Annotated in this window: 48 protein-coding genes and 1 tRNA gene (1 of these 49 cut by a window edge); 30 read left to right on the plus strand and 19 right to left on the minus strand. The window is 69.8% G+C overall.

The window, feature by feature from the left end; genetic code table 11:
• Positions 1-107 precede the first annotated feature (107 nt).
• Positions 108-1061 (minus strand): 2,3,4,5-tetrahydropyridine-2,6-dicarboxylate N-succinyltransferase, encoded by a 954-nt coding sequence (dapD, locus tag ACFY5A_RS11545; protein WP_387234111.1) that lies wholly within the window; start codon positions 1059-1061, stop codon positions 108-110.
• An 88-nt stretch (positions 1062-1149) separates the two neighbouring features.
• Between dapD and dapE the strand changes: the two genes are divergently transcribed.
• The 3 genes from dapE (at position 1150) to ACFY5A_RS11560 (ending at position 3690) form a co-directional block, all read left to right on the plus strand.
• Positions 1150-2223, plus strand: a complete 1074-nt coding sequence (gene dapE / locus ACFY5A_RS11550) for a succinyl-diaminopimelate desuccinylase (protein ID WP_341939743.1) — start codon at positions 1150-1152, stop codon at positions 2221-2223.
• Positions 2205-3422 carry a hypothetical protein gene (locus ACFY5A_RS11555; RefSeq protein ID WP_387234113.1) on the plus strand — a complete coding sequence of 406 codons (1218 nt, stop codon included), beginning with the start codon at positions 2205-2207 and terminating at the stop codon, positions 3420-3422. Before dapE ends, ACFY5A_RS11555 begins: the two co-directional genes overlap by 19 nt.
• Before the next feature lie 94 nt (positions 3423-3516).
• A complete protein-coding gene (locus ACFY5A_RS11560) occupies positions 3517-3690 on the plus strand; it encodes a DUF3117 domain-containing protein (protein WP_067122349.1) in 174 nt (57 codons plus the stop codon).
• 181 nt (positions 3691-3871) lie between these two features.
• Here ACFY5A_RS11560 and ACFY5A_RS11565 read toward each other — a convergent pair whose 3' ends face one another.
• Positions 3872-4507, minus strand: a complete 636-nt coding sequence (locus tag ACFY5A_RS11565) for an O-methyltransferase (RefSeq protein WP_105672530.1) — start codon at positions 4505-4507, stop codon at positions 3872-3874.
• Positions 4508-4597: 90 nt separating this feature from the next.
• Here ACFY5A_RS11565 and ACFY5A_RS11570 point away from each other — a divergent pair, with 90 nt between their 5' ends.
• Together ACFY5A_RS11570 and ACFY5A_RS11575 are read left to right on the plus strand one after the other, a co-directional pair.
• The gene (locus tag ACFY5A_RS11570; protein WP_105672529.1) at positions 4598-4981 is read left to right on the plus strand and encodes a twin-arginine translocase TatA/TatE family subunit; all 384 of its coding nucleotides are present in this window, start codon (positions 4598-4600) and stop codon (positions 4979-4981) included.
• Positions 4978-5580 carry a hypothetical protein gene (locus ACFY5A_RS11575; RefSeq protein WP_105672528.1) on the plus strand — a complete coding sequence of 201 codons (603 nt, stop codon included), beginning with the start codon at positions 4978-4980 and terminating at the stop codon, positions 5578-5580. Before ACFY5A_RS11570 ends, ACFY5A_RS11575 begins: the two co-directional genes overlap by 4 nt.
• Before the next feature lies 1 nt (position 5581).
• Here ACFY5A_RS11575 and ACFY5A_RS11580 read toward each other — a convergent pair whose 3' ends face one another.
• Genes ACFY5A_RS11580 through ACFY5A_RS11595 form a run of 4 tightly spaced genes read right to left on the minus strand, consistent with a single transcriptional unit; the run spans position 5582 to position 8948 of the window.
• Positions 5582-6064, minus strand: coding sequence for a YcxB family protein (locus ACFY5A_RS11580; RefSeq protein ID WP_387234118.1), 483 nt, complete (start codon positions 6062-6064; stop codon positions 5582-5584).
• 3 nt (positions 6065-6067) lie between these two features.
• The gene (locus tag ACFY5A_RS11585) at positions 6068-7186 is read right to left on the minus strand and encodes an Mrp/NBP35 family ATP-binding protein (RefSeq protein ID WP_387234121.1); all 1119 of its coding nucleotides are present in this window, start codon (positions 7184-7186) and stop codon (positions 6068-6070) included.
• The gene (locus tag ACFY5A_RS11590) at positions 7183-7686 is read right to left on the minus strand and encodes a DUF1003 domain-containing protein (protein ID WP_341939738.1); all 504 of its coding nucleotides are present in this window, start codon (positions 7684-7686) and stop codon (positions 7183-7185) included. Before ACFY5A_RS11590 ends, ACFY5A_RS11585 begins: the two co-directional genes overlap by 4 nt.
• Positions 7686-8948: a magnesium transporter MgtE N-terminal domain-containing protein gene (locus tag ACFY5A_RS11595; RefSeq protein ID WP_387234125.1), complete on the minus strand. Its 1263-nt coding sequence runs from the start codon at positions 8946-8948 to the stop codon at positions 7686-7688. The genes ACFY5A_RS11590 and ACFY5A_RS11595 overlap by 1 nt, the downstream gene beginning before the upstream one ends.
• 87 nt (positions 8949-9035) lie before the next feature.
• Here ACFY5A_RS11595 and ACFY5A_RS11600 point away from each other — a divergent pair, with 87 nt between their 5' ends.
• The 4 genes from ACFY5A_RS11600 to ACFY5A_RS11615 all read left to right on the plus strand — a co-directional run bounded on the left by ACFY5A_RS11600 (position 9036) and on the right by ACFY5A_RS11615 (position 12258).
• Complete coding sequence (locus ACFY5A_RS11600) at positions 9036-9782, plus strand: general stress protein (protein WP_387234128.1); 747 nt, start codon at positions 9036-9038, stop codon at positions 9780-9782.
• A 10-nt stretch (positions 9783-9792) separates the two neighbouring features.
• Positions 9793-10446, plus strand: a complete 654-nt coding sequence (locus ACFY5A_RS11605) for an alpha/beta family hydrolase (protein ID WP_387234131.1) — start codon at positions 9793-9795, stop codon at positions 10444-10446.
• A gap of 14 nt (positions 10447-10460) precedes the next feature.
• Complete coding sequence (locus tag ACFY5A_RS11610; RefSeq protein ID WP_387234134.1) at positions 10461-11645, plus strand: MalY/PatB family protein; 1185 nt, start codon at positions 10461-10463, stop codon at positions 11643-11645.
• A gap of 220 nt (positions 11646-11865) precedes the next feature.
• Positions 11866-12258, plus strand: coding sequence for a VOC family protein (locus tag ACFY5A_RS11615; protein ID WP_105672621.1), 393 nt, complete (start codon positions 11866-11868; stop codon positions 12256-12258).
• A gap of 177 nt (positions 12259-12435) precedes the next feature.
• Here the strand turns inward: ACFY5A_RS11615 and ACFY5A_RS11620 are convergent, their stop codons facing one another.
• Positions 12436-13857: an aminopeptidase P family protein gene (locus ACFY5A_RS11620; protein WP_387234137.1), complete on the minus strand. Its 1422-nt coding sequence runs from the start codon at positions 13855-13857 to the stop codon at positions 12436-12438.
• A 122-nt stretch (positions 13858-13979) separates the two neighbouring features.
• Positions 13980-15002: an endonuclease/exonuclease/phosphatase family protein gene (locus ACFY5A_RS11625; RefSeq protein WP_341939732.1), complete on the minus strand. Its 1023-nt coding sequence runs from the start codon at positions 15000-15002 to the stop codon at positions 13980-13982.
• An 82-nt stretch (positions 15003-15084) separates the two neighbouring features.
• Between ACFY5A_RS11625 and ACFY5A_RS11630 the strand changes: the two genes are divergently transcribed.
• Positions 15085-15948, plus strand: coding sequence for a PHP domain-containing protein (locus ACFY5A_RS11630; RefSeq protein ID WP_387234141.1), 864 nt, complete (start codon positions 15085-15087; stop codon positions 15946-15948).
• A 70-nt stretch (positions 15949-16018) separates the two neighbouring features.
• On the opposite strand, the gene ACFY5A_RS11635 is transcribed toward ACFY5A_RS11630, so the two are convergent.
• The gene (locus ACFY5A_RS11635) at positions 16019-17536 is read right to left on the minus strand and encodes a DEAD/DEAH box helicase (protein ID WP_341939730.1); all 1518 of its coding nucleotides are present in this window, start codon (positions 17534-17536) and stop codon (positions 16019-16021) included.
• A gap of 191 nt (positions 17537-17727) precedes the next feature.
• On the opposite strand from ACFY5A_RS11635, the gene ACFY5A_RS11640 reads away from it, so the two are divergent.
• Positions 17728-18444, plus strand: a complete 717-nt coding sequence (locus ACFY5A_RS11640) for a ferritin-like fold-containing protein (RefSeq protein WP_105672518.1) — start codon at positions 17728-17730, stop codon at positions 18442-18444.
• A gap of 16 nt (positions 18445-18460) precedes the next feature.
• Here the strand turns inward: ACFY5A_RS11640 and ACFY5A_RS11645 are convergent, their stop codons facing one another.
• From ACFY5A_RS11645 to ACFY5A_RS11655, 3 genes are read right to left on the minus strand one after another with little or no spacing between them, the layout of a single operon-like run.
• Positions 18461-18955: a hypothetical protein gene (locus tag ACFY5A_RS11645; protein ID WP_387234144.1), complete on the minus strand. Its 495-nt coding sequence runs from the start codon at positions 18953-18955 to the stop codon at positions 18461-18463.
• 4 nt (positions 18956-18959) lie between these two features.
• Positions 18960-19247 (minus strand): hypothetical protein, encoded by a 288-nt coding sequence (locus tag ACFY5A_RS11650; RefSeq protein WP_105672517.1) that lies wholly within the window; start codon positions 19245-19247, stop codon positions 18960-18962.
• Between the two features lie 6 nt (positions 19248-19253).
• Positions 19254-19478, minus strand: coding sequence for a DUF3107 domain-containing protein (locus ACFY5A_RS11655; RefSeq protein ID WP_045259005.1), 225 nt, complete (start codon positions 19476-19478; stop codon positions 19254-19256).
• 156 nt (positions 19479-19634) lie between these two features.
• Between ACFY5A_RS11655 and ACFY5A_RS11660 the strand changes: the two genes are divergently transcribed.
• Positions 19635-22844 carry an ATP-dependent helicase gene (locus ACFY5A_RS11660; protein WP_387234147.1) on the plus strand — a complete coding sequence of 1070 codons (3210 nt, stop codon included), beginning with the start codon at positions 19635-19637 and terminating at the stop codon, positions 22842-22844.
• On the plus strand, positions 22841-26308 hold the full coding sequence (locus tag ACFY5A_RS11665; RefSeq protein ID WP_387234150.1) for a UvrD-helicase domain-containing protein: 3468 nt from the start codon (positions 22841-22843) through the stop codon (positions 26306-26308). Before ACFY5A_RS11660 ends, ACFY5A_RS11665 begins: the two co-directional genes overlap by 4 nt.
• Here ACFY5A_RS11665 and ACFY5A_RS11670 read toward each other — a convergent pair.
• Entirely contained in the window at positions 26254-27561 is a 1308-nt protein-coding gene (locus ACFY5A_RS11670; protein WP_387234153.1) for a phosphotransferase, read from the minus strand. The genes ACFY5A_RS11665 and ACFY5A_RS11670 overlap by 55 nt on opposite strands.
• A gap of 64 nt (positions 27562-27625) precedes the next feature.
• Here ACFY5A_RS11670 and nudC point away from each other — a divergent pair, with 64 nt between their 5' ends.
• Together nudC and ACFY5A_RS11680 are read left to right on the plus strand one after the other, a co-directional pair.
• Positions 27626-28507, plus strand: a complete 882-nt coding sequence (gene nudC / locus ACFY5A_RS11675; RefSeq protein WP_387234156.1) for an NAD(+) diphosphatase — start codon at positions 27626-27628, stop codon at positions 28505-28507.
• On the plus strand, positions 28504-30225 hold the full coding sequence (locus tag ACFY5A_RS11680; RefSeq protein WP_105672512.1) for an ATP-dependent helicase: 1722 nt from the start codon (positions 28504-28506) through the stop codon (positions 30223-30225). The genes nudC and ACFY5A_RS11680 overlap by 4 nt, the downstream gene beginning before the upstream one ends.
• Positions 30226-31024: 799 nt before the next feature.
• Here the strand turns inward: ACFY5A_RS11680 and ACFY5A_RS11685 are convergent.
• Positions 31025-32419 carry a zinc-dependent metalloprotease gene (locus tag ACFY5A_RS11685; protein WP_341939723.1) on the minus strand — a complete coding sequence of 465 codons (1395 nt, stop codon included), beginning with the start codon at positions 32417-32419 and terminating at the stop codon, positions 31025-31027.
• Positions 32420-32527: 108 nt separating this feature from the next.
• Between ACFY5A_RS11685 and ACFY5A_RS11690 the strand changes: the two genes are divergently transcribed.
• The 4 genes from ACFY5A_RS11690 to ACFY5A_RS11705 all read left to right on the plus strand — a co-directional run bounded on the left by ACFY5A_RS11690 (position 32528) and on the right by ACFY5A_RS11705 (position 37681).
• Positions 32528-33610 carry a S16 family serine protease gene (locus ACFY5A_RS11690; RefSeq protein ID WP_341939722.1) on the plus strand — a complete coding sequence of 361 codons (1083 nt, stop codon included), beginning with the start codon at positions 32528-32530 and terminating at the stop codon, positions 33608-33610.
• Positions 33611-33684: 74 nt separating this feature from the next.
• Positions 33685-36594: a UPF0182 family protein gene (locus tag ACFY5A_RS11695; RefSeq protein WP_387234162.1), complete on the plus strand. Its 2910-nt coding sequence runs from the start codon at positions 33685-33687 to the stop codon at positions 36592-36594.
• Between the two features lie 116 nt (positions 36595-36710).
• Positions 36711-36784 (plus strand) — tRNA-Met (locus ACFY5A_RS11700).
• A gap of 87 nt (positions 36785-36871) precedes the next feature.
• Positions 36872-37681, plus strand: a complete 810-nt coding sequence (locus ACFY5A_RS11705) for a carbon-nitrogen hydrolase family protein (protein WP_387234165.1) — start codon at positions 36872-36874, stop codon at positions 37679-37681.
• Position 37682: 1 nt separating this feature from the next.
• On the opposite strand, the gene ACFY5A_RS11710 is transcribed toward ACFY5A_RS11705, so the two are convergent.
• Entirely contained in the window at positions 37683-38885 is a 1203-nt protein-coding gene (locus ACFY5A_RS11710) for an aminotransferase class I/II-fold pyridoxal phosphate-dependent enzyme (RefSeq protein WP_387234169.1), read from the minus strand.
• 100 nt (positions 38886-38985) lie between these two features.
• On the opposite strand from ACFY5A_RS11710, the gene ACFY5A_RS11715 reads away from it, so the two are divergent.
• The 3 genes from ACFY5A_RS11715 to ACFY5A_RS11725 are packed head-to-tail and all read left to right on the plus strand — an operon-like array spanning position 38986 to position 43394.
• Complete coding sequence (locus tag ACFY5A_RS11715) at positions 38986-40659, plus strand: trypsin-like peptidase domain-containing protein (protein WP_387234172.1); 1674 nt, start codon at positions 38986-38988, stop codon at positions 40657-40659.
• A 48-nt stretch (positions 40660-40707) separates the two neighbouring features.
• A complete protein-coding gene (locus ACFY5A_RS11720; protein WP_387234175.1) occupies positions 40708-41961 on the plus strand; it encodes a CDP-glycerol glycerophosphotransferase family protein in 1254 nt (417 codons plus the stop codon).
• The gene (locus tag ACFY5A_RS11725; protein ID WP_387234178.1) at positions 41958-43394 is read left to right on the plus strand and encodes a CDP-glycerol glycerophosphotransferase family protein; all 1437 of its coding nucleotides are present in this window, start codon (positions 41958-41960) and stop codon (positions 43392-43394) included. Before ACFY5A_RS11720 ends, ACFY5A_RS11725 begins: the two co-directional genes overlap by 4 nt.
• A 6-nt stretch (positions 43395-43400) precedes the next feature.
• On the opposite strand, the gene ACFY5A_RS11730 is transcribed toward ACFY5A_RS11725, so the two are convergent.
• Entirely contained in the window at positions 43401-44471 is a 1071-nt protein-coding gene (locus ACFY5A_RS11730) for a glycosyltransferase family 2 protein (RefSeq protein WP_387234181.1), read from the minus strand.
• Between the two features lie 172 nt (positions 44472-44643).
• Between ACFY5A_RS11730 and ACFY5A_RS11735 the strand changes: the two genes are divergently transcribed.
• The 6 genes from ACFY5A_RS11735 to ACFY5A_RS11760 all read left to right on the plus strand — a co-directional run bounded on the left by ACFY5A_RS11735 (position 44644) and on the right by ACFY5A_RS11760 (position 50609).
• Positions 44644-45933, plus strand: coding sequence for a CDP-glycerol glycerophosphotransferase family protein (locus ACFY5A_RS11735; RefSeq protein WP_341939714.1), 1290 nt, complete (start codon positions 44644-44646; stop codon positions 45931-45933).
• Positions 45930-46706 carry a biotin--[acetyl-CoA-carboxylase] ligase gene (locus tag ACFY5A_RS11740; protein WP_341939713.1) on the plus strand — a complete coding sequence of 259 codons (777 nt, stop codon included), beginning with the start codon at positions 45930-45932 and terminating at the stop codon, positions 46704-46706. The genes ACFY5A_RS11735 and ACFY5A_RS11740 overlap by 4 nt, the downstream gene beginning before the upstream one ends.
• Positions 46707-46793: 87 nt before the next feature.
• On the plus strand, positions 46794-47312 hold the full coding sequence (locus tag ACFY5A_RS11745) for a PH domain-containing protein (RefSeq protein WP_387235934.1): 519 nt from the start codon (positions 46794-46796) through the stop codon (positions 47310-47312).
• A gap of 107 nt (positions 47313-47419) precedes the next feature.
• Complete coding sequence (locus ACFY5A_RS11750; protein WP_341939712.1) at positions 47420-48544, plus strand: 5-(carboxyamino)imidazole ribonucleotide synthase; 1125 nt, start codon at positions 47420-47422, stop codon at positions 48542-48544.
• A gap of 128 nt (positions 48545-48672) precedes the next feature.
• Positions 48673-49140, plus strand: coding sequence for a 5-(carboxyamino)imidazole ribonucleotide mutase (gene purE / locus ACFY5A_RS11755; RefSeq protein ID WP_387235937.1), 468 nt, complete (start codon positions 48673-48675; stop codon positions 49138-49140).
• The gene (locus tag ACFY5A_RS11760; protein WP_387234186.1) at positions 49137-50609 is read left to right on the plus strand and encodes an LCP family protein; all 1473 of its coding nucleotides are present in this window, start codon (positions 49137-49139) and stop codon (positions 50607-50609) included. Before purE ends, ACFY5A_RS11760 begins: the two co-directional genes overlap by 4 nt.
• 198 nt (positions 50610-50807) lie before the next feature.
• Here ACFY5A_RS11760 and ACFY5A_RS11765 read toward each other — a convergent pair whose 3' ends face one another.
• Positions 50808-51377: a hypothetical protein gene (locus ACFY5A_RS11765; RefSeq protein ID WP_341939710.1), complete on the minus strand. Its 570-nt coding sequence runs from the start codon at positions 51375-51377 to the stop codon at positions 50808-50810.
• 143 nt (positions 51378-51520) lie between these two features.
• A complete protein-coding gene (locus ACFY5A_RS11770; protein ID WP_387234190.1) occupies positions 51521-53284 on the minus strand; it encodes a DUF4012 domain-containing protein in 1764 nt (587 codons plus the stop codon).
• A 110-nt stretch (positions 53285-53394) separates the two neighbouring features.
• Here ACFY5A_RS11770 and ACFY5A_RS11775 point away from each other — a divergent pair, with 110 nt between their 5' ends.
• Both ACFY5A_RS11775 and ACFY5A_RS11780 read left to right on the plus strand, forming a co-directional pair.
• Positions 53395-54468 carry a glycosyltransferase gene (locus tag ACFY5A_RS11775; protein WP_387234193.1) on the plus strand — a complete coding sequence of 358 codons (1074 nt, stop codon included), beginning with the start codon at positions 53395-53397 and terminating at the stop codon, positions 54466-54468.
• 70 nt (positions 54469-54538) lie between these two features.
• Positions 54539-57388 (plus strand): hypothetical protein, encoded by a 2850-nt coding sequence (locus ACFY5A_RS11780; protein WP_341942550.1) that lies wholly within the window; start codon positions 54539-54541, stop codon positions 57386-57388.
• Positions 57389-57467: 79 nt separating this feature from the next.
• Here the strand turns inward: ACFY5A_RS11780 and ACFY5A_RS11785 are convergent, their stop codons facing one another.
• Positions 57468-57671: the final stretch of a sugar nucleotide-binding protein gene (locus ACFY5A_RS11785; protein ID WP_387234198.1), read on the minus strand. It continues 1209 nt past the right edge of the window; only the last 204 of its 1413 coding nucleotides appear in the window; the start codon falls outside the window, past its right edge; it ends in the stop codon at positions 57468-57470.

Genomic DNA, 57671 nt, shown 5'->3' on the forward strand with positions numbered 1-57671 from the left:
TCGCTCGACTGGCGGTACGAGCAACGCCGCCCAGTCTATCAGTGACCGGGCGGCGTGAGCTGAGCGCGCGCCGTATCAGCGCGTCGCGTCGTCTCGTGCGTCGAGTTTCAGGCGTGCAGGGCCTCGTTGAGCGTGACGCCGACGCCGGTGCGGCGTACGGCCTCGACCGCCCCGCTCAGCGAGTTGCGCCGGAAGAGGAGGCCGTCCTGACCGGAGAGGTCGGCGCCCTTGACGGTCTTCTTCGTGCCGTCGGCGGTCACGGGGCCGTCGACGAGGACGATCTTCGTGCCGGCGGTGACGTAGAGACCCGCCTCGACCACGCAGTCGTCGCCGAGGGAGATGCCGATGCCGGCGTTCGCACCGAGCAGGGTGCGCGCACCGATCGAGACGCGGTGCGCGCCGCCGCCGGAGAGCGTGCCCATGATCGACGCGCCCCCGCCGATGTCGCTGCCGTCGCCGACGACGACGCCCTGCGAGATGCGTCCCTCGACCATCGACGCGCCGAGAGTGCCGGCGTTGAAGTTCACGAAGCCCTCGTGCATCACGGTGGTGCCGGGGGAGAGGTGCGCGCCGAGGCGCACGCGGGAGGCATCCGCGATGCGGACGCCTGCGGGCTGCACGTAGTCGGTCAGACGTGGGAACTTGTCGAGCCCGGCGACCTGGATGCCCGCGCGCTGCAGCAGCGGACGCAGCCGGTTGGCGTCGTCGGGGTGCACGGGACCGGCGTTGGTCCAGGCGACGTTCGGGAGGTGGGCGAAGATGCCGTCGAGGTTGAGCTCGTTCGGGCGCACCACGAGGTGCGAGAGGGCGTGCAGGCGCAGGTAGGCGTCGGCCGTCGAGGTCGGCGCCGCATCGAGGTCGATCACGAGGTGAACGGTCTCGACGGTCACGTTGCGACGCTCGTCCGGACCCGCCAGCGCCTCGAACGTGATCAGTCCGGCCGCGGCGTCGCCGGCATCCGGCGTTCCCGTGCCGACCTCGGGGAACCAGGCGTCCAGAACGGTGCCGTCTCCGGCGATCGTCGTGAGACCAGTACCCCATACGGTGCGCGCGTCAGTCATGCCTTCAACGGTAGCGTCCATCGGCCGGGCGGTTCTCGCATGTGTCGCCGTGAGTTCTCGCTGATGCCGCGCTGAGTAGGCTGGTGACATGGTGCTCGATCTGACCGCGTCCTCCGTCGAACTCACTCGCGCGATCTGCGACATCCCCAGCGTCTCGGGCGATGAGAAGACCCTCGCCGATGAGATCGAGGCGGCGATCTCCGCGTACGGACACCTCGAGGTGATCCGCCACGGCAACACGATCGTCGCCCGCACCGATCTCGGTCGCGCGCAGCGCGTGGCGATCGCCGGCCACATCGACACCGTGCCCATCAACGGGAACGTTCCGACGAAGGACATCGAGCTCGACGGGCAGCCCTACCTGTGGGGCAGAGGCACCGTCGACATGAAGGCGGGCACGGCCGTCCAGCTGAAGCTCGCCGCCGAGCTGTCCGATCCCGTCGTCGACGTCACGTGGATGTGGTACGACAACGAGGAGGTCGAGGCGTCGAAGAACGGCCTCGCGCTGCTGGCCGCCGATCGCCCCGAGCTCTTCGCCGCCGACTTCGCGATCCTGGGTGAGCCGTCGAACGGCGAGGTCGAGGGCGGATGCAACGGCACGCTGCGCGCCGTGGTGCGCACCCACGGCGTCCGCGCCCACGCGGCGAGAGCGTGGATCGGCGAGAACGCGATCCACAAGGCCGCGCCGATCCTCTCCCGTCTCGCCGAGTATCGGGCGCGCGAGGTCGAAGTCGAGGGGCTGCTGTACCGGGAGAGCCTCAGCGCGGTGCGCATCGCCGGGGGCGTCGCCGGCAACGTCATCCCCGACGCGTGCGAGGTCGAGGTCAACTACCGGTTCGCGCCGAGCGCATCGGCCGCTGAAGCCGAGGAGCACATCCGCAGCGTGCTCGCCGGGTTCGACGTCGAGATCACGGATGCCGCCGAAGGCGCGCGTCCCGGTCTGGACGCGCCGATCGCGAAGCAGTTCGTCGAGGCGGTCGGCGCGGTGCCGCAGCCGAAGTACGGCTGGACCGACGTCGCCCGGTTCTCGGCTCTCGGCATCCCTGCCGTGAACTACGGACCGGGGGATCCGCACCTCGCCCACCACGACGAGGAGCGGGTGCCGCTCGCCCAGATCGACGCCGTCGAGCGCGGACTGCGCGCATGGCTCACCTCGCACTGATCGCGGCGCGCCGCTGGGCGCACGTCCCGCATGCGGCGCGCATCGCCGTGATCTATGTGGTCGCGCGCCTGGTCACGACCGCCTTCCTGATCGTCGCCGCGACCCAGTCCACGTCTCTGTCGCGCTTCGGGGCGCAGCCGGGACTCGGGACCTTCGTGCTCGGCTGGGATGCGCAGTGGTACTGGTCGGTCGCCGACTTCGGATACCCGACGACGCTGCCGCTCACCGATTCGGGCGATGTCGCGGAGAACACCTGGGCGTTCATGCCCCTGTACGCATATGCGGCGAAGATCGTGGGCCTTCCGTTCGGGTCCTGGGGAGCGGGAGCCTTCCTGATCTCGCTGGTGGCCGGGTACTTCGCGTGCCTCGTGCTGCACCGTCTGCTGCGCGACAGGATCGGTCGTTCGGCCGCGACCTGGGCTGTGATCTTCTTCGCGGCGGGACCGATCGCCGCGATGTTCCAGGCGGGATACGCCGAGACGCTGTTCCTCCTGCTTCTGTTCCTGTCGCTCGACGCTGTCGCCCGCCGACGATATGCGCTGCTGTATCTGCTGATCCCGCTGATGGCGTTCACCCGACCCGGGGTGCTCGCCTTCGCGCTCTACCTCGGCCTGCACGGCATCCTGCGGTGGATCCATCGCCGGAGCGACCCGCTGCCGAGCAGGGAGATCCTCCATATCGTCGCGGCGGGCGCCCTCGCGACGGCATGCGGCTTCGCCTGGCAGGTGATCGCGGGCATCGCCACGGGAGATCCCGGCGCCTATCTCGCGACCGAACTCGCCTGGCGCTCGAACTGGATCGTCGGCGGCGTCGAGGGCTTCATCCCCTTCGAGGGGTGGGTTCAGGCATCCCAGTTCTGGTTCGGGCAGTGGGGGATGCCGCAGTCCTGGGGTCCGATCGCCCTGGCGCTTCTCGTCGTGGCGGCCGGCATCGTGCTCCTCTACTCGCGCAGTGTGCGCGCGCTGGGCGCCGATCTGAGGCTCTGGAGCGCCAGCTACCTGCTGTATCTCCTCGCGGTCTTCTTCCCGCAGTCGAGCACGTTCCGGCTGCTGCTCCCGCTGAGTCCGCTGTGGGGAGCGGTGGCGGTACCGCGATCCCGGCTGTGGCGTCTGGCGGTTCTCCTCGCCTGTCTCGCCGGTCAATGGACCTGGATCCACTACGTCTACGCGCTCGGGAACACCTTCTGGCAGGTGCCGTGAATGTAAATGATTGATGCATTTCTTCACAGGCGACATCCCGAGCTCGGTGACACCCGATAAACTGATCGCATACCACCGAGGAAAAGGAGCCACGATGGCAGCGATGAAGCCGAGGACCGGAGACGGACCTATGGAGGCCGTGAAAGAAGGACGACTCATCATCGTGCGTGTCCCGCTCGAGGGAGGCGGACGCCTGGTCGTCTCCGTGAACGATGCTGAGGCGAAGGAGCTTCACGACGTGCTCGCCGCGGTCGTGACGCCGGCCTGACACACTTCGAACTCTGAGAAGAGGGCGACGGATCTTCGGATCCGTCGCCCTCTTCCTCGTCTCGGGGCAGCGCGAGTGCGGCGCGGCGCGTCGAACCGTTGGAAACGGCGGGTTCAGTGTGCAGCGACCCGCCACGTGCGACGGCTCGCGCACGGGGAGGGGCTCGCGCGGCGGCAGTAGCTCAGTCGGCTTCGACGCTGATGAGCTGCAGCAGACCCTCGCCCGCGGGAGAGACCGTCGCCAGCACCGCGGAGGACTCCTGCGTCTCCTGGACGAGCGAGCGGTACGCCGAGGTGACCTCATCGCGCTGCACGGGGTCGGCGACCCGACCTCCGGCGAGGATCCGCGGGACGAGCACCATGCCGCCCGTCCTGACCAGGCGCAGGCCGTGCTCGACGTAGTCGATGACGTTCTCCGCGTCGGCGTCGACGAGGACGATGTCGTAGGAGGCCTCGTTCATGCGGGGGAGTACATCCGCCGCGCGTCCGGTGATGAATCGCGCCTTGGTCGCGGGGATGCGCGCATCGGCGAACGCCTGACGTGCCGCGGCGAGATGCTCCGGCTCGTTGTCGATCGACGTGAGCACCGCCTGGGGAGCTCCGCGCAGCAGCCAGAGCCCGGAGACTCCCGCTCCCGTCCCGATCTCGACGATCGACCGGGCGCCGGTGGCCGCGGCGAGCACGGCGATCTGCGAGCCGACCGCTGCGCTGATGGGCGCGGCGCCGAGCTCGACCGCGTGTGCGCGGGCGCGGGCGATGGATGTCGGCTCCACGATGGATTCGCGGAGGAAACGCGCGTTCGCGTCGTGCTCGCTCATAGCCCTGGTTCTCCCGCCTGAGGTGTGACTTCTCCCAGGGTATGCGGTCGGCGTGCATCGAAGAGGCAGGCGCGGCGGTAGCCTGGACAGATGCAACTCGGGATCTCGTTCGAGAAGATTCTGCTGATCGGGCTGATCGCGGTTCTCATCGTGGGTCCTGACCGCCTGCCCCGCTACGCCGAGGCGTTCGCGAAACTGGTCCGTCGCGGCGGCGAGATGCTGCGCGACACCAAGTCGCGGGTGCGCGAGGAGATGGGTCCGGAGATCGACGACGTCGACTGGCGCAAGCTCGACCCGCGCCAGTACGACCCGCGCCGTATCATCCGCGACGCGCTGTTCGACGACGGTCCCGCCCCGGCGGCGGCGGCATCCGCGGCGCTCGCGGAGCCGACCCCCGCCGCACCGCGTTCGCCGATCGAGAGGCCGGAGTTCTCGCGCACGAGCCTTCCGCCGTTCGACATCGAAGCCACGTGAGCGACGGGTCGACGCAGCAGAGGCACAAGGATCAGGTCGCGTTCGCGGCCGCGGCGCTGTGCGCGATCGCGGGTGTGCTGATCTGGATGCTCTGGGTTCTGCCCATCGCCCGGTCCGTCGGCGAGGCTGCTCCGACTCCGGTCGGCGACAGCATGACGGTGGAACTCGCGGCCGGCGAATCCGCAGGCCTCTGGGGGAGCGGGCACTCCGTCATATTCGGCACCGTGGACTGCTCCGTCGTGTCTCCGGATGGGGACCCCGTGACGCAGCACGGCCCCCCAGCGCTCACCTGGGACGACACGGTGTGGTGGATGAATCCGCGCCCGGGATTCGAGCAGTTCGCGCAGTTCACCGCCGCGGATGCCGGTGCACACAAAGTGAGCTGCGTCGACTCCCTCGACACCTACGGGGGCGAGTATCTCGTCGCGGGAGACACGTTCGGCACGGGGAGCATCGGGCTCGGCCGCACCGGTTCGAACGACTTCGCGGTCGGCACGCTGCTCGCTTTCGGCGCCGTCGTCTGCCCGCTCTTCGCGGTGCTGGTCGTCATCGTCATCCCGCTGCGGCGGCTGCGTGACCGACGCAGGGCGCGCCGCTGACTCAGCCGATCTTCGCGCGGAGGATCGCGATGTCCTCGTCGGCGAGGAGCGCGCGGGGCACGGCGGTGACCACTGATGCCTTGCGCAGCTTCAGCAGCACGGCGCCCCGTCCGGCGCGGACGCTCTGGAACTCGGCGTACGGCACCGTGGAGGTGCGGGTGGCGGCGCCGATCCTCAGCGCATCGTCGCCGACGGACACCCACACGTCCGTCCCCGGGGGCATCGCCGCGCGCACGGCCCGGCGTGCGGACGCCACGGTCAGCCAGACGGCGTAGAGGCCGAGCAGGGTCACGGCGACCGGCATCCAGGCGGTGAGCGCCCCTGCGCCGCTTCCTGCGGCGTCGAGGTTCAGGATGCTGGTGATCAGGGCCGCGACGAGGGCCGCCCACATCACGAGCGCCCAGGGACGGGTGAGCGAGTAGATGGACGCGTCGCGTGCCATGCGGCGCAGCAGGCTCTCGTCGACCGTGAGCGATCCGTTCATGCGTCAGCTCACCCGCATCGGCAGGGAGCGCCCGGCGAGCCCGCGTCCCTGCTCCGTGAGCGAGCGGGCGAGGTCGCGGATGGCGATGGCCGCTGCGTCCGCCGGATCGCCGATCACGACGGGGACGCCCTCGTCGCCGCCGACCCTCAGCGCAGGGCTGAGCGGGATGCTGGCGAGCAGCGGGACCTGGCCGTCGGTCGAGAGCGCGTCGGCGACCGCAGCGCCTCCTCCGGAGCCGAACAGGTCGATCACGGAGCCGTCCGGCAGTGTGAACGCCGCCATGTTCTCGACGACGCCGATCACGCGCTGTCCGGTCTGGCGTGCGACGAGGCCGCTGCGGATGGCGACGTCGGATGCCGCCGCCTGCGGTGTGGTGACCACGAGGACCTCGGCGTGGGGCAGGATCTGCCCGATCGAGATCGCGATGTCGCCCGTACCGGGGGGCATGTCGATCAGCAGGATGTCGAGGTCGCCGAAGAAGACATCGGTGAGGAACTGCTGCACCGTGCGGTGCAGCATCGGTCCGCGCCAGGCGACCACGGCCTCTCCGTCGCGGAGGAACATGCCGATCGAGATCGTCTTCACCCCGTGCGCCACAGGGGGGAGCATGAGGTCGTCGATGCGGGTCGGCTGCGTGCCGGCGGGGATGCCGAGCAGCCCGGGGATCGAGAAGCCGTGCACATCGGCGTCGACCAGTCCGACGGCGAGCCCCTGCTCGGCGAGGGCGACGGCGAGGTTCGCGGTCATGGTGGACTTCCCCACCCCGCCCTTGCCGCTGGAGACGAGGATGACCCTGGTCAGGGAGTCGGGGCCGAACGGCATCTGCCTCGCGGGCCTGCCGTCGCGGAGCTTCTCGGTGAGGGCCTTGCGCTCGGCCGGTGTCATGACGCCCACCTCGACGTCGACCTCGTCGACCCCGGGAACGGATGCCGCGGCCGCCCGCACCTCCGACTCGATCCGCGCTGCGGCGGGGCAGCCCACGATCGTGAGCACGATGGCGACGTGCGCCCTCGTGCCCTCGAGCGAGATGTCGCGCACCATGTCGAGGTCGCCGATCGGGCGGCGCAGCTCGGGGTCGGTGACCGCCGAGACCGCCGAGCGGATCGCGTCGGCGGAGGTCATGACTTCTTGTCTGGGGTGTCGTCGAGCTCGGCAAGCAACGCCTTCAGCTCCTGACGGAGCACGTCGCGCGTGACGGCCTGCGCGTTGCGCTCCTCGAGCGACATGCGCAGCGCGACGATCTCGCGGGCGAGGTACTCGGTGTCGGCGAGGTTGCGCTCGGCGCGCTGCCGGTCCTGCTCGATCTGCACGCGGTCCCGGTCGTCCTGCCGGTTCTGCGCGAGCAGGATGAGCGGAGCCGCGTAGGAGGCCTGCAGAGACAGCATCAGGGTCAGGGCGGTGAACCCGAGTGCGGCGTCGTCGAAACGGACGCTGTCGGGCATCAGCGTGTTCCAGCCGATCCAGAGCACGCAGAACAGGCTCAGGAGCAGCAGGAACGCGGGTGTGCCCATCGCCCGCGCGATCCATTCGGTGAAGCGGCCGAAGCGGTCGCGCGAGACGGGCTTCTGGCGAACCGCGCCGCGGCCGAGGGGCGCATCGAGCCTGGCGTTGTTCTTCGCCATCAGCGCACCTCCTTCGCCGGCTGCTCGTCGTCGTCATGCGTGCGCCAGTCGTCGGGCAGCAGGTAGTCGAGCACGTCGTCGACGCTGATCGCTCCGACGAGGCGGTGGGCGGCGTCGATGACCGGAAGCGACACGAGGTCGTAGCTGGCGAGCATCCTGGCCACCTCGGCGGCGGACGCCGTGACGGGGACGGGTTCGAGGCTGTCGTCGACGATCGCGCCGAGGCGCTCGTGCGGGGGATAGCGCAGCATGCGCTGGAAGTGCACGACGCCGAGCAGGCGCCCGGTGGGTGTCTCGAACGGCGGGAGGGTCACGAACACCGCGGCGGCGAGGGCGGGGTGCAGCTCGTGACGTCGGATCAGCGCGAGCGCCTCGGCGACGGTCGCGTCGGCCGAGAGGATGATCGGCTCGGGCGTCATCAGACCGCCCGCCGTGTCGGGGCCGTAGCGCAGCAGCATCCTGACGTCCTCGGCCTCCTCCGGCTCCATCAGGGCCAGCAGGTGCTCCAGACGCTCGGGCGGGAGCTGAGCGAGGAGGTCGGCCGCGTCGTCGGGCTCCATCTCGTCGAGGACGTCGGCGGCGCGCTCGTCGCCCAGGCGATCGAGGATGTCGACCTGATCGTCTTCGGGCATCTCCTCGAGGGCGTCGGCGAGACGGTCGTCGGAGAGCTCCTCCGCCACCTCGATCAGACGCTGCTGAGGCAGGTCGAGCAGCGTCGTGGCGAGGTCGGCCGCGTGCAGCTCGGAGTACGAGGCGACCAGCTGCTCCGCCGACTGGGACTCGCCGGGTGCGCGTTCCTCCGAGACCTCGCTCCATGCGGCGAAAGTGGTCGGCCCCTTCGCGAAGGGGGAGGCGCTGGTCTTCGGCCTGCGGAGGAACAGCTGGCTGATGGCCCACTCGCCGAGGCGGTTCGGCTCGATCGCGACGTCCTCGATCACGGCGGTGCCGCTGCCGTCGACGAGGCTGACGCGTCTGCCCAGCAGCTCGGCGAGCACGCGCACCTCGCCGGCGCGCGGGGAGAACCGGCGCACGTTGATCAGGCCGGTGCTGATGACCTGGCCGGCGCGGATCGAGGTGACGCGTCCGATCGAGAGGAACACCTGCCTGCGTCCGGGGATCTCCACCACGAGACCGATCACGCGCGGGGCGGTGGTACTTCGGTACACGATGACGACGTCACGGACTTTGCCGAGCCGGTCGCCCACGGGGTCGAAGACGGCGCAGCCTGCCAGGCGCGCGGCGAATACCCGTTGTGTGCTCACCCGTCCAGCGTAGTGCGCGCCTCCGTGTGAGCGGCCCCGGTTCGCCGCGCAGAGCCAGCGCCCAGAGGGGCATGGAACAATGGCCGGATGAGCATGTTGAACCGTCCGGCAGGCAGCAACGACACCGGCGAGGTCGTCGCCTCGGTGCGCGACTACGAGAGCGCGCAGAAGACGGTGTCGAAACTCATCGCCGAGGAGGTGCCGGCGCGTGACATCGCCATCATCGGCCAGAGCGTCCGCACCGTCGAGCGCATCACCGGCCGCCTCGGCTACGCCGCAGCCGCGCGCTCGGGGGCGATCAACGGCGTGCTCATCGGACTCTTCCTCTCCGCGATCCTCGTGCTCGGCAACCCCGACGTGCCGATCCAGCTCTTCGTCGGCTTCGTCTTCATCGGCGTCGCATTAGGGATGCTGCTCAGCCTGGTGACCTATGCGATCGTCCGCCGCCGGCGCGACTTCGCGAGCGTCACCCAGTTCGCGGCCGACCACTACGAGGTCACCGTGCTGCCGGCATCCGTCGCCAAGGCGCGCAAAGTCCTCGGCGCCGTGCGTCAGACGACCGTCGCTCGGCCCCCGGTGAACCTCGACGAGCCGCCCAGGTATGGCGAGCGGATCCCGGCCGCCGGTGCGGCCCCCGCGACGCCCGCCGCGCCGGTGATCCCGCCGCGGCCCGCCGACCCGGTGCCGCAGGACGCGGCCCCCGCCGATGCACCCGCCGCGGAGTCGGCAGCGGCCGCATCCGCGGATGAGTCCGTCGCGGCGCCGCAGAGCGAGGGTGATGCGTCCGAGGCTCCCGTGCAGCAGGACGGCGAGCAGGCCGAGCCGAAGCAGTGAGCGCGGCCTCGTGACGGTCGCGATCGAGGTCGAGCTGCCGACCGGGGTCACGACCGTGTCGGCCGATTGGGATCAGGGCACGAACGGGGCGACGGTCGTCATCGCGCACGGTGCAGGCACGGGCAAGGACCATCCGTTCCTGACCGGTTTCGCCTCCGGGCTGCACGAGCAGGGGTTCTCCACGCTGCGCTTCAACTTCCCCTACGTCGAGCTGGGGCGGCGGATGCCCGGTCCTGCCGCTCATGCGATCGCGACCTGGAACGCGGTCGTCGGCTTCGCGCGATCGGTTGACCCCGAGGCGGCGATCTGGGCTGCGGGCAAGTCCTACGGCGGACGGATGGCGTCGATGGCGGTCGCGGAAGGGATGACGGTGGACGGTCTCGTCTACCTCGGGTATCCGCTGCACGCGCCGGGCAAGCCGGAGAAGCCGCGCGCGGAGCATCTGCCGGCTATCGCGGTTCCCCAGTTGTTCATCGAGGGGACGAACGATCCCTTCATCCAGCCGGTGTCGCAGTTCGACGAGGTGGTCGCGACCTGTCAGGACGCGCGCGTCGTCTGGATCGAGGGCGGCGGGCACACCTTCGAGATCAAGGGCCACCGGCGCGAGGCATCCGATATCGGGTCATCATTGGTCACATTCGTATCGGAGTTCGCGGGGCGCTGAGAGCATGGAGGCGTATGGGCACCTCACACGCTTACGACGCGATCGGCATCGACCAGCTCCGGCAGACCGGCAGCTTCAAGTGGTCGACCTATCCTGACGCCATCGGCGCGTTCATCGCCGAGATGGACTTCGGTGTCGCGCCCGCGATCAGCGACGCGCTGACCGGGTCTGTCGGGGCCCTCGTCGGGTATCCCACTCCCGCCCTCGTCGACGCGATGGCGGGAGCGTGCGCGCGCTTCCTCGACGATTCCTACGGCTGGAAGGTCCCCGCACAGCGCATCCGCCCGGTCGGCGACGTGCTCATCGCGATGCGCGCCACGATCGATCACTTCACCGCGCCCGGGTCGAAGATCATCCTGCCGACCCCGGCGTACATGCCGTTCCTGAAGATCCCGCCGATGCACGACCGCGAGATCATCGAGGTCCCGCTGCTGGTTCAGGACGGCAGGTACGTGTTCGACCTCGACGGACTGGACAGGGCCTTCGCCGACGGCGGCGGGATGCTCATCCTGTGCAACCCGTACAACCCCGTGGGGCGCGTGTTCACGCGCGAGGAGCTGCTGGCGATCTCGGAGATCGTGGAGCGGCACGGCGGACGCGTGTTCTCCGACGAGATCCACGCCCCGTTGGTGTTCGCGCCGCACGTGCACATCCCGTACGCGAGCATCAGTGAGGCCGCCGCGAACCACACCATCACGTCGACGAGCGCGTCGAAGGCGTGGAACCTGCCCGGTCTGAAAGCCGCGCAGGTGATCCTCAGCAACGATGCGGATGCCGCTGTCTGGGCAACCCCCGTCGTGACGCGCAACGAACTGCTCGCGAGCAACCCCGGGATCATCGCGAACACCGCGGCCTACGACGACGGGCGGGAGTGGCTCGCGGACACGCACGCCTACCTCGACGGGAACCGTCGACTGCTGGGCGAGCTGCTCGCCGCACAGATCCCCGAGATCGGCTACACCCCAGCGGAGGGGAGCTACATCGCCTGGCTCGATGCGCGCGGTCTCGGCATCGACGGGTCGCCCGCCGACTTCTTCCGCGAGCACGCGGGGGTCGCGCTCACCGACGGCATCGCGTGCGGGGCGCCGGGTGACGGATTCCTGCGGTTCATCCTGGCCACGCCGCGCCCGATCATCGTGCAGGCCGTGGAGCAGATGGCCGCGGCGCTCGCGCGACGCGGGGCGCCGGTCGGCGTCTGACGGCAGTCACGGATCTCCGAGGCCTGGTGACCGGGGCCTGGGATGGGGTGCTGGCGCGGGTCCGAACGTCCGATTCCCGGCTGAACTGCGGCGCTTCGCCCCGGTTCCGGCAGATCCGTGCCGATCTCTCCGGATCTCGGGGTGTCTTCCGGAACTCGGAGGGGCTTCGCGGGGAGCTAGCATGCCTGAGGGGCGGAGCACGGACGATCAGGAGGCGGCGATGAGCGGACTGCATCACATCGAAGTCTGGGTCGACGACCTCGACGGAGCGATCTCCTCGTGGGGGTGGCTGCTCGAACGGCTCGGCTATGCAGTGACGGCGCAGTGGCCGGGGGGAGCCAGCTGGGGAGACGGCGGCGCCTACATCACCCTGACGACCTCACCGAACCTTGCGGATGCCGCGCACGACCGGCGCCGCTCGGGCGTGAACCACCTCGCCTTCCTCGGCGGGACGAGAGCGGAGGTGGATGCCGTCATGCGAGAGGCACCTGGGCGCGGCTGGACCCCGCTCTACTCCGACCGCTACCCGCACGCGGGCGGTCCCGACCACTACGCCGGATGGATCGAGAACGCCGCGGGCTTCAAGGTCGAGATCGTCGCCGAGGCGCCCTGAGCCTCCGGGCATCCTGCCGCCCGAATGACCAGTCCCACCACCTCTGCCCCCGAGGGGCTGTGCGCACGGCATCCGGTCGCCGACCCCACCCCGAGATGCGGAAGACCGCCCGTGTTCCGGACAGATTCTCGCGAATCATCCGGAACTCGGGCGGTCTTCCGTGTGCGGTGCAGGTGCTCAGGCCTGGATGCGCGCGATCCACGCCTCGATCTCGTCGGCGGTGCGGGGGATGTCGGCGGAGAGGTTGACCGGTCCGTCCTCCGTCATGAGGATGTCGTCCTCGATGCGCGCGCCGATGCCGCGGTACTCGGCGGGGACCGTGAGGTCGTCGATCTGGAAGTACAGGCCGGGCTCGATCGTGAAGACCATGCCCGGCGCCAGGATGCCGTCGTAGTACATCTCGCGGCGGGCCTGGGCGCAGTCGTGCACGTCGATGCCGAGGTGGTGCGAGGTGCCGTGGACCATGTAGCGGCGGTGCTGGCCACCGGCATCCGCGTCCAGCGCCTCTTCGGCGGTCACGGGGAGCAGGCCCCACTCGGCGGTGCGGGCGGCGATGACCTTCATGGCCGCGCCGTGCACCTCGCGGAACGGCACGCCGATCTGCGCGGCGGCGAAGGCGGCGTCGGCCGCCTCGCGCACCGTCTCGTACACGCGGCGCTGCACCTCGCTGAAGGTTCCGGAGACGGGCAGCGTGCGGGTGATGTCCGCCGTGTAGAGGCTGTCGGCTTCGACTCCGGCGTCGACGAGGATCAGGTCTCCCGGCACGACGGCTCCGTCGTTGCGGGTCCAGTGCAGGTAGCAGGCGTGGGGTCCGGATGCGGCGATCGTGTCGTAGCCCTCGCCGTTGCCGTCCTCGCGTGCACGGCGGTGGAAGACGCCCTCCACGACGCGCTCGCCGCGGGCGTGAGCGGTGGCCTGGGGGAGTGCGCGGATGATGTCGTCGAAGCCGTTCGCCGTGATCTCGACCGCTCGGCGCATCTCGGCGATCTCGAACTCGTCCTTGATGAGGCGCAGCTCGGAGACGAAGCGGTCGAGCTCGTCGGAATCGCCGAGCGTGAGGTCGTCCGCTCCGGCGGCGAAGGCGTCCAGGTGATCGGTCGCGATGCCGAGATCGGCGGCGACACCGGCGAGGGCCGGTCGGGGGCCGATCCAGAACTCGCCGATCGTGGCGTCGGCGTAGAACTCCGTCGTCGTGCGGTCGGCGCGCTCACGGAAGTACAGGGTGATGTCGTGGCCGGCATCCGTCGGCTCGAACACGAGCACCGAGTCGGGCTCGGAGTCGGACGCCCACCCGGTGAGGTGCGCGAACGCGGAGTGCGCGCGGAACACGTAGTCGGTGTCGTTGCTGCGCTGCTTGAGGGATCCTGCGGGGATCACGAGGCGCTTCCCGGGGAACGCCGCGGACACGGCCGCACGGCGGGCGGCGGCGTACGGAGCTTGCTCCCGCGCGGACGGCAACGACTCGGGGCGCTCGGCCCATCCGGTGGAGATGGTGTCGAGGAAGCCCTGCGGGAACGGCTGCTTGCGGTTCGTGGTGCTGTTCTCGATGACGGTCTCGGCGCTGGTCTCGGCGATCGTGTCGCGTTCTCCGGTGTTCATCCCTCAAGTCTGTCATTGCGCGGGCTGTTTCGTCGCGCCGTGCGGGTCGCCGGAAGGAGGTGTAGACGATTCGTCTCGTGGCCGAGGGTGCTCGGCGCCGCAGGGCGGCGATTCGTCTCGGCTCAGCCCGCGGGCTCGAGCTGCACGACGAGACCGCGATGATCGCTCCCTGCGGCGTCGCCGATGATCGACGATCCGGTGGGCGTCCAGTTCTGCGAGGCCATGACGTGGTCGATGGGCGCGCTCAGCAGCTCGGGGAGCGAGCTGGGCCAGGTGCCGCTGAAGCCGTTGCCGGTGCGCGACGCGGCGTCCCGGCAGTAGCCCAGGTCTCCTCCGCCTGTGCCGAGCGACGCCATGTGGTCGATCGTGGCGTTGAAGTCGCCGGCGAGGATGACATCGCCCTGCGGGCACTGATCGGCGATCCACTGCAGATCGCTGCGCCACTGGCCCATCTCCTCCCTGCGCGGAGCGACAGCATGCACGGCGACGATGGTCGGCCCTGTGCCGTCGATGGGCATGAGGACGACGCTGGGCACCTGTGCCGTGTTGCTGGTGCCGTCTGTCGACGACTCGATCACCGAGTACTCGCCCATGTCGGGGGAGACCAGGACCGTCGTCTGCCACGACTTCGGGCCGTCCACGACGTCGGGCTTGTACTGCACGTTGTGCACCCACATCGGATGCCCCTGCGCGCGCAGCATGATCGCGATCTGCTCTCCGACGGCCTCCGTGGTCTCGGGGAGGGCGACGACGTCGGCCCCGCTGTCGAGGATCTGCCGTGCGATCGTCTCCGCCGGGACGACCTCGCCCGCGGTGTTCCAGCTCAGGACCCGCACGCTCGACTCCGTCGCGGCGGGGAGGGTGTCGCCGCCGAAGCCCCGGCTCATGCCGATCGCTCCGGTCGCACCGGCGCCCAGCAGCGCGACGATGAGGACGGACGCCGCGAAACCCCGCAGCGGCCGCGCGAACAGGAGCAGCAGCGAGAGCACGGCGATGAGGAGCAGCGCCCCGAGCACGACGCCGCGAGCGGCGACGATCTGCGTGAACGGGAAGGTCTGCTCGAGTCGGAAGAACTGCGGCCACACGGCGATCGCCGTCGCGATCGCGAGCAGCACGGTGAACAGGATCCCCAGTAGTCGAAGCATCCCTCCCAGCCTATGAGCCGTGTCTGGGAAGTCCCTGCCGCGGCGCGGGCCTCGTGCCGTCGCGGCTCGGTACGCTCGGAGGATGGCCTCATCGTTCGCCGGTCCCGCCGACCTGCACCTCCACTCGAATCAGTCGGACGGCACGGAGGCGCCAGCGGAGGTCATGCGACAGGCTCACGCCCATGGCGTCCGGACCGCGGCCCTCACCGATCACGACCGCACGACCGGGTGGCAGGAGGCCGGTGACGCCGCCGTCGCGCTGGGCATGACCTTCATCCCGGGGATGGAGCTGTCGGCCAAGCACGAGTGGCGCAGCGTGCATGTGCTGGGCTACCTGTTCGACCCGGCGGATCCGGCACTCCGCGCTGAGACCGATCGCATCCGCGACGACCGGATCGGTCGTGCGGAGAGGATCGTCCGCAGCATCGGCCGCGACTACGACCTGCACTGGGACGACGTGCTCGCGCAGACCACGGAGGACGCGACGGTGGGGAGGCCGCACATCGCCGACGCCCTCGTCGCCCGCGGCATCGTGCGCGACCGCACGGAGGCGTTCGACGGCATTCTGCACCCGCGGGAGGGCTACTATGAGCCGCACTACGCGCCGGACCCGCTCACCGCCGTGCGGCTCATCACGGAGGCGGGAGGGGTCGCGATCATCGCGCATCCCGTGACGTCCGGACGAGATCGGATGATGCCCGTTCCCTACATCGAGCGTCTGATCGGCGCGGGGCTCGGCGGCTTCGAGATCGATCATCGGGAGAACACGGCCGCGGGCAAGAGGATGCTGCACGAGATCGCCGCAGCTCATGACCTCATCGTGACCGGGTCGAGCGACTACCACGGCGCCGGCAAGCCGAACCGCCCGGGGGAGAACACCACCTCCGATGAGATGGTGGCGCGGCTCATCGCCCGTGCAACGGGCACCGCCCCCCGCTACCCCTGAGGGGTCTCGGCACGAACGTCGGGAACGACGAAGGGGCGGATGCCGCAGCATCCGCCCCTTCTCAGATCGTTCAGGCGCCGGTGACCGGCGCTGCTCCGGTTCCACCGGAACCACCGCGACGGCGACGGCGACGGCGAGCGGGTGCCGGCTTGCCGTCGTGATGCTCTTTGCCTGCGCCGTCGTGAGTTCCGGCGCCCTCGGCGCCGCGATCGGCGGCCTGACCGGAGTCGGACGCGGATGACGACGACTCGGTCGCACCTTCGGCGAAGGTCGACCCGACGGCCGCAGAACCGCCGCGGCGACGACGGCGGCGGCGGGTGCCTCCTTCGTCGGTGCCCTCGGCCGCGGCATCCGCTGCGCGCTCGGGGCGCGGAGCCCGTGCCGGCTTCTCGGCCTTGGGGGCCGTCACCAGGCGGCCCTTGGTGCCGGCGGGGATGTCGAGGTCGCTGTAGAGGTGCGGGCTCGACGAGTACGTCTCGACGGGCTCCGGCTGACCGAACTCGAGCGCCCGATTGATGAGGGCCCACTTGTGCAGGTCCTCCCAGTCGACGAAGGTGACCGCGATACCGGTCTTGCCCGCGCGACCGGTACGACCGGCGCGGTGCAGGTACGTCTTGTCCTCATCGGGGATCGTGTGGTTGATGACGTGGGTCACGTCGTCGACGTCGATGCCTCGTGCCGCGACGTCGGTCGCGACGAGCACGTCCTTCTTCCCGGCCTTGAACGCCGCCATCGAGCGCTCGCGCTGATCCTGACCCATGTCGCCGTGCACGCCGCCGACGTTGAAGCCGCGGTCGCCCAGCTCGTCGACCAGACGCTGCGCCGCGCGCTTGGTGCGGGTGAAGATCACGGTCTTGCCGCGGCCCTCGGCCTGGAGGATGCGGGCGATGACCTCGTCCTTGTCGAGCGAGTGCGCGCGGTAGACGAGGTGCTTGATGTTGGCCTGGGTGAGGCCCTCGTCGGGATCGGTGGCGCGGATGTGGATCGGGTTGTTCATGAACCGACGCGCGAGAGCGACGATCGGCCCGGGCATGGTCGCCGAGAACAGCTGCGTGTGCCGCACCGCCGGGACCTTCTGGAAGATCTTCTCGATGTCGGCGAGGAAGCCGAGGTCGAGCATCTTGTCGGCCTCGTCGAGCACGACCTCGGTCGCGTTCGACAGGTCGAGAAGGCGCTGGCCCGCGAGGTCGATGAGTCGACCGGGGGTGCCGACCACGATCTGCGCGCCGGCCTTGAGCTGGTCGATCTGACCCTCGTAGGCCTTGCCGCCGTAGATGGCCACGACGCTGGTCGAGCGGTTGCTGGTGAGCAGATCGATGTCCTCGTACACCTGCACCGCGAGCTCGCGGGTGGGCACCACGATGAGCGCCTTGACGCCGTGCTCGGGGTTCTGGCCGAGTCGCTGGACGACGGGGATGCCGAAGCCGAAGGTCTTGCCCGTTCCGGTCTTCGCCTGTCCGATGATGTCCTGGCCGGGGAGGCCGAGCGGAATGGTCTGCTCCTGGATGGGGAACGCGTCGACGATGCCCTTTGCGGCGAGTGCGTCGACGATGTCCTGATCGATTCCTAGATCAGAGAAAGTTGTCACTGTGTTCAGATGCCTGTCCGGCGACATGGAGAGTCGCCTCGTCACGGATCCACGCCGTCTCTTGTGCCACAGGCGCGGGGCCCCGCTCCGACGGCGGGGACGGGACCAGCCTACCCGAGGCGTGCTCCGACCCTCGGGATGGCTTCTCCCCGAGTAGTGTGATCCCGTAGTCGATCGGTTGGGGAGCATCCGTGGTCAATTGGTTCTGGAATCGGAGCAGGGCTCCTCGTCGCACCCTCGCGCTGCGCAGCAGGGGCGATCAGGGCGGTGCGACGCGCGTCGACTTCGCCGAGCTCGCACCCGAGTTGAATCGCTTCCTCGGGCAGGCGGCCTACCTGCAGCTCGGCTACTTCGAGACCCTCACCCGTCTGATCCGCGCCACCCCCGAGCTCTCCGAGAAGGAGTCGCTGTCCCGCGCCGCGGGGGCGACCCTCACGAAGCATCGGGCGATCGTGGACCTCATCTCCGAACGCGGCGAGGATCCCACCCAGCTCATGCTCCCGTTCCGCGAGAACCTCGACGCGTTCCGTCGCAAGACGATCGGCGCCCGCCCTCGCGAGACCATGCTGGCCGTCTACATCACCGCGGGCATGCTGGACGACTTCTACCTCGCGCTGGCGTCGAGCTACGGCGACATCGGCGAGAAGGTGCGGACGATCCTCAGCGAGGACGACGCCCGCCACGAGATCGTCGCGATCATCCAGGAGACGATCGAGAGCGACGAGGAGTGGCGTTCGCTGCTGTCGATGTGGGCCAGACGGCTCGTCGGGGACACGATCCTGGTCTGCCGCTCGGCGCTGCGCCCCGAGAGACTCGCCGCCGCAGACGACGAGAGGATCGAGCCCGTCTACACGGAGCTCATGGGCGCGCACGCCCGCAGGATGGACGCGATGGGCCTCGCGTCCTGACGACGTCGTCGTGCCGTCACTCCGTGGCGCGCTCCAGCCGACGGGTGAGTCGCCAGGCGATGACCATCGGGATCACCCCGATCACCCCGAACGACATGTCGATGAGCTGCCAGCCGAGCGGGATGCCCCGGATCCCACCGGCGATGAGCGCGAGCGGGATGATGCCGGCGCAGGCGATCACGCCGAACTGGATGACCCAGACGTTGCGCACGGGGTCGATCAGCGGGCCGATGAAGACGACCGCGATGACGAGGTGCGCGAACGCCAGCCAATCGGTGCCGTACGACATGAACGGGTAGCGGTCGCCGACGTCGACGAGGGCCTGCGACACCCGCTCGACCCAGGCGACGGCGTCGGGGAACCACGCGGCGACGGGGGAGTCGCGCAGGATGCCCGACGCGAGTCCGAGTTCCTCGCGCAGCGGGAACGCCGTGACGCCGCTGACGATCAGCCCCAGCATCATCACGACGATGCAGAGGCGGATCCAGAAGAGGGTCCGGCGTCTGTCCACCGGTTCAGATGCCGAGCGCGGCCCTGGCCTCGGCGTCCCGACCGGTGCGGACGCGGACGAGCACGATCGTCGCGAGGGCGGCGATCACCGCGGAGCCGAGAACGCTCGCCAGCCACAGCCAGATGCTGCCTTCGCCGACACCGGCCCACTGCAGGCCCGTGTAGACCAGAGCGGCGACTGCGGTCGCGATCGCCGGAGTGACGGCGACGCCGCGCAGTTCACGTCCGCCGATCAGGTAGTGCGCGGCGATGCCGAGCACGCACGCGCCGATGAGTGCGAGGAGGATGTACATCGCGGGTCAGGCGACGAAGCCGACGCGGCGCGACTCTTCGGTGCCCAGCTCGATGTAGGCGAGGTTCGCGGTCGGGACGAGGTAGGAGTTGCCCTTCACGTCGGCGAAGTCGAGGTGCGTGGAGCTCTGCTCGAGGGCTGCGGTGACCTTGGCGCGCACCTCGTCGGCGCTGGCGGAGGTCTCGAAGTTCAGTTCGCGGCCGGTGTTGACGATGCCGATGCGGATTTCCACGCGTGCTCCCTGTGGTTGATGCTGCTGACTGTGCCCAACTCTACCCCGGCGGCGGTCGCGGGGATCGGCGGTCGCCGCCGGTTTCGCCGTGAGCGCACGCGGGCGTCACCGCGGGCGGGAGGGCCGATGTCCGGACATCCCAGTAGCGTGGAATCCGTGACTCAGGATGCCGCGCAGCGAGCCGTCGTCGCCGCTGCTGCGGCGGCGTCCGGTGTGATCATCGGCGCCCCCGGCACGGGAAAGACCCGCACCCTCGTCGACCGCGTCGTGCACCTGCTCGACGTCGAGGGGATGCGGCCGGAGGAGGTGCTGGTCCTCACGCCGAGCCGCCAGGCGGCCACCGCGCTCCGCGACCGCATCGGCGTGCGCATCGGCCAGGCCACGCCGGGTCCTCTGGCCCGGTCGCTCGGGTCCTTCGCGTTCCAGCTCGTTCGCGGGGCGATGGTCAGGGCGGGCCAGGAGCCCCCGGCGCTGCTCACGGGCGCCGACCAGGACAGGCTCATCGCCGAACTGCTCGCCGGAGACGAGGAGGACGGGCACATCTCGTGGCCCGACGCCCTCAGCCCGTCGGTGCGGGCCTCGAAGGGCTTCCGCTCCGAGCTGCGCGCGCTCATCGCGGAGTGCGTCGAGATGGGCGCGTCACCGGACGAGCTCAGAACGGCCGGAGATCCGACCTGGGCGGCCGTGGCGGACTTCCTCGTGGAGTACCGCACGGTGCTCGACGCCGCCAGGGCCGCCCACCGCGACGCCGCCGACCTCCTCGCGGAGGCGGGAGAGATCCTGCGGACCGCCGACGCGGCGACCCTCGGCCCCCTCGCGTCGCTGCGAGCGGTGCTGATCGACGACGCGCAGGAGCTCACCCGCGGCGGGGTGGCCGTCGTGCAGGCGCTCCGAGGCAGGGACATCGCCGTGCTCGCGTTCGGCGATCCCGACATCTCCTCCGGCGCCTTCCGGGGCGCCAGCCCCGAGCTCTTCGCTCGGCTCGCCGGCGCACTGGGCGACGTGCACGTGCTCGACGGTCCTCACCGGCAGGCGCCGGCGCTCACCGCGCTGACCCGCACGGTCACGCAGGCCATCGGCGCCTCCGGCCGGGTGGATCACCGCCGCGCGCCCGCTCCCGTCGGCGCGGACGAGACGACCGAGGCGGTGAGCACGTTCATCGCCCCGTCGCCCTACGAGGAGCTCGACAGGATCGCCGGGGTGATGCGCGACTGGCACCTCGCAGGCGGCATCCCCTGGGACAGGATGGCGGTCATCGCGCACGACACCCGTCAGGTGACGACCCTCGAGGGTGAGCTCGCCGCGCGTGAGATCCCGACCAGAGCGGCCGGTGTGCAGCGTCCGCTGGGCAGCGAGAGCATCGTGCGCGACATCGTCGAGGCGGTGCGGCTCGCGCTCACGCCCGTCGAGGAGCGCACTCCGCAGATGCTGGAGGAGGCGCTGCGCACGCCGTTCGGCGGGATGGACGCCATCGGCCTCCGTCGCCTGCGTGCGCGGCTGCGGCACATCGAACTCGAACAGGGCGGATCCACCCCGGCGCGCGAGCTTCTGCGCCAGGCGTTCGCCGCGCCCGCGCACTTCACCCTCATCGATGCGGCCGAGTCGCGCACCGCCTCGCGGTTCGCGGAGACGATCGCCGCGGTGTCGGCGGCGGCCGAGCGGGGCGAGACGATCCATGACCTGCTGTGGCGGATCTGGGACCAGGCACGCGCCGTCGACGGTCGGCGTCTGCAGGTGGCGTGGCGGGAGATGGCGCTGCAGGCGTCCGGGGCGGAGACGGCGCGGGCGCTCGACGCGCTGGTCTCGCTCTTCGATGCGGCCAAGAGGTTCGTCGAGCGCACGCCGAACGAGAAGCCCGACGTCTTCGTGCGCGACATCCTCGACAGTGAGGTGCCGGAGGACTCGCTGTCGAGCCCCGACCGTCCGGGGCGCGTCACGCTGCTGACTCCCGCGACGGCGCTGGGAACCGAGTTCGACGCCGTCGTCGTCGCCGGTGTGCAGGACGGCATCTGGCCCAACGTGCGGCTGCGCGGCGGGATGCTGCAGACCTGGCGGCTGGCCGATGCGCTCTCCGCCGTGCGCGACGGAGTGGTCGTCCCCGAGCCCGGTGTCCTCGATCGGCGGCGTGCGGCCCTGCACGACGAGCTGAGGCTGTTCGTGCGTGCGGTGTCGCGAGCGCGCACGCGGCTGCTGATCACCGCGGTCGACGACGACGACCTGACGCCGAGCCCGTTCTTCGGGTTCCTGCCGAAGCCTGATCCGCCGGAGCTGCACGCGTCCGCCGAGCATCCGCTCACCCTTCGCGGCCTGGTCGCGCGTCATCGTCGGATCCTCACCACCTCGTCCTCACCCGCGGCGAGAGCCGAGGCCGCTGCGCAGCTCGCCGTGCTGGCGCGTGAGGGCGTGCCCGGCGCAGACCCCTCCGATTGGTACGGGGTGACTCCGCCGACGACCGACGCGCCGCTGCGCGATCTCGCCGTCGACGGGGCGAAGGTGTCGCCGTCGAAGATGGAGTCGTTCGAGGAGTGCGGCGTGAACTGGGTGGTCTCGGCGCTCGGCGGGGACACGGTGATGCCCCCCACGGCCGGAATCGGCACGATCGTGCACGAGGCGATGGAGAAGGTGCCGGACGGAGACCTCGAGCGGATGCGCGCGATCGTCGAGGAGCACTGGCCGGAGCTCGACTTCGAGACCGAGTGGATCGGACGCAAGGAGCGCAGACGCGCCGATCTTCTCGTGGATCGGCTGCACGCCTATCTCGGCGACGTGCGCGCCGACGGCGGTCGGGCGATCGCGAGCGAGGTGGAGTTCCGCTTCGCCGTCGACGTCGACGGCGAGCACGCCGTGCACGAGGTCGGGGAGGATCGGAGCGGGCAGGCGATCATCCACGGCTTCATCGACAGGGTCGAGGCGTACCCCGTCGGCTCCGGAGACCACAGTCATGCCCGAGGGCGCGGTTCGGCGCCGATCACCGCTGCTGCGGAGAACGAGAGGGTGGTCGTCGTCGACCTCAAGACCGGCAAGAACGACCCGGAGTCCGACTCCGGAGTGCTCGCCCACGCCCAGCTCGCGGCCTATCAGATCGCGGTGCAACAGGGACTCATCGACGGGGCCGACCCCACGGCGCTCGCCGGCGCGCGACTCGTCATCGTGTCGAAGACGCTGGCCAAGAGCGACTACCGCATCGCGCATCAGCACACCCTCGACGACGAGGGACGAGAGGCGTTCCTCCTGCGGGTGTCCGAGGCCGCGCGCGGCATGTCGGCGTCGAGTTTCACGGCTCAGGTCGAAGCGCACTGCGCCGACACGCAGGGCAACAGGGTCAAGCCCTGCCGCATCCACACCGTTCCGGCGGTGAGCGCATGACCCCGATCTGGCCCGGAACCCTCGGCCTCTCCGCCACCGACATCGCTGCGGCGCTCGGGCAGCCACCGCCCACCGCGGCGCAGCAGCGCGTGATCGAGGCGCCGCCCGCTCCCGCGCTCGTCGTCGCCGGCGCGGGCAGCGGCAAGACCGAGACCATGTCGGGACGCGTCGTCTGGCTCGTCGCGAACGGTCACGTGCGCCGGGATGAGATCCTCGGGCTGACGTTCACGCGCAAGGCGGCGGGAGAGCTCGCCGAGCGGATCGGCGTCAGGCTCGCGGTGATCGACGAGTACGGTCGTCGGGGTCTCCTGCCCCATCTCCCCGAGATCGTCTCATCGGGCGCGCTCCGCCGCGTCGACGAGGCGGTCGCTGGTCGCCAGCGCGAGCTCGTGCGCCGGCACGTGCTCGACGATCTCGCGGAGTCGTACGGCACGGGGTGGGACCCTGCCACCCCGCGCACAGCCGAGGAGCTGATGATCCGCCCTCGCGTGTCGACGTACAACGCCTTCGCCGACGGCATCGTGCGCGAGCACGCCGCGCGCATCGGTCGGGACTCCGACGTCGCGATGCTCAGCCAGGCGGCATCCTGGATGCTGGCGCGCGAAGTCGTGCTGCGCAGCGACCTGGCCGAGCTCGAGGAGATCGAGTTCGCCGTCGGCACTGTGATCGACGCCGTCCAGCGCCTCGCCGGCGACGTTCTCGATCATCGGGTCGATCTCGACGAGGCCGTGCGCATCGCGGTCGCACAGGCTCGTGCGTTCGAGCCCTACACGAGCAACGACGTCATCGGGAAGGCCACGGCCAATCTGCTCAGCCTGTCGACGCTCGCCAGTCTGGTGCGCGACTACATCGCCGAGAAGGAGCGCCGCGGCGTGCTGGACTTCGCCGATCAGGTCGGCGGCGCGTACGACATCGTCGAGTCGGCGCCCGACGTACGGGAGGAGCTCCGCGAGCAGCACCGCGTCGTCCTGCTCGACGAGTATCAGGACACCTCGGTGATCCAGACCAGATTCCTCGCCGAGCTGTTCCGGGACTCCGCCGTCATGGCGGTGGGCGACCCGCACCAGTCGATTTACGGATGGCGCGGCGCCAGCGCCGACAACCTGTACGCGTTCTCCGGGGCCTTCTCCGGCGGTCACGGCGCGCAGACCTACAGCCTGATGACGAGCTGGCGCAACGACAGACGGATCCTCGACATCGCGAACGAGGTGCTGGTGCCGCTGCAGCGCCCGGGGCTCGACGTCCCGCCGCTCGACCCGCGCCCCGGCGCCGGAGACGGCAGGGCCGAGGTGCGCTTCGCGTTCACGGTCGACGACGAGGCGGACGACGTCGCCGCGTGGTTCGCCGACCGCCGGGCCGCGCACGATCAGGATGCCGCCGGGCGCCCGCACACCGGGGCGATCCTGTTCCGCTCGAAGAAGCACATGCCGACCTTCGCCGCGGCTCTCGCGGCGCGCGGCATCCCGCATCGCATCCTCGGGCTCGGCGGTCTGCTCTCGACCCCCGAGGTCGTCGACGTCGTCTCGACCCTTCGCGTGGTGCACGACCCGACCGCGGGTTCGGCGCTGATCCGCCTGCTCACCGGGCCGCGGTTCGGCGTCGGAGTCGCCGACATGGCCGCCCTCTACGACCTCGGTCGTCGTCTCTCGGAGACCGACACCGCGATGGGGCCGCTCCCGGAGGAGGTCCGCATCCGTCTGCGCTCATCGCGCGGCGCCGACGAGGCGATCTCGATCATCGACGCGGTCGACGTCGTGCGGGCCGTGCGTGACGACTACCGGATGCTGGACGGCATCAGCGCCGAGGGCCGCTCACGCATCCGGGCGGCGGGGGAGATGCTCGAGCGGCTGCGCCGGGCGTCATCGCAGCCGATCTCCGAGTTGATCAGACTCATCGAGCTCGAGCTGCGGCTCGACATCGAGCTCGCCGCGAACGAGACCAGAGGACCGGCTCGAGTCGCGGCGACGCAGCTGCGCGCCTTCGCCGACGAGGTGCGGGCGTTCCTCGCGGCCGACGAGCGGGGGACCATCGGGAGCCTGCTGGCCTGGTTGGACAAGGCCGAGAGCACGGACGAGCTGATGCCGCGGCCGGAGCCGCCGGAACCCGGTGTGGTGCAGCTGCTCACGATCCACGGCTCCAAGGGACTGGAGTGGGATGCCGTCGCGGTCGTGCGGCTGGTCGCCGACGAGCTGCCCAGCCGGCCGACCGACACCTCGGGGTGGTTCGGCTTCGGGGTCGTTCCGTTCGCGCTGCGCGGCGACCGTGACGCGCTGCCGCGCTTCACCTGGGATCCGGACGAGGCCGTCGCCGGCGAGGACGATCCGGCGAAGAGGCTCAAGGCAGGCGTCGCCTCGCTTACCAGCGCCAGCAAGAACGCCCCCGGAGCGCTCACGGTGTTCAAGGCGGCGTACCGCGACTACCAGCAACAGGAGGAACGGCGTCTCGCCTACGTGGCGGTGACCCGCGCGCGCACCGATCTGCTGCTCACCGGTGCGCACTGGGCGGGGCAGAAGAAGCCGCGTGATCCGAGCCCCTACCTGCTCGAGGCCATGGAGGTGCTGGGAACCGATCCGATCGAGCCCGTCGACCCCGAGGACAACCCATACGACGGTCCGGGCGCCACCCTCACGTGGCCGCTGGATCCCCTCGGAGCGAGGAGGCCGGTCGTCGAGGCCGCGTCGACCGCGGTGCACGCGGCCGCGGGGAGCGACCCGGAGCCCACGCCCGAACTGGCGCGGCTGCTCGCGGAGCGTGCCGCTCGACTGCGCGGAACGGATGCCGCGCCTCCGACGCGCGTGCCGGCGTCGAAGTTCAAGGACTACGTGACGGACTTCGGGGGCACGCTGTCGTCGATCGTGAGGCCGATGCCCGAACGGCCGTACCGGCAGACGCGTCTCGGCACCCTGTTCCACGCGTGGGTCGAGCATCGGAGCGAGCTGGTCGGGATCGGGACGCGGGTCGATGAGGCGCTCTGGGAGCTGGATGAGGACGATGCCGCGGCGGGGCCCGGAGACGTGTCGTCAGCGGATGCTGCCGATCTGACGGCGTTGCAGGAGACCTTCGAACGCAGCGAATGGGGTGCGCTGCAGCCCATCGCCGTCGAGATCGAGATCGACTTCGCGCTGGGCTCGGGCGCCGGTTCGGCGTCGGCGCCCACGACAGAACCACGACATATTGTCATCTGCAAGCTCGACGCGGTGTACCGGCGCGAGGATCGCGGTGGCCGCATCGAGATCGTCGACTGGAAGACGGGCAAGGCGCCGCGCACGGCGGAGGAGCGCGAGGAGCGGATGCTGCAGCTCGCCCTGTACCGGCTGGCCTACCATCGCCGATTCGGCGTGCCTCTGGAGGAGATCGACGTCGCGCTCTATTACGTGGCGGACGACCTGGTGATCAGGGGCGACCGCGTCTACTCGGAGTCGGAGCTCTTCCAGCGCTGGAGTGCGGCGCGCGCAGCACGCTGAGCCTCGTCCTCCGGCTCACCCTCGGTCGCGGCGCGCTCGCGCTGCACGTCGGAGTCGTGCGGGGCGGTGGAGGTTCGTCCTTCGTCGTCCGCCTGCGCCGAGACCGAACGCACGGCGGAGAGGTCCTCGGTCTCCAGGCTGCCTACCTCGGCACGGTGCGCGGCCTCCGATGTCTCGGAGTCGAGGTCCTCATCGCGCCAGAGCTCGTCGGGGTTGTAGGCATCGGTCTGCATCGAGGTGTCGACCGCGGCGACCGTGCTCTCGGGCACGCGGTCCAGCGCGTCCATGGCGGAGTCGACGCCCTCGTTGCGGGCCGTGATCACCGTGAGGTCATCGGCGTGCAGGCCGTCGGCCAGAGCCTCGAGAAGAGCGGCCGCGTCGTCGACGATGTCGGGGCGGCGCAGGGAGTCGCCGTGCACGAGCCAGCGGGCGAACTCCAGTTCTGCGAGCAGTCGCCCTCTGACCTCGAGTGCGGCATCCGGCGTCCGGTCGGCCGCGCGGGCGTATGCGGCCTGCACATCGGCCGCGGCATCCGGCGCCGTCGAGAGCCATGCCAGGTCGACGGCAGGGTCTCCGACGGACAGGGCATGCCACCCCACGATGCCGGAGACCTCGGGGCCCCGCTCCGCATCGTCGTCGAAGAGGAAGGAGGTGGACTGCACGCCGCCGAGGGTCACGGTGGACTCGAAGCGCCAGAGATCGTCGTCGGCGACAGCCTCACGCCAGCGGACCGTCAGCCGTGCAGGGACGCGGCCGGTCGCCGCCGCCGCATCGACGAGCCGTTCGATCTCGTCGCGGCTCTCCTGAGAGGTGCGGGTGAGGAGGCCGGCGCCGCGCACGACCGACGTCGGCATGGCGTGCACTGCGGCGATCGCGGCGCCCATCGACTCCGCAGCACCGCGCCCGGCGGGGACGTGCGCTGCTTCGATCTGGAAACCCGGGAGGAGTTCGGTCACCAGCGCCCTGGCATCGTCGAGACGGGTCTCGCCGATGTACTCGGGGGCGCGGAACGGCAGCATCGCGCGGGCGCCGGCGGTCAGCGCGCGCAGTGCGAGGGCTTCGGCGGCCAGCTCCGTCGCGGCCTCGTCGTCGTCGGCGACCCGGATCGCGAGCTCACGGCCGTCGCGCAGCGAGGCGACCGCGGAGTCGAACCGTCCGTCGCCATCGGCGGTCAGAGCGCGTGCGCCCGTCACCTCCGCTCCGGGCAGTGCGGCCGTCACTGCCGCGGCTAGAGTGAAAGGAGAGCGTCCCATACCCCCAGGGTAGGTCGGCTCAGGGGCTGTTCCGCCCCCGCCACGCCCGTGAGAGAGGGAGTCGATGACCATTCCGCACACGCCCTTCGACCGCGCAGCCGATCTCCGCGCGGAGCCGGACGTCATCGAGAGACTGCGTGCGGAGGAGACGACCCGGGTGGTCGCCGTGCGTGAGGGGCGGGTGCGGGTCGACCGCGACGGTCTGCTCCTCGTCGCACCGTCGACGATCGCGGATGCGACCTGGGCTCTCCTGGGGCGCAGCTCTGAGGGCGCCGCCATCCTGCTCGCGGCTCTCGGGCCTGAGGTCGACACGATCGACGCGGCGCCGGACGAGACCTGGCTGGGACTCCGCGATCTCGGTGCGAGACTCGGCGCCGACGACACCGAACTCCTCATCGAGGCGCTCGCCCTCGGCGGGTGGCTGCGCGACGCGCCGTTCTGCCCCGCGTGCGGTGGAGGCACCGAGCTGCGTCAGGCGGGCTGGTCCCGCCGGTGCCTGCAGTGCGGACGCGAGCACTTCCCGCGCACCGATCCGGCCGTGATCGTCGCGGTCGAGAGCGCTGACGGCGAGCGGCTGCTGCTGGGCGCCAACGCCAACTGGGCCGGACGCATGTACTCCTGCTTCGCGGGGTTCACCGAGGCGGGGGAGTCGCTGGAGTCCACCGTTCATCGGGAGATCGAGGAGGAGTCCGGCGTGCGGCTGTCGTCGCTGCGCTACGTCTCCTCGCAGCCGTGGCCGTTCCCTCGTTCCCTCATGCTCGGCTTCCGCGCCGTCGTGGTGGACGAGAACGAGGCGCGCCCAGACGGCGAGGAGATCATCGACGTGCGCTGGTTCTCCCGCGCAGAGATCGGCTCCGCGCTCGCCGGAGAGGGCCCGGTGGGTCTGCCGGGGCCGGCCTCCATCGCCCGCGCGCTGATCATCGCCTGGTACGAGGAGCGCGCGTGAGCGCGCTGGAGGCACTCGACGAAAGGCAGAGGCAGGCGGCATCCGTCCTGCGGGGGCCTGTCGCGGTGCTCGCCGGGGCCGGCACGGGAAAGACCCGCGTGATCACGCACCGCATCGCGCACGGCGTCGACACCGGGGCGTACTCGCCCTCGCGGGTGATGGCTGTGACCTTCACCGCGAAGGCCGCCGGCGAGCTGCGGGGCCGACTGCGGGCCCTCGGCGTCGAGGGCGTCGCGGCGCGCACCTTCCACGCCGCCGCGCTCGCGCAGCTCAACTTCTTCTGGCCCACGCTCGCCGGAGCGCCCGCGCCGGGCATCATCGACAACAAGGTCCGGATGCTCGGACAGGCGGCCGACGCCATGCGGCTGCGCCCCAGCACGGCGACGCTCAGGGACATCGCGTCGGAGATCGAGTGGCGCAAGGTCTCGATGCTCTCGATCGACCAGCATGCCGCGCTCGGCCGCACGGTGAGCGGCGTCGACGCCACGCAGCTGGTCGAGCTGCAACGGGCCTACGAGGCGCTGAAGGACGAACGTCACCAGCTCGACTTCGAGGACGTGCTCCTCGCCTGTGCGGGGATGCTCGAGGCCGAGCCGCGGGTCGCGGCGTCCGTGCACGAGCAGTACCGGCACTTCACCGTCGACGAGTACCAGGACGTGTCGCCCCTGCAGAACCGGCTGCTGGAGCTGTGGCTCGGAGACCGGCGCGACATCTGCGTCGTCGGCGACGCGAGCCAGACGATCTACTCGTTCGCTGGCGCCGAGCAGCGGTTCCTCCTGGAGTTCGAGCGCCGTCATCCCGATGCCACCGTCGTGCGCCTGGAGACGAACTACCGATCGCAGGCGCCCATCCTCGAAGCAGCCAACGCCCTCATGCACGGGCGTCCTGGCGCACTCGAGCTGGTCCCCGCGCGCGATTCGTTCAGCGCGGATCCGCCGACGGTCACGGCCTTCGACACGGAGGGGGAGGAGGCGGCGGGCATCGCCGCGGCGATCTCCGCGCGGATCGAGGCGGGGGCTTCCCCCGCCGACATCGCTGTGCTCTACCGCGCACATGCGCAGTCCGCCGTGCTCCAACAGGCGCTCGCCGCGGAGGGCATCGCGACGAGCGTGCTCGGCGGCACCCGCTTCTTCAACATGCCCGAAGTGCGTCAGGCGATCCTCGCACTCCGGGCCGCCGCTGTGGCCCCGACCGAGCACTCCTTCCTCGCCGGGGTGCAGCGGGTGCTCCGCGAGCTCGGCCTCACGGAGGAGCCGCCCGCGGCGGGCGGTGCGCAGCGCGACGGCTGGGAGGCCAGGCGCGCGATCCTCCGTCTTGCGGAAGAGGCGGGCCCCGACGCGACGCTGCGCGGCTTCAGCGACGCGCTGATGGCCAGGGCCAAGGACCAGCACGAGCCGACCATGCGCACGGTGACGCTGTCGACCCTGCACGCCGCGAAGGGCCTCGAATGGCCCCACGTGCACCTCGCGGGCTGGGCCGAGGGATCGCTGCCGATCTCGTATGCGACGGGCTTCGAGGCGATCGACGAGGAGCGCCGACTCGCGTACGTCGGCGTCACGCGGGCCGCGCGAACGCTGTCGCTGTCCTGGTCTCGCTCGGCCGGCCGAGGCGAACGGGCGCCGTCGAGGTTCCTCGCGGAGATCGGGACGACGGCACGCGGCACCGGCAATCTTCGTGAAACGACACCGAGCGCCACGACCGGCCGCGCGTCGCGCTGACCTCCGCGTACGTCCCCACCTCCGCCGCGTCGGAGAGCAGGCGGGCGGCCAGCGTCGCGGCCTCCGCGACGCGCGCGGCGGAGATCGGGCCGGCGCCGCGACCGATCAGCTGGGTGTGCAGCCGCGGCCACGCGGGGTCACGATCACGCTCGTGGCCGTCTCGACAGGCCAGGCAGGCCGACCGTCCCGGGATCACGAGGGGCCCCACCGTCGTCCTGCCGCGCTCGAACGCGACCGGCAGGTGCGTCGTGTCCTCGCGCAGGTAGCGGGCGAACTGGAGCGCAGCGGCGGCACCCTGCACGAGGATCACGCCGACATCCTCACGGCTCTCGCGGCGCCCCAGGGAGACGCCCTCGTCGGCGAGAGCCTCCCTCATCCGGTACTCGGAGCGTCCGTCGACGTGATCGATGCTCTCGACCCATGCCGTTCGGTACGAGACCTCCTCGTCGACGAGCAGCGGTTCCACCCGCGCCAGCAGCGCTCTGGCCTGCCGGTGGGGAGCACCGGCACCGTGGGCGATGACGTCGAACGACATGCGCCGGAAGCCGTTCGCCATACGCGCCAGAAGCAGCTCGACCCAGGGGGCGTCGACCCGCACCCTGACGTCCCCGTCGACGCCGAACTGCAAGGTCTCCCCGTCGCGCCACAGCAGCGGCAGCGCGGGGTCGAGGCGGGTGATCGTCTTCGAGGTCAGCGGAGGCATGCCCCGATTCTGAAGAGTCCGGCGCCGCCGTGGGGCGGGCCGGACTCATCGGTGGACAACTCGTCCGTGGAGGGTGGCGGAGGCATCCGCCGGCGGTCAGACGGGTCGTTCGTCTCCGGGGCCGGGCTCGTCGTCTTCCGCACCGGCGTCCGGCCCGCTGTCGGAGAAGTCATCGCCGTCGAGGAGGCGTGCGAGCGCCTCGTCGAACTCGTCGGCCTCTGGCTGCTCGCCACGGGCGAGCGCCTGCAGTCGTGACACGAGGGCGCTCGGGTCGTCGATGTCCTCGGCGGTCGGCATGAGGTCCGGGTAGTCCCACAGCGCGTCGCGGGCGGCCGTCCCGACGGCATCCGTCACCGCCTGCCACATGGCGGAGGCCTCGCGAAGGCGGCGCGGACGGAGCTTGAGCCCGACCAGGGCGCCGAGAGCGTCTTCGGCGGGACCGCCCACCGCGCGACGTCGCCGCGCAGCCTCGGCGATGCGTGCGCCGTCGGGCAGCCGGGAGGTCGCCTGCGCCGTGACGACGTCGACCCATCCGTCGATCGTCGCCACGAGGTTCTCCAGGCGGGCCAGAGCCTCGCGCTGCGCCTCCGTCTGCGCGGGCAGCAGGGCGCCGCCCTCGATGGCGGCCCGCAGCTCCTCCGGGTTGGACGGGTCCAGGCGGCTGGCGACGTCTTCGAGGGCGTCCATGTCGACGGACACTCCGCGGGCGAAATCGGTGATCTGCGCCATGACGTGCAGGTGCAGCCACTTCGCGTGCCGGTACAGGCGGGCGTAGGCGAGCTCGCGCGTGGCGAGGTACAGGGCGATCTGATCCTCGGGGATCTCCAGGCCCTCGCCGAAGGCGGTGAGGTTCTGCGGGATGACCGCCGCCGTCCCCGCAGGGAGCACGGGGATGCCGACGTCCCCTCCGGAGACGACCTCGAGCGACAGGTTGCCCAGCACCTGACCGAACTGCGCGGCGAACACCGAGCCGCCGAGACCCCGCATGAGCTTTCCCGCGCCCTGCACGATGCCGCGCATCTCCTCGGGGACCTGGGTGTCGAGGGCGCCGGTCAGCGCATCGGCGATGCTCGTCGACACGGGGTCGGCGATCTCCTTCCACACGGGCAGGGTCGCCTCGACCCACTCACCGCGGGTCATGGCCTTGGGGGCCTCCGACAGTTCGGAGATCGTCGTGACCTCGCCGAGCCACAGGTTCGCCAGGGCGAACGAGTCGACGAGAGACGTGCGGGAGCCGTCGGTGATGCCGAGGCCGTCGCGGTTCGCGATGTGCAGGGCCTGACGCAGCGCGTTCTCCCAGGGGTCGCCGTTGAAGGCGCCCTGCAGCTGGGACATGATCGTCTGCATCATCGCCGGGTCGAGCTGAAGACCCTCCATGCCGCCGAGGGCGTTGCGCAGCTCCTCAGGGTCGATGTCTCCACCGCCCTGGCCGGACATCATTCTTCGGAGGAACTCCTGGAAGTCCTCTGGGGTCGGATCGTTGTCTGACATCTCGCTCGCCCTCTCAGCACGCCTATAGCCGTGGGATCTACGCTAGTCACCGAGACAGGTGCACGGTCCCGTTCGCTGTACGCCGCTCGCGAACGACGGAGGATTGCTGTGGATCGAACCCGGTCTGTGAAGCTCGGACTGGGCGTATGGGCGCTGATCGTCGCACTGATCTCCCTCGCCGTGCTCACGTTCCTGCCCTCGCCGTACGTGATCCAGCGACCCGGTCCTGTTTACAACACGCTGGGGACCGCCGCAGGGGCCGACGGCGAGAAGGTGCCGCTCATCAGCGTCAAGGGCGCGGAGACCTTCGAGACCGCCGGCAGCCTGGACCTCACGACCGTCCAGGTCGTCGGCAACCGCGAGCGCACGCCCAGCTGGTTCGAGCTCGCGCTCGCCTGGTCGGACTCCTCGCGCGCGGTCGTGCCCCTCGACTCCGTCTTCCCCGAGGGCGTCACGACCGAGCAGCGCGATGAGCGCAACTCCGCGATGATGGTCGATTCGCAGCACGAGGCGACGGCGGCGGCTCTCGGCGAGCTGGGCTACGACACGGGCGCGCAGGTGACCGTGGTCGAGCCCGCGGCGGACTCGCCCGCCGACGGAGTGCTCCAGGCCGACGACGTGATCAGCGCCATCGGCGGCGTCGAGGTGACCTCGATCACGCAGCTGCGCAAGGCCGTGCAGGATGCCGCCGGTGCCCCCGTCTCCTTGACCGTGCTCAGAGGCGGCGAGGAGAAGCAGGTGGAGGTCACTCCGCAGAAGCACACCGAGGGCGACGTCACGACCTGGCTGATCGGTGTCTCGCTGCGCACCGAGTACCACTTCCCGATCGACGTGACGATCCAGCTCGACAACGTCGGAGGGCCGAGCGCCGGAATGATGTTCGCGCTCGGGATCATCGACACGCTCACCCCCGGCGAGCTCAACGGCGGCAAGGACGTCGCCGGCACGGGCACGATCGACGCCGCCGGCACGGTCGGTCCGATCGGTGGCATCCGCCAGAAGCTCTACGGAGCGCGGGATGCCGGCGCCGACTACTTCCTGGCTCCCGAGTCGAACTGTGCCGACGTGGTGGGCCACGTGCCGTCGGGGCTGACCGTGATCAGCACCTCGACGCTGGAGGAGTCCCTGAGTGCTCTCGAGGTCATCGCCGACGGGGGAGACGTCGACGCCCTGCCCACCTGCACGAAATGATCGCGCAGCGCCCGTGACCTCTCCGTGATCGGACAGAGAGCCGCCGCATAGTAAGGCATGCCTAGGATGGGACGGTGACCTCGACCTCTTCTCCGAATCCGGCCACGCCTCGAACCTCACGACGAATCGTCGGGATCTCGCTGGTGATCATCGCCGCGCTGATCGCGGGCTTCTTCGTCTTCGCGTCGCTGTACACCGAGTTCCTCTGGTTCGACCAGCTGGGATTCACGACCGTGCTGACGACGCAGTGGTTCGCCACCGTGCTCATGTTCGTCATCGGCTTCCTGGGCATGGCGGCGCCCCTGTTCGTCGCGATCCAGCTCGCCTACCGGCTGCGACCGGTCTACGTGCGGCTGAGCTCTCAGCTCGACCGCTACCAGGAGGTCATCGAGCCGCTCCGGCGCCTCGCGATGTGGGGCATGCCGATCTTCTTCGGCCTGTTCGCCGGCTTCTCCGCCGCCAGCCAGTGGAAGACCGTGTGGCTGTGGGCGAACGGCGTGGCGACCGACGCGGTCGACCCGCAGTTCGGCCTCGACACCGGCTTCTACATGTTCGCGATGCCGTTCTACACGATCCTCCTCGCGTTCGTCTCGGCCGTCCTCCTGCTCTGCCTCCTGGTCACCGCGCTGGTGTCGTACCTCTACGGCTCCGTGCGCATCGGTCAGGGCGAGCTGCGCATCTCCAAGCCCGCGCGCATCCAGCTCGCCGTCATCGCGGGCCTCTACCTGCTCGTGCAGGCGGCGAGCCTCTGGCTCGACCGGTACAAGACCCTCGTCGCTCCTGACGACCGCATCACCGGAGCGGCCTACACGGGCGTCAACGCGACGATCCCCGGACTCGCCATCCTCGCGGTGGTCGCGGCTGTGGTGTCCGTGCTGTTCTTCGTCACCGCCATCATCGGACGCTGGCGCTTCCCGCTCGCCGGTACCGCGCTGCTGCTCGTCGCGTCTCTCGTCGTGGGCGTCGGATACCCGTGGATCGTCACGACGTTCCAGGTCAAGCCGAATCAGAACGCGTACCAGTCGCAGTTCTACCAGCGCAACATCGACGGCACGAAGGAGGCCTACGGCGTCGCGGACGTCGAGGTGACCCCCTTCACCGCGAAGACGGATGCCGAGGCCGGCCAGCTCCGCGAGGACGCCGACACCACCGCCTCCATCCGCATCATCGACCCGAAGATCGTCAACGACGTCATCCGCCAGCAGGACCAGGCGCGCGACTACTACCAGTTCCCGCAGACGCTCGACGTCGACCGGTACCAGGTCAACGGCGTCGCCCAGGACACGGTGGTCGCCGTCCGCGATCTCGACATGGCGAACCTCGGCGACAGCGACACCTGGAACAACCGCGTCGCGGTGTACACCCACGGCTACGGGCTGCTCGCGATGGCGGGCAACCAGCGCACCGCGTCGGGCGAGCCGGTGTTCATCGAGCGCGGCATGCCCACCTCGGGAGACCTCACCGACTCGGAGAAGTACGAGCCGCGGATCTACTTCGGTGAGAACTCGCCGGAGTACTCGATCGTCGGCGCCCCCAAGGGCACCGACCCGGTCGAGATCGACTACCCGCGTGGTGCGGAGGGCGATGCCAACACGACGACGACCTTCGACGGGAACGGGGGGCCGGCGATCGGCGACACGTTCACGAAGCTGCTGTACGCGCTGAAGTTCCAGTCCGAGCAGATCCTGTTCTCGAACCTCGTCAACGAGAAGTCTCAGATCCTCTACGACCGCGAGCCGAAGACCCGCGTGCAGAAGGTCGCCCCCTACCTCGAGCTCGACAGCGACCCGTACCCGAGCGTCGTGGACGGACGCGTGGTGTGGATCGTCGACGGCTACACGACCAGCGCCTCGTACCCGTACTCGACGAGCGTGAGCCTCTCCAAGGCGATCGCGGACTCGAGCACGCCGACGCCGTCGCTCGCGATCGACGAGATCAACTACATCCGCAACTCGGTCAAGGCCACGGTCGACGCGTACGACGGTCATGTGACCCTCTACGCGTGGGACAAGAGCGATCCGGTGCTGCAGACCTGGCAGAAGGTCTACCCGTCCACGCTGAAGCCGATCAGGGAGATGTCCGGCGACCTGATGAGCCACGTGCGCTACCCGACCGATCTGTTCAAGGTGCAGCGCGACATCCTCGGGATCTACCACATCGACGACGCAGGCTCCTTCGCGCAGCTCGACAACCGCTGGCAGACTCCGAAGGACCCGCGGAGCAAGGAGATGCTCCAGCCGCCGTACTACCTGAGCATGAAGATGCCGGGGCAGGATTCGCCGCGGTTCTCGATGTTCTCCACGTTCATCCCCGCCTCCTCGGGGTCGAGCAGCTCGCGAGACGTGCTGATGGGCTATCTGGCGGTCGACTCGGATGCCGGCGGCGACAAGGGCAAGAGGGCGGACGGCTACGGCACTCTGCGATTGCTCGAGATCACCGACGACACCACCGTGCCCGGTCCTGGCCAGGTGCAGAACACCTTCGACTCCGACCCGGTCGTCGCCGAGAAGCTGAACGTCCTGACGATCGGAAAGTCGGAGGTCGCGTACGGCAACCTGCTGACGCTGCCGGTCGGAGGCGGCCTGCTGTACGTGCAGCCGGTCTACGTGCAGTCCGCCGACAACACCCAGGTTCCGAAGCTCCGGAAGGTGCTGGTCGCCTTCGGCGGCAACGTCGCCTTCGAGGACACGCTGACAGCGGCGCTGGATGCCCTGTTCGGCGGCGAGGCGGGGGCGGCGGGTGGTGACGGGCAGGTCACGCCGACCACTCCGGAGGAAGGGGGCACGACTCCTCCCGCCGAGGGCGGAACGACGCCTCCTCCGTCAGACGCGGAAGCCCAGGCTCTCTCGGCAGCGGCTCAGGCCCTCGCCGACCGTGAGGCCGCGCTGAAGGCCGGCGACCTCACCGCGTTCGCCGAGGCCGACAAGAGGCTGACGGACGCCGTCAACACCCTGCTCGCCCTGGACGGCGACACGGGCAAGTGACACCGATCCGATGAACGAATGGGCGCTCCGCGAGGGGCGCCCATTCGCGTCTCGGGGGAGTGTTCGCGGCCTCGATTCGCGCACCCTCAGATTCCGTGTTAGGCTATTCCTTGTGCCGCGGGGTGGAGCAGTTCGGTAGCTCGCCGGGCTCATAACCCGGAGGTCGCAGGTTCAAATCCTGTCCCCGCAACAAGAGAAGGCCCCCTGATCAGGAAATCTGATCAGGGGGCCTTCGCCTTTTCCGGCTGTTCGGCCCGGGATGCGGGAGGATGGGTGCATGTCCGAGACCGCAGCCGTGCCCGTCGCCGTATGCCAGTTCGCGCCCACGGCAGTCCGTGAAGAGAATCTCGAGCGGATCGCACGGATGACGGCGGACGCCGCGCGCCGCGGAGCGGCTCTGGTCGTGTTCCCCGAGTACTCCGGCTACTTCGTCGAGCCGATGGACACCTCGCTGGCGGAGAACGCGGAGCAGCTCGACGGAGAGTTCGTCTCGACGCTCACCGCTCTCGCCGCGGACCACGGCGTGGTGATCGTGGCGGGCTTCGCGGAACGGGCCTCGGGCGAGGGGCGTGTGCGCAACACGGTCGTCGCGGTCCGCGGAGACGGCGTCCTCGCGACGTACCGCAAGCAGCATCTCTACGATGCCTTCGGCCAGACCGAGTCGGACTGGGTGGAGGCCGGCGACGTGGGAGAGGCGGCGACGTTCGAGGTCGCCGGCATCCGCTTCGGGCTGATGACCTGCTACGACCTGCGCTTCCCCGAGGTGGCGCGGACGCTCATGGACGCAGGCGTCGACGCGATCGTGGTCCCTGCGGAGTGGGTGCGCGGCCCGCTCAAGGAGCACCACTGGACGACGCTGCTCGCGGCGAGGGCGATCGAGAACACGGCCTACGTGATCGCCGCCGACCACCCTGCGCCGATCGGCGTCGGGCACTCGCAGATCATCGATCCCCAGGGCGTGGTGCTCGCGGGCGCCGGCGTCGTGGAGGGGATCGCGGTCGCCCCGGTGGAGCGCTCCGCCATCGACCGCGTGCGGGCGGCGAACCCGTCATTGCGGGTACGGCGCTATCGGGTGGTGCCGCGCTGACTCAGGCGTCGAGCGCAGACAGCCGCCTCGCGGCCTCTTCCAGCACCTCGACCCGCTTGCACGCGGCGAAGCGGACCAGGCCCGTGTAGTCCCCACGGCGCCCCTCGGAGACGAATGCGGAGAGGGGGATGGCGGCGACTCCCGCCCTCTCCGGCAGTGCACGGCAGAACGCCGCGGCATCCGTTCCTCCCAACGCCGTCGCGTCGGCCACCGTGAAGTAGCCTCCCTGCGGCGCGTGCACCGTGAATCCGGCGGCACGAAGACCGTCGCCGAGGATCGCGTGCTTGCGCTCGAGGGTAGCCGCGGCCTCGGCGAAGGAGGAGTCGGGCAGACGGAGCCCGACGGCCACAGCGGGCTGGAACGGCGATCCGTTCACGTAGGTGAGGTACTGCTTGACGGTGAGGACGGCCGTGATGAGCGCGGCGGGGCCGTGCACCCAGCCGATCTTCCATCCCGTCGTCGAGAAGGTCTTGCCCGCTGAGGAGATCGTGAGGGTGCGCTCTGCCGCTCCCGGCAGCGTCGCGATCGGGGTGTGCGGGGAGCGGAACGAGAGATGCTCGTACACCTCGTCGGTCACGATGACCGCGTCGTGCCGGTGCGCCAGACGCACGATGTCGGCGAGCACGTCGGGGCCGAAGACCGCCCCGGTGGGGTTGTGCGGGTCGTTCACGAGGATGATCCGCGTGCGATCCGAGACCGCTGCGGCCAGCTGATCCCGATCGGGCTGGAAGTCCGGCGCCCGCAGCGGCACCGTCACGAGCTTCGCCCCGGCGAGGGCCGCAGCGGCCGCATAGGAGTCGTAGTACGGCTCGAAGACGACGACCTCATCGCCGGGACCGTCGATGAGGGCGAGGAGTGTCGCGGTGAGCGCCTCCGTCGCGCCCGCCGTCACGATCACCTCGGTGGCGGGGTCCACGTGAAGCCCGTAGAAGCGCTCCTGGTGCTCGCTGATCGCCGCGAGCAGATCGGGCACACCGCGACCGGGCGGATACTGGTTGGCGCCGTTCGCGATCGCGGCTCTCGCAGCCTCCAGGACCTCGGCGGGGCCGTCCTCATCGGGGAAGCCCTGGCCCAGGTTGATGGCCCCTGTTCTCGCCGCGAGTCCAGACATCTCTGCGAAGATGGTGGGCGCGACGCCTCCGTCGGATGCGAGCAGTCCTGCGCCCGCTGCCGTGCGCCTCCATGCGCCGGGAATGACACTCATGAAGAACAGGCTAAGGCCATAGGTGAAACTCACCTTCGACATAAGAAACGCACAGACACGGGCGGCACTCTGAAGGGGCGTTGCTGAAGGAGCAGACACCATGAACGAAGACAACACCCAGGACAACCCGGCACTCCCGTCGAACGACGCCGTGCCGACCACCGATGCCGCCCCGTTCGTCGACCGTTCGACGTCGGATGCCGCAGCTGACACGCCCGCTGTCGCCTCCACGCCCGTCGTGGATGCCCCGGCGGCACCCGTCGCACAGGGACACGAGGTCCCGTCGACGTTCACCTCGGCGCAGACGGCTCCCGTCGCTCCGTCGGCCCCGGTCGCCCCCGCGGTGTCGGCCCCGACCCCGTTCGGCCAGGCGGCGCAGGCAGGACCCTACGCCCCCGCAGCATCCACGGCTCCCCAGTTCTACGGAGGCCAGCAGGCGCAGCCGCAGATCGCGGCGACCTCGCCCGGAGCCGCGTTCGGCATCCACGACGGCACCCAGCCGACCGTCCCGCTCGGCGCCCCGCAGGCGTTCGCGACGGGAGACCCCACCGGTGCCGCCAAGACCAAGGACCAGAAGCCGCGCAGCGGCGTGAAGTTCGCGGCGATCGTCGTGGCCGCCGCCCTCGTGGGAGGCGTCGCCGGCTTCGGAGGCGGCGCGATCTTCACCGGGCTCGGCAGCACCCCCTCGACCGGATCGGCCGAGGGACCGCAGACCGTCACGGTGAACAACCCCGGATCCGTCAACGAGACCACGGCCGTCGCCACCGAGGCGCTGCCCTCCGTGGTCACGATCGAGGTCGCCGGCTCCAAGGAGGCCGGCAGCGGCTCCGGCGTCATCATCAGCGACGACGGCTACGTCCTGACGAACACGCACGTGGTCACCCTGGGCGGGGCCGTCGCCGACCCGACGATCAGGGTCACGACGTCGGACGGCCGCATCTACGACGCCACCGTCGTCGGCACCGACCCCATCTACGACCTCGCGGTCGTGAAGCTGAAGGACGCCAAGGGTCTCACGCCCATCACGTTCGCCGACTCGTCGAAGCTCAACGTCGGAGACACCGCGGTCGCGCTCGGCGCCCCGCTCGGGCTGTCGAACTCGGTCACGACCGGCATCGTCAGCGCGCTGAACCGCAGCATCCAGATCGCGTCCTCGGCTCTGCCGGACTCGTCGTCGCAGGATGCGCCGCAGGATCAGCAGACGCCTCAGGACGGCCAGTCGAGCCCGTTCCAGTTCGACCTGCCGGGCAACACCAACCAGCAGACGTCCGAGTCGATCTCGATCGCCGTGATCCAGACGGATGCCGCGATCAACCACGGCAACTCGGGCGGTGCGCTGGTGAACAGCAAGGGCCAGCTGATCGGCATCAACGTGGCGATCGCGAGCTCCGGCAGCTCCGAGGAGTCCGGTTCCATCGGCATCGGCTTCGCCATCCCGTCGAACATCGCCGAGCGCGTCTCGAAGGAGATCATCGCGGACGGCAGTGCGACCCACGGACTCCTCGGCGCGTCGGTCCGCGACGCGGCATCGGTCGAGGGCTCCACTCAGGCGGGCGCCTACATCGCCGAGGTCACCGACGGCGGCGCCGCGGGTGCCGCGGGGCTGAAGGCCGATGACATCGTCACCGCGTTCAACGGCGTGCCGATCACGAACGCGAGCGACCTCACCGCCCAGGTGCGCGCCGCGGCTGCCGGCAGCGACGCGAAGGTCACCTACGTCCGCGGAGGCAAGGAGTACGAGGCCGACGTCACGCTCGGCACGCTCGCCAAGTAGCACCCCGCCTCACAGAGAAGGACGCCACCCGCGCGATAGGCTCGCGGGGTGGCGTCCTTCTCTTTCGGCTCCGGCAATGCGGCCAAGCTGCTCCGGATCCCGCTGTACGCCGCCGGCCGCATCGGCACACTGATCGTGCCGCGCGGTCGGCGCTGGGTCTTCGGCTGCGGAGCCGGGATCGGCGACGGCGCGCTGGCTCTGCAGCGGCTGGCGCAGGCGAACGGGCACGACACGCTGTGGCTGACCTCGTCCGAGCGCGAGGAGCGCGAGGCGGCAGCGCTCGGCATCCGCACGGTCCCCAAGGGCGGACTCCGCGGATGGTGGGCCACCGCGCGGGCCGGGGTGCTCGTGGTCACCCACGGCCTCGGCGACGTGAACCGCTACGCGAACGCCGGCGCGTTCGTCGTGCAGCTGTGGCACGGCATCCCGCTCAAGCGCATCGGGCTCGACTCGCCGGCCACGACCCAGGTGCCGAACATCCCTGGAGCGTCGTTGCTGCGCCGGGTGGTCGGTCTCCTCTACCGCGGCGCTGCTCAGCGCATCCGTGTGCTGCCCGCCGCCTCGCACCGCTCGCGCGGTCGGCTGGAGTCCGCGTTCGGGATCGGCGACGCCCGGGTCGTCGTCACCGGCGAGCCCCGGGTGGACGTGCTCTCCGCGGGGATCGCCGACGAGCGTCGAGCCGCGGCATCTGCGCTGCTCGTGAGCGCCGTCGGCGAGCTGCCCGACGGAGCCAGGACCATCCTGTACGCCCCGACCTGGCGCGACGGCGCGGCAGATCCGGCGGTGCCGAGCGCCGCGCAGTGGATCGACATCATCAGGACTCTCGAGAGAACCGACTCCGTGCTGCTGGTGCGCTCGCATCCGCTCGGGGAGGGCGGGTACGCGTCGCCTCTGCCCAGCAGGAGAGTGCGGATGCTGGGGGCCGGCGTCCTCGCCGACGTCACCCCCGCACTCCCCGCGGTCGACGTGCTCGTGACCGACTACTCGTCCCTCGCCTACGACGTGGGGCTGCTCGCGACCCCGGTGCTCTTCCTCGCGCCGGATGCCGAGGAGTACGCACGGACCCGAGGGTTCTACGGAGGGTTCGCCGAGGTCGCAGGGAAGGACTTCGCACGCAGCTGGGATGAGCTGATCGCGCAGCTGGAGCCGCTGCTGTCTGACGAGGGCGTGTTCGCCGAGAGGTCCGCGCGTTCCGCTACGCTCAGCGCTCAGATGCATGCGTTCCGCGACGGACGCAACACACAGCGGGTCTACGACGTGATCCGCGCGCGGGGAGTCCCCGCGCCGAAGGGAGCAGTATGACCACGGCCCGGATCGATGAGTCGGCCGAAGAGCTGATCATCTCGGGTGCAGGCGCTCGCCCGGCGAGCGCGACGCTCCTCGGCGCCCGTGCGCGCGTCGACGCGCGCCTCACCGGCGGCGGCAAGACCTGGAAGGCGGTCTTCCCGCTGCGCGCATCGAGATGGGGTGGCGCGCCTCTGCCGCTCCCGGCCGGTGAGTACGAGCTGCGGATCGACGGCGCTGACCTCGGTGCCGTGGAGATCCCGTCGACCCTGCTCGCGGGGCTCCGGATCGCGGTGCACGCGGGCGCAGTGGTGATCGGCGCTCCGATCGATCCGGTCTACGAGACCGCGGAAGGGCAGTCGACCCTCGAGGAGCGCTACGTGGCGCAGGCGGGTGGCACCGAGAACGCGGTGTTCTTCGAGAGCTTCTACGGCAAGACGGTCGGCTGCAACCCGCAGGCGATCGACAGGGCGCTCGCCGCGCTGGCGCCGGGGGTCACCCGGTACTGGAGCGTCGTCGATCTCTCCGTCGCCGTTCCCGACGGCGCCATCGCCGTCGTCGAAGGCAGCCCGGAGTGGTGGAGAGCCAGGGCGGCCGCACGTCTGCTGGTGGTGAACGACTGGCTGCGTCGGCGCTTCGCCCGTAAGGCGGGCCAGCGAGTCCTCCAGACATGGCACGGCACCCCGCTGAAGAGGCTGGCGCTGCATCGCCCCGGGTTCGACCCTCGGCGCATGGCGGCCGTGGTGAAGGAGTCGCGCCGCTGGGACGTGCTGCTCGCTCAGAACACCTACTCCGAGCGGATCCTCCGCAAGGCCTACGCGTTCTTCGGTCGGCCGATCTGGGTGGAGGGCTACCCCCGCAATGACGCGCTCGTCTCCGGCGATCCTGCGCTCGTGCGCGCGGCCCTCGGCATCGCCGAGGGGGAACGCGTGCTCCTCTACGCGCCCACCTGGCGGGATGACCGCCGGGAGATGGTCGACTTCATCGACCCCGAGGCCCTCGCCGCCCAGGCGGATGCCGTCGTGCTCGTCCGAGGGCACTCGCGCACCATCGACACCGGACGCGATCACGCCGGTGCACGGGTCATCGACGTGACCGGATTCCCCGAGACGTCGCAGCTCCTCCTCGCCGCTGACGCGCTGATCACCGACTACTCCTCTGTGATGTTCGACTTCAGCGTCACGGGCAAGCCGATGTACTTCCTGGTTCCCGACCTCGACCATTACCGGGGTCAGCTCCGGGGGTTCTACTTCGATCTCGAGGAGAGGGCGCCGGGGCCGCTGGTCCACACCCAGGAGGAGCTGGCCGCCGCCCTCGCCGACCAGGGGCACGAGTCCGCCTACGCGGAGCGCTACGCGGCCTGGCGTGCCCAGTTCAACACCAGGGATGACGGCCACGCCGCCGAGCGCGTCGTGTCGCGCATCCTCGACCAGGGCTACGTCACCCGCTGATCCGTGTCAGGGCAGCGGGGTGTTCCTCGTGCCCAGCCGTGACGCGTCCACGGTGTCGCCCGCACCGCGCAGCACGCCGCCGAGGAAGCCGAGCCCCCACGAGAGGTGCATGGTCGGCATGACGAGCAGCGTCCAGAGCCGCTGTCGGATGCCGCCGCCTCCGGGAGCGAGGGCGACCGCGACGTCGAGCAGGATGTAGATCGCGAGCGGCAGGTAGACGAGGGATGCGACGAGCGACACCACGCCGGAGAGGACGCCGGTCGCCTGCAGCACGCCGACGATGAGGGCGAGAGCGACGAGCAGCACCAGCGCAGGCGGAGCGAAGAAGCGGATGCCGTTGCGCCGACCGAACCTGCGCACGAGCTCGCCGCGCCACGCACCGGTGGCGCGGAACTGCCGGGCCAGTCGCAGCCAGTTCTCGCGCGGCCAGTATGTCACCGACAGCTCGGGATCGAACCACACGCGGTGTCCGGCCTGGCGGATGCGGAGGTTGAGCTCCCAGTCCTCGCCCCGCCTGATCGACTCGTCGAAGAGGCCGACCTCCTCGAGCACCGATCGCCGCATGACGCCGAGATACGCGGATTCGGCTTCGCCCTCCTGGGATCCGCCGTGATAGGCGCCGCCGCCGAGGCCGACGGGGGAGTTGTAGAGGCGGGCCACGGACCTCTGGAAGGGCGTGCGCCCCTCGGCGCGCATGACGCCGCCGACGTTCGCGGAGTCGGTGCGATCCAGCGTGTCGATGGCGCGGGCGGCATAGCCGGGGGAGAGCTCGGAGTGCGCGTCGACTCTGATGATCGTCGCGTACCTGCTGGCTCGGATGGCCGCATTCAGTCCCACAGGGATGTGCGCTGCCGGGTTCTCCACGAGACGGATGCGGGAGTCCTCACTCGCGAGCCGCTGCGCGAGCTCCGTCGTCCCGTCGGTGGAGGGGCCGAGCGCGAGCACGAGCTCGGCGGGGATGTCGAGCCGCTGCTGCAGGACGGAGGCCACGGCGTGCTCGAGGTAGGCCCGCTCGTTGAGCACCGGCATGACGAAGGACACCCCGTCGGGATGCGCGGTGGTTACGTGGTCAGGCACATGATGATCATGTCATGACGCGATCGGGGGTTCGCTGACCGAGGGCGGCGGTGACGTCGGCGCGTCCGCCGATCGACATGGAACCGGATTCTCGGATAACGGAACCATCTCTATCCCTCTCGGGAGCCGCCGAGGAGCCGAGCGCGCGACCCCGACTCGGTACTCTGGAGGGATGGGTGCAGTGTCCGACGCGAAGAAGGCCTACCGACTGCTCAGACGCGCACTCCGCTCACGCTCGGCCGTGCAGCGCGTGCGTCGACGCCTCGCAGAGGACGGCCCGCACCCTTCCGGGCACTTCAAGGTCGCCGTGTACTTCGCAGACGGCGCCGTGAACATGTACCAGATGCGTCAGTGGTACCGTCCGCTGGCCGAGCTCGCGAAGCGCTGGCCCGTCGTCGTGCTGTCCCGGGTCGCCACGGGCGCCGAGAAGCTCCTCGACGAGGACGCTCCTCCCGTCGCCTTCGTGCCGACGGTGCGAGACCTCGAGAGGTACATCGCCGATCAGGACATCCGGATCGTGCTGTACGTGAATCAGAACACGCGCAACTTCCAGATGTTCCGCTACGGCCGGCGCTGGCACGTCTTCATCAACCACGGTGAGTCCGACAAGATGTACATGACGACGAATCAGTACAAGGCGTACGACTACGCGTTCGTCGCGGGGCAGGCGGCGAGAGACCGACTCAGCCGGACGCTGTGGGACTACGACATCGACCGGCGCACGATCGAGATCGGGCGCCCGCAGGCGGATCACTACTCCGGGGCACTGCCGTACACGCCCGATGAGCGCACCGTCGTGCTCTACGCGCCGACCTGGGAGGGCGACCGCCCGAGTGCGCACTACGGCTCGATCGCGTCGCACGGTGAGGCTCTCGTCGGCGCGCTGCTCGCCACCGGCCGTCATCGCGTGCTCTACCGCCCCCACCCGCGGAGCGGCGTCATCGACGACGGGTACGGCGCCGCGCATCGACGCATCGTCGCAGCGATCGCGGCGGCCAATGCCGCCGACGCGACAGCCCAGCACGTCTACGACGACGGCCCGGAGCTCGGCTGGCAGCTCGCGGCCGCCGACGTCGCGATCGTCGACATCTCCGCCATGGTCTACGACCGCCTCGCTGTGGGCAAGCCCCTCATGATCACCCGTCCGGTCGACGAGCAGGCGTCCGTGGACACGAACGGCTACCTCTCCGACTGCGAGTGGCTGACCGCGGATGCCGCGCGAGACATCGTCGCCGAGGTCGAGCGCGTCCATGCCGACGAGGCGGCGATCGCGCGTCTGCGCATGTGGGTGCAGCACTACTTCGGCGATACCACCCAGGGAGTCGCCACGGAGAAGTTCCACGCCGCCGTCGAGCAGCTCATGCAGAAGTGGGAGCGCTGGCACGCCCACGAGATGGGCGCGGTCCGCCCCGATGAGGACGATGACGACGAAGAGGGCGACGAAGACGACGTGGACGAATGAGCGTGCAGCTCCCGCTCACCGAAGCCGTCGCCTCGCGGCTGCGTGTCCTCTCCGAGACGGGGTCGACGAACGCCGACCTGAGGGCTCAGTCCGCGGATGCCGGAGGCTGGCCTCATCTCTCCGCGATCGCGACCGACAACCAGACCGCCGGCAGGGGCCGCCTCGACCGCAGCTGGATCGCCCCTCCCGGCGCGGCGATCGCCGTCTCCGTGCTTCTTCGCGAGCTTCCGCAGCGTCCCGAGGCGAGGGGATGGATTCCTCTGGCGGCGGGGGTGGCGATGTCAGATGCGATCGCCGCGCAGTTGCCCGGCCACGACGTCGCCGTGAAGTGGCCGAACGACATCCTGGTCGACGGAGGCAAGATCTGCGGCATCCTCGCCGAAGCCGTGACCGAAGCGGTGATCGTCGGAACCGGTGTCAACACGGGGATGGCAGCGTCCGACCTCCCCGTCCCCACCGCGACGTCGTTCGCGGTGCTCGGCGCGGAGGCCGATGCCGATCGGCTGATCGCCGACTATCTGCGCGGCCTCGACCGGCTCCTGACGGCGCTGATCGACGCGGGAGACGCCGTCTCCAGCGGACTCCACTCCGCCGCGAGCGCTCGCTGTGCGACCATCGGCGCCGAGGTGACGGTGTCGCTGCCCGGCGACAGGACGCTCCAGGGCACCGCGCTCTCGCTTGACGACGACGGGCGCCTCATGGTCCTGGCGGACGGCGTCGAGCACGCCGTCTCGGCCGGTGACGTCGTCCACGTCCGCCCCGCCCGAGACTGACACGCCCGGAGTGCGGGCGCCGTTGTCGGTCGGTGCATGCACAATGGAGGGGTGACCCAGCCCGTGACTCTCGGAGGCCGCCCGACGATGCCGCCTCCCGGCGTGCCCACGGAAGAGCTCCTCATCGCGAAGTTCCGTGGTCAGGCGCGACGGCTGTTCTGGTCGGCGCTGGTCCTGATCGCGACGTGCGGCGCCACGGCGTACCTCTACGGGAATCTCCCTGCGCCCTTCGAGGACTGGATGCTGCTGACGGCGGCTGGGCTGCTCATCGTTCTTCTGGTCATCGTTCCCTACGTGATCTGGCACTCGCGGACCGTCACGATGACCACGCGCAGGGTGATCGTCAACAACGGCGTGGGGTCCAGGAACCGGCGCGAGATGTCTCATGCACGCGGATACTCGATCGGCGTTCGGCGCGGGGTGCTGCAGCGCATGTGGGGCGCAGGGACGATCACGCTCACCAACGGCGTCGACGCTCCGCTGCGTCTGGCGAACGTGCCCAACGTCACGCTGGTCCACGAGACTCTGGCCGACCAGATCGAGGTCAGTCAGATCCTCGCCCACAGAGACGCGCAGTCCGGCGCCGAGACGCCCTTCGGCATCTGAGTCGTCTCTGCCGCCGACGAAGCCGTGCAGTCTCGGTCGGTTGAGAGACCGTGTCACCCGCTCCCGCACCGGTGCGGGAGAATGGTCATGACGAATGGAGGCGGCACATGGCGCTGCGTGTAGGCGTGATCGGCGGAGGCCAGCTGGCCAGGATGATGATCGCTCCGGCGGTCGAGCTCGGGCTCGACCTGCGGGTGCTCGCAGAGGGCGACGGCATGTCCGCCCAGCTCGCCGCGACAGCGGTGGGCGACTACCGTGATCTGGACGCGGTGCGGGCCTTCGCGAAGGACGTCGATGTGATCACCTTCGACCATGAACACGTCCCGCAGGATGTGCTGCGCGCGCTCGTGGCGGAGGGCGTCTCCGTGCACCCGGGTCCCGATGCCCTCCAGTTCGCCCAGGACAAGCTCGTCATGCGGGCGCGTCTGGCAGAGCTCGGCGTGCCGCAGCCCGAATGGGCGGCCGTGCGGGATGCCGATGAGCTGAAGACCTTCCTCGATTCCCACGACGGCAAGGGGGTCGTGAAGACCCCGCGCGGCGGCTACGACGGCAAGGGCGTACGAGTGGTGCGCGCCGCCGACGAGGCGCAGGACTGGTTCGATGCGCTGGCAGAGGGGGAGGCGCTGCTGGTCGAGGAGCTCGTCGGCTTCGTCCGCGAACTCGCGCAGCAGGTCGCTCGGCGACCCGGCGGGCAGATCGTCGCGTACCCGGTCGTCGAGACGGTGCAGCGCGACGGCGTCTGCGCCGAGGTCATCGCTCCGGCGCCTGCCGCACCCGACAGGCTCGTCCAGGTCGCGGAGGAGATCGGGCGTGCGATCGCCGAAGGCCTCGGAGTGACCGGGATGCTCGCCGTCGAGCTGTTCGAGACCGACGACGAGCGCATCCTCGTGAACGAGCTCGCGATGCGTCCGCACAACAGCGGACACTGGAGCCAGGACGGCGCCGTCACCGGGCAGTTCGAACAGCACCTGCGTGCCGTCGCCGACCTGCCGCTCGGCGACACCTCGCCGCGGGCCGCCTGGTCGGTCATGGTGAACATCCTCGGGGGCCCTTCCGAGGGGACGCTCGACGAGCGGTTCGCCGCCGCCATGACAGAGCACCCGTCGGCGAAGATCCACACCTACGGCAAGGCGCCCCGCCCTGGGCGCAAGGTGGGTCACGTGAACGTGTCGGGTGACGATCTCGACGACGCGGTCTATGTGGCCCGCGCCGCAGCGGCGCACTTCGTCTGAGCGGTCGCCCGCTCGACGACAGTGCGCGTCGAGGTGTGCCGCTGGGGGGTTCTCACAGCGCGAGACCTTAGCCTGATCTGGTGACTGAGCCACTGCACTCCTCCACCGCTCCTCTCGTCGGCGTCGTCATGGGCTCCGACTCCGACTGGCGGGTGATGAGCGACGCCTCTCAGGCGCTCACCGACTTCGGGATCCCGCACGAGGTGGAGGTGGTCTCCGCCCACCGGACCCCCGACAAGCTCATGTCCTACGCGCGAGAGGCCCGCGGCCGTGGTCTCCGCGTCATCATCGCGGGAGCCGGGGGAGCCGCCCATCTGCCGGGGATGCTCGCCTCGATGACGCCGCTGCCCGTGGTCGGGGTGCCCGTGCCTCTCGCCTATCTCGACGGCATGGACTCGCTGCTGTCGATCGTGCAGATGCCGGCGGGCATCCCCGTCGCCACGGTGTCCATCGGAGGGGCGAAGAACGCGGGCCTGCTCGCCGCCCGCATCCTCGGCACGTCTGATGCTGACCTCGCGGATCGGGTCGAGGCCTATGCGCGTGACCTCGAGTCGCAGGTCGACGACAAGAACGAACGGCTGAAGGAGTCTCTGTGACGCTGGCCGCGCCGCGTGCAGCCGGGCGTCCGCTGATCGAGACGCGCCCGCTGCGGCATCCCGACGTGTCCGACTCCGGGACCATGATCAAGCGCGGCTGGTGGCTCGTCGCTCTCAACATCCTGCTGCCCGGGTCCGCCCAGCTCCTCGCGGGTAGCCGGCGACTGGGCCGCTTCGGTCTGGGGGCCACTCTCACTGCCTGGTTCCTGGTCATCGTCGCGGCAGGCCTGGCGCTCTTCGCGCGGCCCACGCTGCTGTGGCTCACGATCGGCGCCGGATGGTTCTCCGCTGTCGTCCTGACTGCGGTGCAGGTGCTGCTCGTCGGCTACGTCATCCTGTGGATCGTCCTCACCTTCGACACGCTGAGACTCGTGCGGCTCGTGAAGATCCCGGGCCTGTCGAAGTTCGCGCTTCCTGTCGTCACGCTGCTGCTGCTCGGGCTCGTCGGTTCGGTCACCGGTGTGGCCGCATCCTATGTGGGCACGGTGCGCAGCACGATCTCGACCATCTTCGGCAGCAGCGGCCCGAGTCTCCCTGCCAGCGACGGCTACTACAACATCCTCCTGCTCGGCGCCGACAGCGGCGAAGGACGCGACTCGATGCGCTTCGACAGCATCTCGGTCGTCTCGGTGAACGCGACCACCGGTGCGGTGACCATCACCGGCATCCCGCGAGACATGCCGAACTTCCCGTTCGCCGAAGACAGCCCGATGCGTGATCCGGAGCTCGTCGGTTTCGACTACCGCAACTACTTCGAGGGGCACAACGACTCGAAGTGCGGATGGGGCCCTGGCATCAACCAGCTCACGAACGCCGTGCAGGTGTGCCGCAAGGACGAGGGCGCGAGCCTCTACCCGAACGCGACGGCGCAGGGTTCCAACCCCGAGATCGAGGCGACGAAGGATGCCGCTGAGGGCATCCTCGGCATCAAGATCCCGTACTACGTCTTCCTCGACATGAAGGGGTTCGCGAACCTCGTGGATGCGCTGGGTGGAGTGAAGATCACCGTCGCCGAGCGTCTACCGAAGGGCGGGCCGCCCCCCGGTTCCGGCGCCCACGACGTGGACTCGTGGGCCATCGGCTGGATCGAGCCGGGCGAGCAGACCATGGACGGCGATACGGCCCAGTGGTACGCCCGCTCGCGGTACACGACGAGCGACTGGGACCGCATGCTCCGGCAGCGACAGCTGCAGGAGGCGATTCTGGCGCAGTTCACGCCGCAGACCGTGCTCACGCGCTTCAACGAGGTCGCGGCGGCGGGTACCGCCCTGGTGCACACCGACCTGCCCCAGGACAAGCTGCCCGAGTTCTTCGATCTCATGACGAAGGCGAAGGAGCAGCAGGTCAGGACGATCGAGCTGACTCCTGACAACGGCGTGCCTGAGAAGGGCATCGACTTCGGTTCCATCCACCAGATGATCCAGGATGCGCTGCACCCGCCGACGGAGACTCCGACGCCGACCCCATGAGACGCGGGCTGCGGCCCGAGCTGATACCGGCGGGTCATCTCGTGCAACGCGGGCATGAAAAAGCCCACGGCCGCCACCTGAGAGTGAAGGGGGCGGTCGTGGGCCTCCGGTGAACCACCGGATTTACCAGACGACGGTGATCGGAGGGGGAGGGATCACCGTCGTCCAGTCGATCACCGCACAGGGCGGCGATCAGATCTAGGCGCTCTTGCGGCGGGAGACTCCCACGGCGACGAGCGCTCCACCTGCGACGAGAGCTGCTGCTCCGCCGCCGAGGATCCACGGCGACACGCTGCCGCCCGTCAGAGCGAGCTCCATACCACCGGTGAGCGGAAGCTCGCTGCCGGCGGATGCGACCGTCGGATCGTGGTCGCAGCTCGTTGCGGCATCGTGCCCGTGCGACACCGTGATGGTCGCGGTGTACGAGCGCGAGCCGGAGAACGAGACTCCGTAGGAGCCCTCGCCGTTGGACGGCGGACGGAACGTCAGGACGAGGCTGCCGTCTGCGGCAGCGGTGTTGCCCGAGACCGCCGAATCGGCGGCGTTGAGTCCGGACACCGACACGCCCACGTGCTCGGACGGCTGGAAGTAGCCGGCGCCGAAGACGATGGTCGAGACCTCGCAGATGTCGACGATCGGATCGTCGACGCTCACGCTCGGCGGCTTCGCGTACGAATCGGACGCGGCCGTTGCGGCATTGGCGGCGACCGGTGCGGTGAGCACGAGTGCGCCAACGGTAAGGCTGATGGCAGCCAGTTTCTTCAGCATGATTCTCCCCAGAAATTCACGCGGAATCGCAACCGAACACACCCCTGCATTCGACTGCGTGGGCCCTTCCTGTCCCCACGACAGGATGATAGAGCCCAGATATTCCCCAGTGCAGACGACACTACATCATCTGCATGGCAATGTCACGAGGCGCAGCGCAGTTCCTCACGATGGATCGCGGGGTCCCTCACGAGAGGGGTGTGGGTCACCTCGGTGAGGCGCGCGCCCGCGCCGTCGCCCTGGAACTCGACCGTGATCGTCGTCGACTCGCCGGGTGCGAGGAGCACCTCGTGCTGCACGGCGGACCGTGTGCCGAGGGTGGCGGTCTGCACGGGGTCCTCCTTGCCGTCGCGGTGGATGCGCGACGGTGTCGCCCCCTCGGGCCCGTAGACGGTGATCAGCGTCCGCACCGATCCTGCGGCGACGCCGTAGAAGCCGTCCGCCGTCACATAGGGAGGCAGCGCTGTCGCCGCATCCGCTGGCGCGCCGTTGGTCCACGTCACCTGCACGCGTGTGGTCGGACGCCCCTGGCACGAGCCGATCGACGTGGTGATCTCGGCATCCGTGTAGTAGTCCATCTTGCCGCCGGTGGTGTCGTTGAAGAGCACCCCGACGTATGTCCCGTCGGGGCCGTCGACCGGGAGCGCACCGCCCAGCGACGACGAGGCGAGGATCCTCTCCTCGTCCTCGTGGGCGCTCCACACGCGGATGCGGCCCTGGTCGGCGGAGGTGGCGAGAGCTCCGACGAGATCCTTCGGAGCCGCTCCCGAGAGCGCCGCGCCGAACAGCGCGGTCGCGGCCTGGGCGAACACCTCGTCCTGCACGGCGGGGTCCGGCACGGCGGCGTAGATCTCGGAGAGCAGCAGGCTGACGACGTTGTCCTTGTCGGCGGTGAAGGGCCCGAACGCGATCGGGCCGGTCACGGCGAGGAGGTTCTTCGTCATCACGGCGTCGACCGCGATCACCCCGTCCACCGTGGTGCCGAAGCGTCCCTGCCAGCGGGCGGCGATGAGCGGCGCGGCCTCGGTGAAGTCGGGGATGTTGGTGATGTTCTGCAGGTAGCGCCCCGGGCGATCCTCGAACAGTGCGACGGTCGACTCGCTGAGGGAGAGCGAGGCATCGAGCGCGGGGAAGTCGCGCGTCGACGCCTGCTGGCTCAGGGTGATCCTCCCGCCCTCGGCGTGCAGGAGCGCGATGGCGCCGATGATGCCGCCGGAGGAGCGGACCTCGGCGTTGTTCTGCATCGCGATCACATAGTTGCGCGGTCCTTCACCGCCGAGCATGCTCGGCAGGAGCGCTGACGCGCCGTACAGCGACCCCACGACGGTCGCCGCCTGCGTGACGGTGGTGCGCAGCTCGCGGACCGCGTCCGCGAGGGGAGGGAGCGTCGCGTCGGCGTCGATCTGGCGTGCCCTCGTCACGGCCGAGGCGAGCGTCGCGTCGGCATCCGCGAGCGACGGCTCGATCTTGGCGAATGGCGTCAGATCGATGGTCCCGTTCGAGAACCCCAGGCTCGCGAGATCGAGATCCCCTGCCGCTTTCAGCACGGGGTTCAGCGCGTCTGTCGCGATGTCATCGGCGATCTCCGCGACGTCGCTCACCGCGGTGAAGTTGGGGCCGATCCACGGGACGAATCCGAAGGCATGCCAGACCGGGTCGGAGGTGAGGTCGTGGGCGGACCCGGCGTGGTGGGCGATGCGCTGGGAGACGGTCGCCGCCTTCTCGAGGTCGCCGTCGCCGATCGCCTTCTTCAGCTGACCGGATGAGGCGGCGACCTGCTGCAGGTCGTTCACGGCCCCGATTCCCCGCACGGTCACCCAGCCGACGGCCAGGAGGAGGAGGGTCACGAGAACGCCGATGGTCCAACGGAGCCACCGGCGACGTACCGGAAGACGCCCGTCGCTCATGCGAGCATTCAAGCACGAAGGCGCCTGTGCGCGTGAGCGGATGCCGGGAATCGGCGGCCATGCGGGCCGGGCTCCCAGGTTCCCGGCGGCACCGCGATTACCCTGGGGGCATGGGTGCTCGGCTGCGTGTGGTTCTGGATCAACTCGTGCACGTCGCCGATGCCGACCACGCCTCCGCGGCGCTCGATCTCGCGGCCGGTCTGGTCGAGACCGCGCCCTCCGGGTGCGGGGTGGAGGCGATCGTGCCGTCGGGATCGACCGTGTCCATCGCCGGCATGGCCGACGTGCGCACGCTCGGCCTCGCGCGCCGCGAACTCGCGGCGTCGTGGCAGATGGGACTCGCGCCCGGCGTCGGCGGAGGCCTCATCCACTCGGCATCCCTCATGGCTCCGCTCGTCCGGCACGATCGCGTGCACGACAACGACCAGACCACGGTGACGCTGTGGGACCTGCGTGCCTGGGAGGCGCCCGAGACGCTGTCGAAGTCGACGGTCGTCTGGCAGCGCGGGATGCTGCGCAGGGCCGTGAAGCACGCGGACGCCGTCGTCGTCCCCTCGCACGCGGTCGCCGAGCGGCTCGCGGCGCTCAGCAAGCTCGGTGATCGCATCAGGGTCATCCCCGGAGCCGCCCCACGGGCGCTCGTCGTCCCGCTCGATGCGTCGGCACGGCGCGCAGCGCTCTCGCTCCCCGCCCGGTACATCGTGCTCACGGGGACGGCCTCGTCGCTGACGGCGGGGTTCGCCGCGGCGGCCGCCGTCGATGCGGACGCCGTGGTGCTCGACGTGCCAGAGGGTTCAGAGCCGCGTCTCGCGGAGCTTGCTGCCGCGGCAGGACTGTCCGAGTCCCGCGCCCACATCCGCGGAGCCCTCGCAGTGGAGGACCGAGCCGCGATCTTCGCGGGTGCCGCTGCCTTCGTCGCGACCGCCGACGAGACCGCCTGGCCCTGGCGCGTCATCGAGGCGATGACGCTCGGCGTGCCCGTCATCGCCGTGGCCAGCGGCGTGCACCGCGACGTGATCGCCGACGGGGGAGCGGTCGTCGCCGAGTCGGAGATCCCGGAGGCCGTCGCAGATGCACTCGGCTCGGGTGCGAGGCGGCTCAGCGTGCTCGGCGCCGACCGATCCCGATCCTTCTCCTGGGCGAGTTCGGCCGAGCGTGTGTGGGGACTGCACGCCGATCTCTGAGGGCCGCTGTTCCGCGTGATCATGCGTGTCAGATGCCCTTTCCTGGGAATCTTCCGTCAGACTTGAGCGCATGACTGGACAGGCCCCGCGTCCGCATCGCTTCTTCGTGCCCCGACGAACCATGGCGAGTCTCATCGCCGTCGCCGCTCTCGTGCTCGGAGTGCTCGTCCCCACAGGGGCCGCGGTCGCAGCGCCATCCGCTTCCGTCCCGACGACAGGGGCGCTGTCGGGTATCAAGCCGATGACTCTCGACGGGTTCGATCCGGGCAATCTGATCAGCGATGCCGTGTTCACCGACAAGAACGCCATGACCGAGGCGCAGATCCAGTCGTTCTTCAACAGCAAGGTCAGTCGCTGCCTCGGAGGGATCGATGAGGAGGGGCAGCCGATCGTCTGCCTCAAGGACTTCAGGATGTCCACCGTCAATCGGCCGGCCGATTCCTACTGCTCGGGCTACACCGGTGCGCCGAACGAGAGCGCGGCGACGATCATCTACCGCGTTTCTCAGAGCTGCGGGATCAACCCGCAGGTTCTCATCGTGATGCTCCAGAAGGAACAGGGCCTGGTCACGCACACATGGCCGAGCGGGAAGAGGTTCCGAGCTGCGCTCGGACAGGGCTGCCCTGACGGCGGCATCCCGTGTGACCCGAAGTTCGTCGGTTTCTTCCACCAGATCTACGGGGCGGCCCGTCAGATGCAGATCTACATGGAAGGCAGATACTTCACGTACTACGCCCCGGGCAAGACGTGGAACATCCTCTTCAGCCCGTACCCGGAGAGGAACTGCGGCAGCGCACCGGTCTTCGTCGCGAACAAGGCGACATCGGCGCTGTACTACTACACCCCGTATCAGCCCAACGCGGCCGCCCTCCGCGCCGGCTACGGCGAAGGCGACGGATGCTCCGCCTACGGTAACCGGAACTTCTACAACTACTTCACCGACTGGTTCGGTTCGACGCAGGGGGTATCGAAAGACGACCCCTTCGGGGGACTCGAGATCTTCGAGACCAGACCCGGAGTGATCGTCGCTGCCGGTTGGGCGATCGACCCCAACTCGACGGACCCGGTCGCGATCCACGTCTACGTCGGAGCCGCCGGGTTCCCGTTCCAGGCGAACCTCGAGCGCGCGGACATCGGACGGATCTATCCGAACTTCGGCAGCAGACACGGATTCATGGCGGAGGTGAAGCCACCTTCTGCGGGTGAGTACGACGTGTGCGTCTATGCCATCAACATCGGTGCCGGCAAGAACCGCACGATGGGCTGCAAACGAATGGTCGCTCTGACGGGGCCGCCCATAGGCGCGTTGGAACAGGTCTCACCCCAGGTGTCGAGCATCGACGTCGCCGGATGGGCGCTGGACCCCGACACGGCCGAGCCGATCGACGTTCATGTGTACGTGGACGGCGTCGGCCAGGCGACGAAGGCGGACCGCGAACGGGCGGATATCGGGAACGCCTACCCGAGAAACGGTTCCAAGCACGGCTTCAGTCTTTCTGTGCCCGCGACCAAGGGCAGTCATGAGGTCTGCGTCTACGCCATGAATCTCGGTCCGGGGAGCACGACCGTCCTCGGATGTCGGACGGTCGAGGTGAAGGGCGCGGTGATCGAGGAGAAGGGGCGGCCCCCCGTCGGCTCCTTCGAAGCGCTCACGTCGAAGGACGGAACGGTGACCGCGGCGGGGTGGGCTCTCGATCCCGACACCGCCGATCCGATCAAGGTCCACTTCTACGTCGCCGGAGTGGGACAGGCATTCGACGCGAACAAGTCGCGTCAGGACATCGCCAGTGCTTTCCCGGGATACGGGGACAAGCACGGATTCGATGCGACCTTCGTGGTGAGCACCGACAACGCCACGGTCTGCGCGTACGCCATGAACAACGCCCAGGGCGGCAACACGTCTCTCGGGTGCCGAGACGTCGCAGTCGCCGACATGCCGGAGAAGGGCCGCACGCCGATCGGATCGCTGGAGAGCGTGCAGGTCGACGGCGACACGGCTCGCATCGGCGGCTGGGCTCTCGACCCTGACACCCGCAAGCCCATCAAGGTTCATGCATATGTCGGCGCGAGTGGCACGGAGTACACGGCTGACAAGAAGAGAACGGATGTCGGCAGCGGGTATCCGGGCTACGGCGACAACCATGGATTCGATGAGACGATCAAACTTCCCACAGGGAAGTCGTCCCTCTGCATCTACGCGATCAACACCAAGGGATCGGTGCATACCCTTCTGGGATGCCGTGACGTGAATGTCGTGCCACCGCTGCCCGAGCTTGGGCGTTCTCCCGTGGGGTCCCTGGAGCTCTTCCGCGTGACGTCGAACACGGTCAACCTGGCCGGTTGGGCACTGGACCCCGACACCAAGGCATCGATCCCGGTGCACGTGTACGTCGGCTCCTCCGGTACGGCCTACGTCGCGGACAGGACTCGCTCCGACATCGCGGGGGCTTTCCCCGCGTACGGCGCCGCGCACGGCTTCGATATCACCGCGACCCTCCCTCAGGGAAAGAGCACGGTCTGCGCCTACGCGATCAACACGGGGCCGGGACCTCACACTCTGCTCGGGTGCCGTGACGTGACGGTCGGCTCGCCCTCCGGAGATCTCGGACGCGCTCCCATCGGCAACTTCGAGGCGCTCATCGGCGGCCAGGGATCGGCGATCGTGGCGGGCTGGACCCTCGACCCGGACACGACTGATCCTATCGCCGTGCACATGTACGTCGACGGGGTCGGGGTCCCGTACGTCGCCGACCTGGAGCGTGCGGATGTCGCTGCGGCCTATCCCGGAACCGGTACCCGGCACGGCTTCTCTCAGAAGATCGACATGAGCCCTGGCACACACCAGGTGTGCGTGTTCGGAATCAACAACGGGGCGGGTTCACACACGCTTCTCGGTTGCCGGTCCGTCGTCGTCAAATAGCGACGGCCGGAGGAGCGCAGAACGCGATCCTCCGGCCGTTCGGCATGAAGCCGGTCTGCCGCGAGAGAGTGTTCGATGCTCAGCCGCGGGCGAGATATCGTTCGAGACCGTCGACGACGTCTTCCGTGACGTACCCCGTCGCCCCGAGCTTCGTGAGGTCCAGCGTGCTGTTGCGTGGACGGGGAGCGATCGGCGTGGTCGCGGACGCGAAGTAGTCCTCGGTGCTCACCCCGGTGACCCGCGAGGGATCGCTGCCGACGAGCGCGTAGACGCGCCGCGCGAC

The sequence above is a fragment of the Microbacterium sp. NPDC012755 genome, assembly GCF_042901325.1.
GTDB classification, from domain to species: Bacteria; Actinomycetota; Actinomycetes; order Actinomycetales; family Microbacteriaceae; genus Microbacterium; species Microbacterium natoriense.

Coding starts and splice junctions, on each gene's coding strand:
- dapD (WP_387234111.1), bottom strand. CDS start 1,061: ATGACTGACGCGCGCACCGTATGGGGTACTGGTCTCACGACGATCGCC.
- dapE (WP_341939743.1), top strand. CDS start 1,150: ATGGTGCTCGATCTGACCGCGTCCTCCGTCGAACTCACTCGCGCGATC.
- ACFY5A_RS11555 (WP_387234113.1), top strand. CDS start 2,205: ATGGCTCACCTCGCACTGATCGCGGCGCGCCGCTGGGCGCACGTCCCG.
- ACFY5A_RS11560 (WP_067122349.1), top strand. CDS start 3,517: ATGGCAGCGATGAAGCCGAGGACCGGAGACGGACCTATGGAGGCCGTG.
- ACFY5A_RS11565 (WP_105672530.1), bottom strand. CDS start 4,507: ATGAGCGAGCACGACGCGAACGCGCGTTTCCTCCGCGAATCCATCGTG.
- ACFY5A_RS11570 (WP_105672529.1), top strand. CDS start 4,598: ATGCAACTCGGGATCTCGTTCGAGAAGATTCTGCTGATCGGGCTGATC.
- ACFY5A_RS11580 (WP_387234118.1), bottom strand. CDS start 6,064: ATGAACGGATCGCTCACGGTCGACGAGAGCCTGCTGCGCCGCATGGCA.
- ACFY5A_RS11585 (WP_387234121.1), bottom strand. CDS start 7,186: ATGACCTCCGCCGACGCGATCCGCTCGGCGGTCTCGGCGGTCACCGAC.
- ACFY5A_RS11590 (WP_341939738.1), bottom strand. CDS start 7,686: ATGGCGAAGAACAACGCCAGGCTCGATGCGCCCCTCGGCCGCGGCGCG.
- ACFY5A_RS11600 (WP_387234128.1), top strand. CDS start 9,036: ATGAGCATGTTGAACCGTCCGGCAGGCAGCAACGACACCGGCGAGGTC.
- ACFY5A_RS11610 (WP_387234134.1), top strand. CDS start 10,461: ATGGGCACCTCACACGCTTACGACGCGATCGGCATCGACCAGCTCCGG.
- ACFY5A_RS11615 (WP_105672621.1), top strand. CDS start 11,866: ATGAGCGGACTGCATCACATCGAAGTCTGGGTCGACGACCTCGACGGA.
- ACFY5A_RS11620 (WP_387234137.1), bottom strand. CDS start 13,857: ATGAACACCGGAGAACGCGACACGATCGCCGAGACCAGCGCCGAGACC.
- ACFY5A_RS11625 (WP_341939732.1), bottom strand. CDS start 15,002: ATGCTTCGACTACTGGGGATCCTGTTCACCGTGCTGCTCGCGATCGCG.
- ACFY5A_RS11630 (WP_387234141.1), top strand. CDS start 15,085: ATGGCCTCATCGTTCGCCGGTCCCGCCGACCTGCACCTCCACTCGAAT.
- ACFY5A_RS11650 (WP_105672517.1), bottom strand. CDS start 19,247: ATGTACATCCTCCTCGCACTCATCGGCGCGTGCGTGCTCGGCATCGCC.
- ACFY5A_RS11665 (WP_387234150.1), top strand. CDS start 22,841: ATGACCCCGATCTGGCCCGGAACCCTCGGCCTCTCCGCCACCGACATC.
- ACFY5A_RS11670 (WP_387234153.1), bottom strand. CDS start 27,561: ATGGGACGCTCTCCTTTCACTCTAGCCGCGGCAGTGACGGCCGCACTG.
- nudC (WP_387234156.1), top strand. CDS start 27,626: ATGACCATTCCGCACACGCCCTTCGACCGCGCAGCCGATCTCCGCGCG.
- ACFY5A_RS11685 (WP_341939723.1), bottom strand. CDS start 32,419: ATGTCAGACAACGATCCGACCCCAGAGGACTTCCAGGAGTTCCTCCGA.
- ACFY5A_RS11705 (WP_387234165.1), top strand. CDS start 36,872: ATGTCCGAGACCGCAGCCGTGCCCGTCGCCGTATGCCAGTTCGCGCCC.
- ACFY5A_RS11710 (WP_387234169.1), bottom strand. CDS start 38,885: ATGAGTGTCATTCCCGGCGCATGGAGGCGCACGGCAGCGGGCGCAGGA.
- ACFY5A_RS11715 (WP_387234172.1), top strand. CDS start 38,986: ATGAACGAAGACAACACCCAGGACAACCCGGCACTCCCGTCGAACGAC.
- ACFY5A_RS11725 (WP_387234178.1), top strand. CDS start 41,958: ATGACCACGGCCCGGATCGATGAGTCGGCCGAAGAGCTGATCATCTCG.
- ACFY5A_RS11735 (WP_341939714.1), top strand. CDS start 44,644: ATGGGTGCAGTGTCCGACGCGAAGAAGGCCTACCGACTGCTCAGACGC.
- ACFY5A_RS11740 (WP_341939713.1), top strand. CDS start 45,930: ATGAGCGTGCAGCTCCCGCTCACCGAAGCCGTCGCCTCGCGGCTGCGT.
- ACFY5A_RS11745 (WP_387235934.1), top strand. CDS start 46,794: ATGCCGCCTCCCGGCGTGCCCACGGAAGAGCTCCTCATCGCGAAGTTC.
- ACFY5A_RS11750 (WP_341939712.1), top strand. CDS start 47,420: ATGGCGCTGCGTGTAGGCGTGATCGGCGGAGGCCAGCTGGCCAGGATG.
- purE (WP_387235937.1), top strand. CDS start 48,673: ATGGGCTCCGACTCCGACTGGCGGGTGATGAGCGACGCCTCTCAGGCG.
- ACFY5A_RS11765 (WP_341939710.1), bottom strand. CDS start 51,377: ATGCTGAAGAAACTGGCTGCCATCAGCCTTACCGTTGGCGCACTCGTG.
- ACFY5A_RS11770 (WP_387234190.1), bottom strand. CDS start 53,284: ATGAGCGACGGGCGTCTTCCGGTACGTCGCCGGTGGCTCCGTTGGACC.
- ACFY5A_RS11775 (WP_387234193.1), top strand. CDS start 53,395: ATGGGTGCTCGGCTGCGTGTGGTTCTGGATCAACTCGTGCACGTCGCC.
- ACFY5A_RS11780 (WP_341942550.1), top strand. CDS start 54,539: ATGACTGGACAGGCCCCGCGTCCGCATCGCTTCTTCGTGCCCCGACGA.